We start from the raw sequence: 57,671 nt of genomic DNA on the forward strand, positions 1-57,671 counted from the left end.
AAGGTAAGGTAAGGTAAGGTAGAATCTTGCGCGATAATTTTGCAAACATATTACAAAGAATGTTCGCGCACTTCTGTATTTTTAGGCCAGTTTGAACCGAGGCTATCTGAACAGTATGGAAATAAATAAACTTGATAACGCGCCCTTTACGGCATATCAAAAACTTGTGGTGTTTTTATTGGCCATGACGCAATTTACGGTTGTGCTTGATTTTATGGTGATGTCACCGATGGGGGATATCCTGATGAAAGCCATAGATCTCAAACCGGCTCAATTTGGTATTGCGGTTTCGGCCTATGCCTTTAGTGCCGGTGCTTCGGGGCTGCTGACCGCGGGCTTTGCCGATCGTTTTGATCGGAAGAAACTGCTGTTATTTTTCTATTCTGGCTTTATTATCGGAACCTTCTGCTGCAGTTTTGCCAACGATTACTGGACTTTGGTTGCTGCACGAATCGTCACCGGGCTGTTTGGCGGCGTTATCGGCTCGATTTCTATGGCTATTATCACCGATATCTTTACGCTCCAACAGCGCGGACGTGTGATGGGCTTTGTGCAGATGGGCTTCGGTGCAAGTCAGGTCCTGGGGATTCCCATAGGATTATATATTGCAAATAATTGGGGTTGGCATAGTGCCTTCTTGTGGATTGCAGTGATGGCTTTGATTATTGTCGTTATTATAGCGGTCAAACTCATTCCTATTACGGCGCATATAGGTCTTCAGAAACATCAATCTGCGTTAAAGCATCTTTGGTTGACTTTTTCACAGCGAGAATACCGCGTCGGCTTTATGGCAACAGCTTTGCTCTCAATTGGAGGTTATATGATGATGCCTTTTGGAAGTGCTTTTGCAGTCAATAATCTAAAGGTAAGCAACGAACAGCTGCCGATGTTGTTTATGATTTCAGGTATTGCATCCTTGATTATTATGCCTATTGTAGGAAAATTGAGTGACCGTTACGATAAGTTTAAGATTTTTGCTTTCGCTTCCCTTTGGCTTATGATTGTCGTATTTATCTACACGAACCTAGGTGTTACGCCATTTTATATCGTTGTTATCTTAAACATTTTAATGATGGCCGGCATTTTAAGTCGGATGACGCCATCTTCGGCTTTGATCACTGCTGTTCCCGAGATGAAAGATCGGGGCGCATTTATGAGTATCAGTTCTTCGTTGCAACAGCTGGCAGGTGGTGTTGCTGCTTCATTAGCAGGTGTAATCATTGTCCAAGAAACAAAAGAAAGCCCCTTGGAACATTACCCGACATTGGGGATGATTGTTATTCTACTTTCCATTGTCGGTATTTTTATGATCTATCGGGTAAGTAGTATGATCAAAAAACGGCGCGCTGTTTCTTAAAACAAAATTGCCTTTATCGTTATTAGTTCTTAAAATATGAATTGTTAAAGAGAGATGGAATTATGGAAAAAATAGTTAGATATCCACATCCAAATGGAGAGATAACCGTCCTTTGGATACCGGAACGCTGTGTACATGCTGCAGTTTGTGTAAAGAGTCTGCCGAATGTGTATCATCCGAAAGATAAGCCCTGGGTTACGGCCCAAAATGCGAGTACGGCCGAATTGATTGAACAGATCAAGCACTGTCCTTCGGGAGCTCTTCAGTACGAAATAAAAAAATAATAGCTGTTGTATTGTTAAGGCAAAAAAAAAGCATCATTTATAATTAAATGATGCTTTTTTTGTTGGCGGTCTGGACGGGACTCGAACCCGCGACCCCATGCGTGACAGGCATGTATTCTAACCAGCTGAACTACCAGACCAACAATTGTGTTTTTAAAATTTTAGCGGTCTGGACGGGACTCGAACCCGCGACCCCATGCGTGACAGGCATGTATTCTAACCAGCTGAACTACCAGACCTAAAATCTTAAGGATTGTTTTTAATAATTTTTGGCGGTCTGGACGGGACTCGAACCCGCGACCCCATGCGTGACAGGCATGTATTCTAACCAGCTGAACTACCAGACCTAAAAATCTTAAAAACTTATTTTGTTAAAGAACGTATGAGATTTCTCTCTCTTTTGAAGCGGTCTGGACGGGACTCGAACCCGCGACCCCATGCGTGACAGGCATGTATTCTAACCAGCTGAACTACCAGACCTCAACCCTTCTCCTCAGAAGGTGTGCAAATATAGCGTTTGTTTACGTATCTGCAAAGATTTTTTGAAAAAAAACTAATCTACTTGGCCATCTTTCATCTTCTCTGCATTCTCAGCAAACTGCAATGCATCGATAATTCCTTGAATATCACCGTCCATAATTGCCGGTAAGTTGTACATCGTCATTCCAATACGGTGCTCCGTTACGCGACCTTGAGGGTAGTTATATGTGCGAATTTTTGCCGAACGGTCTCCTGTAGAAACCAAAGTTTTTCTTTTTGCAGCGATGTCGCCGTTCTTTTTGTTCAACTCGAGCTCATAAAGTTTGTTCCGCAACATCTCCATCGCTAACTCACGGTTGGCTAATTGGGAACGTTCTACCTGACAAACAACAACGATACCCGTCGGTTTATGCGTCAACTGTACCTTTGTTTCGACCTTGTTGACGTTCTGTCCACCAGCACCACCCGAACGGGATGTCTGTAATTCTATATCACCAGGATTGATCTCAACATCGACATCTTCAGCTTCAGGAAGAACTGCAACAGATGCCGCAGAAGTATGTACACGGCCTTGAGTTTCGGTATCCGGAACGCGTTGTACACGATGTACTCCTGATTCGTATTTCAATTGTCCGTAAACGTCTTCACCGATAACTTTTAAAATCACCTCCTTGTAACCGCCAGAGGTTCCTTCGGTAACGTCCATTACTTCGTTGCGCCAGCCTTTGGTTTCGAAATAACGTGTGTACATGCGGTAAAGGTCACCCGCAAATAAGGCTGCTTCATCACCACCTGATCCACCACGAATTTCGATAATGGCATTTTTCGCATCTTCAGGATCCTTCGGAATAAGCATTAGGCGAATTTCTTCTTCTTTTTCTTCTTTTGCTACGTATAAAAGATCCAATTCCTCTTTGGCCATCTCACGAAGTTCTTGATCCTTCTCGTTCATGATGATGTCCTTATTGGTATCAATATTACTCACCATATTTTTGTAAATATGGTATTGGTCCACAATTTTGCCCAAATCTTTGTACTCTTTATTCAATTTGGCAAAACGTTTCATATCTTGCATGGTATCAGGGTTGCTCAATTCAGCTTCCACTTCTTCCCATCTTTCTTTTATCGCTTGTAATTTGTCTAACATATATCAAAAATGCTTCTTCTAGGAATGTATGACCTAGATTACTATTGAGTGTACAAAAGTAAGGAAATTTTGTTGCTTTTAAACAACCTAGCCTGCTATTAATGAGAGGAAACTGCTTTTAGTCCTACGATGGAAGCAATCAGCGTGAAAATAAAGAATATGCGCCAGAAATCTGCTGGCTCCTTAAAGAAGAAGATCCCCATTAAAACAGTACCTACCGCACCTATTCCGGTCCAAACAGCATAAGCGGTGCCCAAGGGAAGTGTCTGTGTGGCTTTGATCAATAAGCCCATACTTGCAAATAGGAATACAACAAAGGCACCATACCAGAACCATTGCCCATTCCCGGTTGCATCCTTGGCTTTACCCAAACACGTGGTGAAACCAATTTCACATAATCCGCCCAATATTAAAAATATCCAGTTCATATCGTTTTCTATTTTTTATTTTGGTACAAAGTTCCAGCTTTTGGCCGATAATAATTTTTACAAATGTTAAAAATTTGTGTGAATAGTTGCGCGAATCCGACTTAAGGTAACTTGACTGACGCCGAGATAGGAGGCGATGTAACCAAGTTTGATCCGCTGGATATATTGGGGGTATTTTTGAAGTAACTCGGCATAGCGCTCTTGGGCAGTATTAAAGAGCTTGGACATGGTTCGTTGTTCGGCCTTGATGAATTCAAGTTCAGCCATCTTTCTTCCCCAGTTTGCAATGGCAATATCACTTTCGTAGAGGTCAAAAAGTTGCTTTTGGTCTATCTGATAAACAACACTATCCTCCAAAAGGTCTATGTTTTCATAACCTGGGGTATCATGGACATAACTATTCATGGATATGAGTGTTCCACCGGGTGAAACAAAATCCAGGGTAATCTGGCGGTTGGCCGTCTCGTAGTAAACGCGGGCTAATCCTGAAGCCAGAAAATAGATGTCTTTTTGAATTTTGTCCTGTTCGATCAACAGGCTATTTCTTTTCGCCGTAATTTTCTTACTCACCTGCTCCAATTTTGCAGCACTTTCAGGCGTTAAAAAGTGATAACCGTTCAGGCAATCGGATAAAGAAATTAGGATTTGCTCGCCCATTTTTCCAAACGTAAAGTTTCACCATCCCAAACTGCATAGGTATGGTAATTGATCCATTCCCCTAAATTTAGAATACGACTATTGGCGTTCAGCTCAACATCATAGGGAAGATGTCTATGGCCAAAGATATAGTAGTCGTGATGTTGGGTTGACTCCAGTTCCTTTGCATAACCGATCAACCATTCTTTGTCTTCGCCCAGAAACTTTTCGTCCTCATTATTCGAAAGCCTGCTATGTTTGGACCAACGTGTCGCGATTCCGATTCCGAGATTTGGGTGCAACCGTGCAAATAGCCATTGACAGAGACGGCTCCGAAATACTTTCTTGAGTATCTTGTATTTGTAATCTCCCGAACCTAAACCATCGCCGTGGTGAATGTAAAAATGTTTTCCGTTGAGATGTAACTCCAGCTCATTGTCGATGATGCGTACATTTAATTCCTTTTTGAGGTAATCAAACATCCACATATCGTGGTTGCCTTTAAATAAAGTAATGGGAATGCCGAGATCTGCAATTTCGGCTAATTTACCCAAAAAGCGGATATAGCCTTTTGGGACAACAGTCGCATATTCAAACCAGAAATCAAAAATATCACCAACAAGATAGAGCTGTGCAGCATCTGTTTTGATCTGGTCCAGCCACTGTATAATTTGCAGCTCCCTTTCCCGTGAACGTTCCAAGGGGTAAGATCCAAGATGAAAGTCGGAGGCAAAATAAATTTTTGTTCTTGTTGACATGTGGCCAAAACTAAAAAAAATGGAGGCGAATACAAAATTCGCCTCCACAATATATTTTGCTATGATTTAGATAATTCGGTGATCAGCGCTTTTAGATATTCCGTAGCATCGGGATCAATGCGCTTCAAAGACTGCTGAAGTTGATCTGGATAAGCACTTTTTATTGCCATGATTGAACTTGCAATAACCATATAGGATTTGTCAGCTACAGCATTCAGAATTAGATTTTTGTATTTTTTATCTTTTGTCTGTGCAAGCTTTTGAATCGCAGAGGCACGGATAACAGAGGCTTCGGACTTCTCTGCAAGTGCCAAGATGGTTTTTTCGGCTGACTTGCGGACCGCGGGATTGCTTAGATCGAGACCTTGAATCGCTGTTGCGGCAAGATCCGCATCGGTATCCGCCAATGCTTTTGTTAAGATTTGCTGGCTGATGGTATTTGTTGGATTTTTTGAGGCATAAGCAATCGCACCGACGCGGTTGGCAAATGTAGGGGCGTGCTCATATTGATATAAATAGTCGGCATCTGATTTATCGATTTGAATTTGACCCACGAGTGTTTTTTCGGGATCAATATCAATAAATTCAACAGCAGCAGGTAGCGGGATCATAAATTGGGCATTCCGCCTGTTGAGTTGAAATGTCTGTCTGATCTTCCCATTTTTGGTGTAGATATCGACGGCCAAGGGAAGCTGGAAAGTCTGTACCGTAGAATCTTGAATTTGGGCTACATTCAGTATGACACTGTTCTCTCCGTTTCTTGTTGTGATCTTCAAAATTGGATGTCCGCCTTGGTAATACCATTGATTGAAGTACGGAGCCCAGTCTTTGCCGGTCACTTCTTCCATTGCTAGACGGAGCTGTTGCGGCTCGCCGGTTTTAAAGGAATTGTCTGTCAAGTATTTTTTCAACGATTGATAGAACGCTTCATCACCCATTTGCTCTTTTAGGGCATAGAGAATCAATGAGCCTTTCGCATAGCTGATATTATCAAACATATCTTCTTTATCATGATAATAATAACGGGCTAAAGTCGGGCTTTTCCCATTTTTAGTCGATTTGAGATAGGACTGGAGTTTTTCAAATCTAGATTTATCGCCACGATCTTTACCGCCATCGTGCTCACGCCAGATAACTTCGCCGAAAGTGGCAAAAGATTCGTTCATGGTTAAATTGGACCAAGATTCTGCTGTGACCAAATCACCAAACCACTGGTGAAATAGTTCATGCGCAATCGTTCCTTCCTGATTATCGTCCAACAATTCGCGTTTCGTCTTTTGTACATGTTCGCCATGTAGTGTTGCACTTGTATTTTCCATGGCGCCTGAGACATAATCGCGACAGACAATCTGCGCATATTTATTCCAAGGGTAAGGAACACCCAAAGTCTTGCTGTAGAAGTCCATCATCGCTGGTGTCTTACCGAAGATATCTTTGGCATAGGGCGCATATTTAGGTTCAAGGTAGTAGTCAACGGGGATATTGTTGTATTTGTCCTGATAGATTTTAAAATCACCAACGGCCATCATAAATAGATATGGGGCATGTGGTAAATCCATTTTCCAGGTATCTGTACGTGTACCATCACTATTCTTCTGTTGATTGCTCAATGCACCGTTCGATAAACTTACATAATTGTCAAGAACAGTCATGGAGATTTCTGCTGTAGTCTTTTGGTTGGGGCGATCAATCGTCGGGAACCAGGCTGATGATGCTTCCGTCTCACCTTGTGTCCATATTTGACGAGGTTTGTTCGGCATGCGTTCATCAGGGTTGATAAAATATAGTCCCTTAGCATCGTTAATCGCTGCGCTGCCCTGAACTTTTAATAAGTTGGGTTTTGCTGTGTAATCGAGGTATACTGTATATTGTTCCTTGGCAACGTAATTACGGTCCAGCTTGATCAGCAGGGAATTATTGTCATAGCTATACTTTAAAGGGACCAATTGTTGGCCATTGACTAGCGACACCTGTTTGATATCCATGCCTTTTGCGTCGAGACGAAGGGAATCTGTTGGATAGAAATGGGGTTGTAACGTGATCCACTCTTTTCCATTGAGGAATTGATTGGTATAGTCAAAACGAACATCCAGCTTGGTGTGGACAAGATTGTTGATCTTCGTAGGAGTGGCTCGATATTGTTGATCTATGGAAAGTTGTTGTGCTTCGCTTATTCCAATTTGAAGAATGGAAATTGACAAAGAAAGATATATGACTTTTTTAAACATTGTTGTGATATTTTCAAGATTTAAATAAATCTAAAGAAATTTCGGTTGCTATGAAAATATACCGCAAAGAAATATGTGTATAATGTTGCTGGATAGGTTGTTGTGCGTTAAAAAATGCAGGTGTATCGTATATTTTAAGATAAGAGATCGATAAATTTATTTATATTCAACTCAAATTGAATTTTCAGGTGCTAAGTGAATAAAACTTAGGTTGGTTGAAACAAGTAGACGATTTTTTATGATAAACAAAAATTTTGGCCTTATTCTAATGATGATAGGTATGGCAGGTACGGCGACGACCGGTTATGGACAACAGTTAACATATCCGAAGACAAATAAAGGAACCGTCGTGGATGAATTTTGGGGTGAAAAGATTGCAGATCCTTACCGCTGGTTGGAGGATGATCGTTCAGCTGAGACAAAAAACTGGGTACAGGCAGAGAATAAAGTGACTTTTGACTATTTGAATGCAATTCCATTCCGTACAAAATTAAAAGATCAATTAACCGAAATATGGAATTATGAAAAAATAGGGACTCCGTTTAAGGAAGGTGCATATACTTATTTTTTTAAGAATAACGGCTTACAGCAACATGCTGTGCTTTATCGTAAACTAGGGGAGACGGGAGGAGAAGAAGTTTTCTTGGATCCAAATACATTCTCGAAAGATGGATCAACTTCATTGGCCGATGTTTCGTTTTCAAAGGATGGCAGTTTAGTCGCCTATTCTATTTCTGAAGGAGGATCAGACTGGCGGAAAGTCATTGTACTGAATGCCAAGGATAAGTCGCCTGTAGGTGAAACGCTAGTGGATGTCAAATTCTCTGGTATTGCATGGAAAGGAAATGATGGTTTTTATTACTCGAGTTACGATAAACCAAAAGGATCTGAACTTTCTGAAAAAACAGACCAACATAAATTATACTACCATAAACTTAAAACAGCCCAATCTACAGATAAATTGATTTTTGGTGGCCCTGAAACACCGAGACGTTATATAGGAGCTTCATTAACAGACGATCAACGTTACCTGATTATTTCCGCTGCAAATACGACAACAGGAAATGAACTTTATTATCAAGATCTCAATCAGCCGAACGGCAAGATTGTCTGCTTACAAGATCATTTTGACGCAAATACAGGTGTCGTTGACAATATTGGGGATAGTTTCTTATTGGAGACGAACTACAAGGCTGCCAACAACCGTTTGGTAAAAGTTGATTTGAAGAATCCTGCAAAGGAGAACTGGAAAGATGTTATTCCAGAAACTGAAAATGTACTTTCGATCAGTACGGGTGGAGGCTATCTTTTTGCAAACTATTTGAAAGATGCCGTTTCGGTTGTGATTCAATACGATTATACGGGTAAAAAGATTCGGCAAATAGAATTGCCTGGTGTGGGTACGGCGAGTGGTTTTTCGGGTAAGAAAAAGGAAAAAGAAATCTATTTTGGTTTTTCAAATTACATTACACCTTCTTCAAGTTATAAGTTTGACGTAAATTCTGGTCAGTCTACACTTTATATCAAACCTAAGGTGAAATTTGATTCCGATCAGTATGAATCGAAACAGGTTTTCTACACATCCAAAGATGGTACTAAGGTTCCGATGATTATTACGTACAAAAAGGGGATTGTCTTAAATGGGAAAAACCCGACGATTGTGTATGGTTATGGCGGCTTTAATATCAGCTTGACACCTGCCTTTAGTACTTCCGTTGCAGTTTGGTTGGCCAATGGTGGTGTTTATGCTGTTCCGAATTTGCGCGGAGGGGGTGAATATGGTCAGAAATGGCATGATGGCGGTAGACAATTCAACAAATTGAATGTGTTTAACGATTTTATTGCCGCGGCACATTATCTTCAGGAGAATGGTTATACATCACCCGAGTATACTGCTTTATCGGGGGGCTCAAATGGTGGCTTGCTCGTTGGAGCAACAATGACAATAGATCCCAAAGTAGCCAAGGTCGCACTGCCTGAGGTTGGTGTTTTGGACATGTTGCGTTATCATACCTTCACAGCTGGTGCAGGTTGGTCCTATGATTATGGTACGGTCAGTGATAGCAAAGAAATGTTTGATTATCTGAAAGCATATTCTCCGGTGCATAATGTGAAATCTGGGGTTTGTTACCCTGCGACGATGGTCTTTACCGGAGATCATGATGATCGGGTGGTACCGGCGCACTCCTACAAGTTTGCTTCCGAACTGCAGTCAAAGCAAGCGTGTGATAACCCCGTATTGATTCGTATTGAGACAAAAGCTGGCCACGGTGCTGGACGGTCAACAGAAGTTCTGATCAATAGTACAGTTGATAAATATGCTTTCGCGCTCTGGAATATGGGTATTAAAGAGTTAAAGTAAGTAGACAGTTTTCCAGTGCTCAAAGCATTATCTGTTGGTTCAAAGCACTGTTTGTAGAGCAATGAATAAAAAAGCCGCGATCAAGTTATTGACCGCGGCTTTTTTATTCATCGACGATTAGAATATCTTCTTATTGCCAAGTCTTTTCACCTTTTTTCATTTTTTGTAAGGTCGCTACATATTCTTCTTTTTGGGTAGCATCTGTGATAAGTGAAATTGCTTTTTCTTGCGTTTTAATAGCTTTTTCTTTTTCTCCAAGGCGATACAATATGTTTGCAAAAGTGTCTAGATACATCGGCGCATCTTTTTCTTTCTCATTGGACAATTTACTCCATTCCGCTGCTGCTTTTAAACAGGCAGGATCATTGCAGTTTTCAAAAATAGACCAAGCCATGTTGTTCAATTCCGCTGCTGTGATGGTCGAACCATATTTTGCAATATATTTATTGAAGCTATCTCTTAAGCCCGGGTAATTTTTGGTATAACCGTAATAACGTGGTTGCATTTCGAGACTTGCTTTTTCTGTATTGACAGTTGGATATTTTTGCGCCAATTCTTTTTCTATGCTTGCGAAATCAACCGTTTCCTTTGCACGGATTTTGGTGTTTACGGCGTTACTAACCAACAGCTGGGACAAGAAGTCATTTGCTTTTACTTTTTCACTGACGGCGTCAAATTTAGCAGGGTTATCTTTGATTAAATTAAAAGCCTTAGAATCGACAACATTTGCCGCCGAAAGTAATAAATTGATATTCTCCTTTGTAAAGATTTGATCTGTAGTCAAGGACGCTAATACGACTCCTTCCGCTTTTGCCTGTGTCTCTTGATCATAAGCTTCTTTGGCTGCCATAGCCATACTTTTAGCAATGTTTACATTAGTTGGGTCGGCATTAAATTTTGCTAATAGCGTTTCATATTGTGTATTTGGATCAAGTGATTTTTGTGCTTTCGCTATAAAATCGTCCGCTTCACCGCCACCAACGATACGATGAACAAGGGTACCTTTTGAATCAAAGATCAGAAAAGTTGGGTATGCCCTAACTTTATAATCTTTGGCAAAACGGTCGGCCTCTTCGTACCATGATTTTACATCTTCATTATCATTCTTGGTTTTATCCATCTGAATTTTTGCATTGATAAACTTTGCATTGAAGAAATCACCTACTTTAGCTTGTGGGAAGATAGTACTCGACATATATTTACAAGGGCCACACCAGGTTGTAAAACAGTCTACAAAAATGAATTTGTTTTCTTTAGCCGCTTTTTCTTTAATCTGACTCCAGTTGAGCCCATGCTCAAATTTGACCCCCTCGCTTTGCGCAAACAGTAGGGTAGGGATTAGAAATAGCATTAAAATCAATTTTTTCATAATGTTGGTATTTTAGATTTTTAATTTAATCGTTCGCATTAGTTGGGATAAGGTTAGTTCTCCCAAGTTTTTATTCCTTTCATCATTTTGTCCAGTGTTTCTTGATAGATAGGACGATCGTCCTCACTGGCCATTTCAATAGCTTTGTTTTGCCACTTTATGGCTTTTTCTTTTTCTCCTTTCTTATAGAGTAGGTTTGCATAGGTATCCAAGAATGCACTGCTTGGATCTTCAATGATGGATTTCTTGCTCCAGCTTAACGCGGATTCAATACATGCAGCATCGCTACTATTGTTAAAAATAGTCCAGGCAAAGGTATTTAATTGATGTGGAGTAAAATCTTCTGACGAAAGGTAATCATTGATCGTATTCTTCATGGCTACATAATTCTTCACCTGAAGGTAGTAGTGTGCTTTTATCTTCTTGAACATCGGAACGAAATCGATGTCTGGATATTTTGCAGCAAGTTCATTTTGATAACTATCCCAGTTGGGTTCATGTTTGGCATCTATTTTAATCTGAAATAATTCGTTGACGACAACATTTGCCAGAGTACGGTTGGCAATACCTGGTGACTCTAATAGAATATCAATTTTCTCTTTATTGTTGCGAATAAGATTGAAAGCTTTTGAATTGGTGAATTTGGCAGCCGCCAATAAAATATGGACATTTTCTTTTTTGAATAGTTCATCCGTGCCCAATGAATTTGCTAAGGTATTTTCTGCCTTTCGTGCTGTATTTTCATCGTAAGCGATATTTGCTGCTTTCAGCATCTGCTTTGCTGTATAAATATCTTGAGGTCTTTTCTCGAATTTTTTTAACAGCGTGTAATACTGTGTTTCGGGATAAAGGCCATCCATCACATGACCGACAAATTCGGGAGCGTCACTTGCACCGACAATCCGGTGTACCGCTTGCCCATTGGGATTAAAGATAAGAAATGTGGGAAAGGATTGAATATTGTATTCATTGGAAATAGCACGCGCATCGGCATACCATTTTTTGACATTGGCATTGTCGGACTCTGTGGAATCCATTTGTACCCTAACACTAATGAAGTTCTGATTAATTGGCTGCCCCACCTGCTCTAAGGGAAAGATCTCATTGCTCATATATTGGCATGGGCCACACCAGGTTGCAAATAGCTCTACGAAGATAAACTTGTTCTCAGCTTGTGCCCGCTCCTTTATTTGTTTCCAACTCAACCCTTCTACAAATTTCACCCCCTTGGTCTGGGCCTGAGCCAAATTCCCGAATAAAATTGTAAGGCATAATGCGATTATACTTCTCATACTCACTCAACAAAAGATTCATAATTATGTTTAAGTTATTAAATTAATCTGAAAACAAAAACACCTCTGAAGTATTAATTTCAGAGGTGTTTTCGTGGACTGATAAATCGCTTATTTGATATTTATCTTCGATTTTAAATCTTTTGTTAGACCGTCTTTATGTAACATCAAAGAAGTTGTTTTATAACGTACAAATTCTTTTGACGCATATAAATAACCATGATAGTCATTTGTTGTGCCCCAAGAGTTTTTAACGATGTAATACTCTTTTCCGTTTTGATCTTTTACAAGACCTACGATATGCATGCCGTGGTCATCTGTAGTTTGCCAGTTATCGAAAGCTTTTTGTCTTTCTTCCGCTGTTACTTTTAACTCTGGTTTAGGACCAACAAACATTGTTGACTTTTCCTGATCTGTCATTTCCTCGAAAGGTTTTTCTGGCACATAAGCTACACCGTTTTTCCAAGAGAAGCCTTTTTCTGATACGTCAGTTGCCCAAGCTACAGTATAACCCTTTTGTAAAGCATTGTCAATGATGTCCGTTAAATCGTTCATCTTAACATTATAGAAACGGTCGAATGACCAGTTGTCAGGAATCAACAATACGAATTGGCTATAGTATGGATGGTCAGTTACCGAAGCAATACCAACGTAATCATCCGGATTGATACCGATTACCTGATCTGCAAAAGTGCGTGGTGTATAAGATTTACCGTTGTAATCAAATTTCTCAGGTACTTCTCCAAGATAAGAATCCATCGCTGCGGTATATGCTTTCTCCCAGTTTGGCGTTAATGTTTTGCCTTTTACTACTGCTCCTAACATCGCATCCAACATATTTGTCATTTCACCAAAGTTGTTACGTGTAGTGCCGTAGTGAAGACCTGTGTAAGCAGATTGCGGCATTGTACCGTATTTACGGAATGAGTTCAAAACATCATGGAATTGACCACCTTCACCCAATGATAATCCACCATGAAGGCGTACATAAGTACGAGCTTTGTCTAAGTACGTATTGCGCGCAGTATAAATTTGGGAGATCTCAACTGGTTTTTTACCCATACGGATCATCTCAGACTCCAGGAAAGAATTACCTGAATAAGACCAACAAGTACCTGATGAACCTTGGTTTTTGATGGATGTATTACCTAGATTGATAACTTCAGTAAATGTAAATCCAGATTTGCTATTGTCATTTTGATTTGCTTTTAGTGCATTGATCAAATTGTCCTGTGCTTGTACTTGGAACGAAGCTGCGAAAAGTGAAGCAGCTAGTACAATCGTTTTATTCCAATTCATTGTTAGTATTTTGTTAATTTAGTGTGGTGCTAAATTAAATAAATTAAATTTAGTAAGGTAAATTCCTATGTAAAATAATTGTTCTTAAAAATCTACTATTTTTTTGCTAATCTTTTGTTGGAGAATAGGATATATAAGAAATGTTAACATCAAATAGAAATGGTCAGAAATTTCTTTCTGACCATGGTGTTTTGTATCGTTTATAATTTAGCGCTGATTACCGGTGTTTTTTGTCGAACGATGACCACCGGTAGCTTTTCAATAATCGCTTAATCGGCCGGTGAAGGCTTTTTTGGAAAAAGCAGTGAAGCAATAATACTCAATGCAAGTATGCTGACAATAACAATCAATGAATGTGTTGTTGTAAAACCTACTTCGGCCAACCAGTGATGCAGCAGCATCTTTAGACCAATGAAGACCAGCAAAAATGCTAAACCTACTTTGAGATATTGGAATTTGTGGATAATATTGACCAAAAGGAAAAACATAGACCGCAATCCAAGTATGGCAAAAATATTGGAGAAAAATACAACATAGGCATCTTTGGTAACCGAGAAAATTGCAGGGATAGAATCCACAGCAAAAATCAAATCCGTAAATTCTATGACCAGTAATACAAGAAATAGTGGCGTCATATATTTCACTCCGTTCTCTACATGGAAGAAGTGCCCGCCATCTAATTTTGGTGTTACCTTAAAGTATCGGGAAGCGAATTTAACAACTGGGTGGTTCTGTGGATCTACTTCTTCTTCCTGGTTACGGTTGATAAACATTTTTACCCCTGTAAAGACCAGAAAAGCACCAAAAACATATAGAATCCAGCCGAATTTAGCAATCAGGGTAGCGCCAAGGAAAATAAATAAAAAACGCATAATGATTGCGCCCAAAATCCCCCATACCAAAACTTTATGGTAATAGCGCTCCGGAATACCAAAAGAAGTGAATAATAATACCATCACAAAGATATTATCTACGGATAAGGCATATTCCACAACATAACCGGTGAGATATTCCAGGCCAAGATTTTTGTTGTAGAGCTCGAGACTCGCCGCTAAATCACCCGGAATGATTTTAATATCGTGGTGGTGTTTGGTAATGATTTCCTGAAGGTGGTCTAAGTCATGGATGTTGTGTAGTTCAAATCCATAGTGACGAAGAAGCCAATAGAAACCCAATGAGAATAAGACCCAGATGGCGCTCATGATGCTAGCCATCTTTAGGCTAACAGGTTTGTCGCCTTTGGAGAATAAGCCTAGATCTATTGCTAGCATAAGTGCAATAAAGATGAGGAATCCGCCAAAAAACATTAATTCGTGACTCATTTTATTTTTTTCTTTCTGTTGTATATTTTACCAGCTGCTCCAACCCCGCTTTGTATTCACTGTCGGGAAAGTCTTCCAAAATCCGGAAAGCGTCTTGTTGGTATTCCAGCATCTTATTTGTAGCGTATTCGAGCCCTCCGCTCTGGCGGACAAAGGCAATGACTTCGGCCACTTTGTGTGCATCCTCATTATGGTTTTTAATCAAATTAATGATCCTACGCTTTTCACTTGAAGTTACTTGATTCAAGGCATAGATTAGCGGTAAGGTCATTTTCTTCTCTTTGATGTCATTGCCGAGCGGTTTGCCGACATCATCTAACCCAAAGTCGAACAAATCGTCCTTAATTTGAAATGCAATTCCGATTTTTTCACCAAATTGATGGAGCTTATCTATTGTTTCCTGATCTGCATTGGAAGAAGCCGATCCACAGGCACAGCAAGACGCAATCAGCGACGCTGTTTTCTTCCGTATGACCTCAAAATAAATAGATTCTTCAATATCCAGTTTACGGGCCTTTTCGATTTGAAGCAATTCACCTTCGCTCATCTGATCCACAGCTTCCGATACAATTTTTAACAAGTGATAATCCTGATGTTTTACAGAAAGGAGCAGGCCTCTAGACAGGAGAAAATCACCCACCAAAACAGCTATTTTATTTTTCCATAATGCATTGATGGAGAAAAAACCTCTGCGTTCATAGGAATTGTCCACCACATCATCATGTACGAGTGAGGCGGTATGCAACAATTCTACGAGAGCAGCTCCTCGGTAAGTGGACTCATTAATTCCGTTGCATATACCAGCAGAAAAGAACACAAACATAGGCCGCATTTGTTTGCCTTTACGTTTGATCAGGTATTGTGTAATACGATCCAACAAGGGGACGGAGCTTTTCATTGAAGCTTTGAATTTTTTTTCAAAAGCCTCAAGTTCGTGGGCAATAGGGCGTTGGATCTCTCTTAATTTTGACATGAATTGGGGTGAAATACCAAAATAGTTAAAGCTTAAAGATAGTGATTTTGTTACAACTCTTCGACTGCTTTCTCAAGATTTTTGTACCATTCTTCACCATAGGTGCGGATGAGAGGATCCTTTAAAAATTTAAATACAGGTACCTGTAATTCTTTGCCAAATGAGCATGCATCTTTACAGATATGCCAACGGTCATAGTGAAGTACATCGAATTCGGGATAATGTGTTGTCCTGATAGGATAGAGGTGACACGACACGGGTTTGCGCCAATGGACTTCGCCAAGTTCGTACGCCTTTTCGATAGCGCATTTTGTAATGCCATTTTCCCAGGTCACATAGGCACATTCTTTATTCCCATCGACACAGGTGGTCGTTAGATCGCCATCAACATCGACAACATACTTCCCTTGCTCTTCAATCGCTTCAATACCTTTCTCGGTCATATAGGGTTTTACTTTGGGATAAATCTCCTCTAATATAGCCTTTTCACTCTCCAATAAAGGGGCGCCTGAATCGCCTTCAATACAACAGATTCCTTTACATTTTGATAAATTACACACAAAGTCATTGTTGATTAGATCTTCGTGCACCAGTACATTTCCTACTTCAATCATTCTAATTATTTTGAGTAGCTTGCTTTTTGTCCCAATTTGTATTTTAATCCACTGGCTTCGAGTAATTCTAATGTTACCGAGCCGATGAGAATATCTACATTGGCTTTGACCGGAATACGGTTGCCATCATTGGTTACCCACAGATAAAGCTTGCTATTTTTTTTAAAGATACGTCCCGGTTTAATCTCAGGACTGAATTTGAGACATTCTAAAGTGCCTAATTCTGTTTTTATTTTTTCTATTCCAATATATTGTATGCCTAAGGTGGCAATCTCATCATTCAAAAAATAAGTCAGCTTAAAAGATTCTCCTGGTTTAACAGTCGACAGATCTAGATTACGGGCAAAATAATAGGAAGAAAGCAAGTCGAAAGTCTGATCTACCTTCGAGTTGAAAGTCCCTTTATTACCTACAACACTATTTGTCTCCTGGTTGAAGCGTACCTTATCATTCCGTCTATATCCTCCTTCACGAATGTTCTCTGTATAATAATACGGTAAAAATGTTTTGCTGTTGATATACGAATTGTATTCATTTCTTACGGTATATATCGCAAAGGCGCCAGCTGTTTTGCCGGCAGCATATAGATGAAAGGAAGGGTTTCCAGCTCCGTCCTTGGTATCCTCAACGGTTAATGTCCCTGTTGCGGCTGAAATAAAGCCATAACGGAGTTTATATTTTAATTTCTCACCACCTTTAAATGCCGATTCTTTTAAATGCGGTAAATCTTGAGCGAAAGCAGTACTTACGATAACGGATAAGTAAAGGAGCAAAGTCGATATAAGTTTCATGTACGTAAGTTTACGAAATTTGTTTGAAAAAGAAATGTTAATTTCATTCAAATAAATTTAACTTTTGGAGTTAATGAGACGTTCATGGACGATGACTTATACTTAATTCTGAGCTGATTTATTTAGGCTGTGTCCGCTTAAATACGGGGACCGTAGAACAGGGTTCACCGTACATAATACTTTTTGCAACCTTACTTAGTTTTACTGTAAACTGTACAAATGTAGACTCTGGAATAAAAGTATCGCCACAACCTTTCACAACGACACGTTGATCCCGAAATTGTTCCATGTCGATCTGTTCAATTGCCGCAGCATACTGAATGCGTAATAACTCTTCTGAATCCCCAAAAATAACTGTCGTTGCATAGGGCTCCAATTTGTTGGCCAATAACATATAAGCCCAAGTCGGAACAATGGCATCGGCAGTACACGTAATGGCGACATGTTTACCCGCGTATTGCGACCAGTCGTGTGTCTTAATGAACTCGCGGAAGTCCTTTTCTTTAAGAATCAAGCCATGGAAGAGATTATCCTTAATATCATATACTACATTGTCTGCCTTAGGATGGTAGTTGGCCAAGTCAACTGTGACTAACCCACTTTGCGCAACTTTGTTGACAATATTTGTTTGAATATCCATATTTACATCAAAAAAAAGCCGGACGATAATTCGTCCGGCTACAAATTTACTTAAAAATCTTTTAAAAGAATTTCACTCTATTGTCAATGATTTCAGCTTTGTCTTGTAATGCGCGGAAAATAGATCCCCAAGCGCGTTGTGCTTTTGCTGCAAGCATTTGTTTCTTTTGCCCGTTGATATCCGAAATAGCGGCAGGATTGGTAAAACCATTTACTTGTACAACATATACACCTGTATTACCTTCAATAGCTTTGGAAGGTTTGTTTGGCTGTAGTCCAAAAACAGTACCAACTACTTTGTTTTCTAATGCAACACCAGGGATAACTGGATTTGCGAAGACAACATTTTCAACGTGAATAGCTGCTTTACCAACTTTTTGTGCAACTTGATCAATAGAAGATGTACCTGCTAAAGCCTTGTCAAATTTATCTTTCAAGATTTTAGCTTTAACCATATTTCTTACTGCAGGTTCAATATCTTTCTTAACAGCATCCAAGGAAAGGGTTCCTTTAGGCTGTATGTCGACCAGGCTTGCTAAGATATAAGAGGTTTCAGTCTCAAATACTTTGTCTGAAATCTCACCTTTTTTCGCTTCGAAAGCCCATTTGATTAAATCACGCGGAGCTTCGGCACCATCTAGTACATTGTCCATCGCTGTTACGCGTGAGGCTGTTTTTGCTTCTAGACCAAGTTTTTTCGCTTCCTGAGCAAAGTTCTGTGCTGTAGCTGCAGATAAGAATGCTGTCGCTTTGCTATGCGCATTGTTCAACGTTTCTTTCCCACTGTTGATCACTTTGTCAATGATGGCAACTTTAGCATATTTTGAACTACCTGATTGTTTCTCAATTTTAATGACATGGACACCATATTGTGATTTTACAACTTTGATATCGCCTGTTTTACTTTCGAAGATGGCTGTCTCAAGATCTGGTGCCATACGGCCTCTTGTTAAAGTACCCAGCTCTCCACCATTCGTTTTGCTCTCTGGATCTTTGCTGAACTGAACGGCCAATGCTGCGAAATTGTCTCCTTTTTGAATCAAACCTTTGATAGAATCTGCTTTCGCCAATGCTTTATCCATTCCACCTTCGGCAGCAGGATCCAATAGGATGTGTGATGCTTTCACAGAGTCAGGGCTTACGATCGTCGAAACAACTTTTGCGATTTCAAATGCATTGTTGTTTAAGAAAGGTCCAACTGTTGTTCCGGCAGCGACATTGAATACAACTGAATCCAATGAAGGACTCAATTGTCCTTTTTTCACATAAGTAAACGGAAATTTGTTGTCTGAATTGATCGAAGCAAATAACGAGTCATCTTTAGCAACGATTAAATCTTGTTTCAATTTGTTGATCGTCTCTTTTACGGCCAATGAATCTTTCGCAAGAGGTTTTGCATCCACCATTACGTATTGAATCGCACGTGTTTCCTCTTGTGTTTTGAACATGTTTTTATGTTCATTATAATATTCTTGGTAATCTGCATCAGTCAATTTAGCATCAGCATCTTTAACAGAAGCGTAATCTAAAAGAATGTATTTGAAGTCTGCAAGTTTATTACGCTCTTGGTATTCTTCGTTTGCTTCCAAAGAAGTAACATATACGCTATTGGAAAGCAATTCGCCATATTTGCTGCTTAAACGCTCATCTCTAACGCCTTTCAGTAGTTCTTCCCATTGTTCAGCCACTTGTTGGTTACCTGATGTGTTCATTTGGGTGATAAAAGCACGCAGTTGACTCGGGTCAAATTGTCCTGTTTGTGGGTTGGTGAAGGCTTGAACGATTTGAGGCGAAGGGTTGTTACCTTGCACTAAATCATTTAATTCGTCTTTACCGACAGTCAAACCAATTTTTTCAATTTCCTTTTTCAAGATCTCTCTTGACAAAAATTGATTCCATACTTGTTGAACAGCGTAGGTCCGCATTTGAGGGGTGACTGCACCGCCCATTTGTTGTTTGAACATTTCCTCTGTTTGTTCAACTTGCTTACTGAACGCAGGATATTCAATTTCAGTTCCGTTGACTTCCCCTACACGATTTTGATGTCTCGCCCAAAAAGGAGCTCCCCCTCGAACGACATCGCCTAGTAAAAATGCTAAAATTGCGATAGCCATAGCCGCGGTCAAGATGACACCAGCTTTGTTACGCAAAAAGCCCATTAATCCCATAGTCTGCTTATTGTGTTTATATTGTGTAAATACTTGTATTTCGTTAATTTATGCATAGCATAGCAAAATGCGGTGCAAGATACAATTTTTATAAAAAAAAAAGGAATATTTTCCTGAATGTAGCAAAACAAATTTGAAAACTATTTGTATAAAGTGGAGTTTTTTGTTCTCTTTTAGTTCAAATGATTCGTTTTGAATAACTTAATCGTATAAATAAACAGTCTGGAGCCATTGTATCAGATCCATAGCTGCTTTTAAACCAAACCGGAATCTGGTTTATGGCCCACGATGAGCTATTTACCTAACGAAGGGAAGAGGTTGTTGTTGGTAATGACCGTATACCCAGTTGCATTGGCTATATTGACATGTTTAAAATCTTTGTCCGAAGTAAATGATGAACCTTGTAAGTTACCGCGATTATCTCGAAAGAATGCCGTAATGGGAACATGATTATAAAAGGTCATGTTGCTGTTGCTATCGGCTTTACTTTCGTCATAGATAATCTCTTCTGTTTTGATGACAGAACCGTCGGCCATCGTTACCACCACATTTTTTGTAAAGGTGGTCGTCTTTTCTTTTTCCCTTCGGATGGCATGGTCGGAAGTGATTCGCTGGGTTTCCTTTAAATTGTCGTCATAAAAGATGATTTTTATGCTTTTTGGAAATTCGTATACTTCGGTGCTATCGTGTTTGATACGCATTTCGGGCGCTGTGAGATTCGCTTTTACCCGTGTGGAATCGCTATAGATAATATCGACATGACGTGAAATGTCGACCGCCTCTTCCTTTTTCATGTTGGCAAGGCGATCCACCTCTTTGAGGTCCGGTTCGCAAGAGGTCAATGAGAGCGCCCCTAGTAAAGATAATATTACTAGGGGCGATATATTTTGGAATATGGATGAAGCAAACGTCTTGCGTACCATCGTATTAATTAATCTAAAGGAGGTTTTCTAAACCAGCGGTCATTTAGGGTAAAGCCAATATTAAAGTTAATATAACGCTCACGTAGGAGGTTATTGCTGATTTTGCCCATTTGGCCAAATTCTGCAGAGAAATTTATTTTAGAGAAGGCCCCTGAAAATTGATTTCTTGCTAATGGCAAACCTACGCCTACAGTAACCGCCATATCGTTGATATTCTGGTCGCTTAAGAAATATTGTGTTTTATTATACCTGAAACCAACTCTATAGTCTACTTGGTTCAAATATTTGAGCGAAGTAACATCTGGTGTAATCTGACCGCCAATGGCTACGCCATAATTCTTTCGTAGTTCGTTTTCACCCGCTCTTGTCTGAAATCTTGACCAATCGGCATATTTAAAATCGGCCCCTACCAACCAGCGGTTATTACGTGCAAGAGTAATACCTACATTGTGTTTCAACGGAAGCGTCAAATGCCTGCTGCTACGGCCAGAAACATAGGTACTATCCAAAGGAATGTTTTGATTGTTTGGATCCGTTGAAGGTGTAATTCTTGTATTAAAAATTGTTGTTCTTTCTTTGATGTCATTATTTAGCGATCCTGAATAACCAACGATCAACGAATATTCTCTATTTAAAGGTTGTTCGTACTGTAATCCATAATCAAAGATAATTCCTTGGATTTCGCGCTTATTTTGTTGTTGCGTATTTAATGCTCCGGATGTAGGCAAAAACTCTACACGGCTATAATCATTTAAGGTTCCAAATAGATAAGACATATTGGCACCAATACTCAGACCTTTTACAATGCGTACACCCCAACCCGCATAGGCTTTAGTTAAACCACCTTCGCCCGTGAATACTTTCGTATAGAGATCAGAATTGACTGTTCCACTTGAAGATGTCCGATAGCCTATATCTGAGTAGGGAAGGATACCCAAGCTGATACCGCCAAATCGTTTCATTGGGAAAGTCATCGTGATGTGGCTAAAGGCAAAGTCAGCAGTATTATCGGATCTGGTCGTCGAATTTAACTGCGTGTAATTCCCGTATAAACCAGCATCAAAGGTTGTAAACTGTGTTGCAGAATAAGATGCAGGGTTGCTTGGGTTGGTATTGTATACACCATTGATTCTCCGGATAGCGGTATTGACACCTCCCATGCCTCTATATTGTGGCAATAAATCTTCACGCATCTGACCAAGTCCAAATTGAGAATAAGGTGATGCGGATGTCGTTTTTTGTGCAAATGCGGTAGTAGAACTAGCTAAAATTCCACCTGCTAACAACAGTTGGAGTGATTTATTTCTTAGAGAGCTTGTAAAGCGTTTCTGCATGGTCAATCTATAAAATTGAGAAACTAATGTTTATTTAGTTTTAGTGAAATTTTCGAGTTATCTGACTCTTATATTAAATGTTCTTTGCTTTTAATCGCATACAAAACTATTCAATTTTTGCGAGCTTGTTAAGCCGATTTTGTTAAAAAAGGTTAAACACTTATTGTACAGTAGTTTAGAAAAACTGAAAGTAGATTATGGTAAGTGTTATGATGGCGTATACGACTTCAAAAAACCATTTCTTTTTGGCATAGGTGAAATAATAAGCCATATAAATAGCGATAGAAGGGGCACAAAGTAAAAAATGGGCCTCCGTTAGTTTTTTATTCCAATAAAAAGAGACGATCGCTAGGCATAACATAAAAAACAACAGTTGAAATGACTTGCGAATATGCACGACACTTTTGAAAAAATTGTCTTTCAATACCAAAAGGAAGAGTATTAACGTAAAGATTACCGGGACGAGTACCAGATAATCGACTAATTGAATGCGAATAGCAGTAGGGAATTTGTAGGTAAACGGCAGCCAAATGGTATAAAACTGCTGCATTTTACCCATCCATAGATAGATAACCGCTAAGATGAAATAAACTGTTGCCAGGCCAAGTAAAGGGGTGATCCACTCACGCCAATTGAAGGGCCTAAAAATGAGTAGGCCTATCCACAATAGGAAGAACATACTCAGAAACGGGAAGTAGATCAGACTTCCTATACCTACAATCATACCGAGATCAAACATTTCGGCTTTAACATCTGTCTGCCGATAGAGGGAGAGCAACTTGCTTAACATCCATATCGAAATAAAATTACAGATCAGGGTCGGGGACAGTACCAAAAATGGTAAAAACAAGCTGGCCAGTGTCATATACATCAAAGCCACCAAGAAACTGGGTTTGCCCAGCAGGTTAAAATGGCTGGTGATGCGATTGAGTATCGTTGCTTGAAAAATCGTCAAGATCAGTGTGATAAAAACATTGGTCGAAGGAGAGAGGTTGATTAAGTTATTTTCTCCTAAAAGATTCCCCAAGGCAGGTTCAAAGATTACAGAATCAAGTTTGTCCGGAAGGTGAAGAAATATGCCTAAACATAAAACAAAACCCACGAGGGATAGAAATAAAATATTGATGGGTGAATAATTTCTAAACTGACTTATAATCATTGTATGCGATCAATAAAATGCTATTTATTCTTTTTTTCCAATTTGCTGATACGGCGATCGAGCAAGAAAAGGAAGAAAGCCAAACCTAAAAAAATGACCAACATGACCAATACAACAACGTAGATTTTACCTTCGCTACGCAATCCAGTCGCCATCTCGACATCATCTTGTGCAAATGTGCTCAAAGTCGATAAGAGTAGTAAGGCGATTGACAATGTTATTTTTTTCATTTGTTTAAAATATTATTCGTGTCGTTTTCATTGTTATACATGACTCGATACACGCTATTTGATTTATGTAATATCCTGTTTTTTATTGATTGGGCTTTACCCGATTTCTCTATGATAGAAATAGAGGATTGTATTAGCCGTTCAATTCTATGCGTTCAAATCTTTCTTTTCGAGCAAACGTACTCTATAGCGGAGTGAACAGATCCAAGCTGCAATCATTGGCCAGCCAATCATCGCTGCATAAAATGTAGGACGTAGCTCGCTGCTCATTTTTAAATCGCCAAAGGCAGCGTTTCCACCACTTCCGGGGTGAAGAGAGTCTGTCATCTTCGGTAGAATATAAAGTAGCACGATGATAATTGGAAATGCAAAGATATTGTACACAGCGGATATTTTTGCTCTTTTTTGCTCTTCTTCCAGCGCATTACGGAGTACCAAATAGGCCAGATACATCAGTGTTGCTATTGCGGAGCCATTAAGCTTCGGATCGTTTGGCCAGGGTTCTCCCCAGGTAATGTTTGCCCAAAGCATGCCTGTGGCAAGTCCAAGAAAACAAAATGTTATTCCGGTATTGACAGCTTCAATGGCCATTAAATCATACTCCTGTTTGCCCGTATTGAGGTATTTAATACTGTAAATAACGGAAACCAAGTACATAACGAACATGGCAGACCACATTGGGACATGAAAATAAACATTTCGTATGCTTTCGTGAAGGATGAATAGGCGGGGAACAGGTCCTAAAAGACCATTGATAATGACCGCACAGATAATCATTACCGCTAATATTTTCCACCATTTTTTTCTCATGGATAAATTGAATTTAGTTTGTTCTCAATTCTGACACTTAATCTCGCCAAAGGTACGGAAATAACAACAAAGAAATAGTGATGGTGATTACATTAATTGCAAGTAATACGATTATTTCTTTGCTGCTGGTAGCCCTTTCCAGGCCTTCTATTGCATTGCGAGACAGCTTGATTAATACGATTAACAGCGGGATAATGGCGGGGAAACTCAAGATGGCCATTAGGGTGCTATTGTTGCCTGCTTTGGAGCTGATCCCCGAGATCATGGTAAAAACAGTAGCAAAACTTATGCTGCCCAAGATGACCGAAATGAAGTAAAGGGTTGGATCACCGACAGGGTTTCTGAATATCGTCGAATAGACAAAATAGGCAATGACCGCCAGCAGGGTCATCATCATCATATTGTAAATGACTTTCGCTAAAATGATTGCTCTGGGATCGACCAGTGAATAATAGTAAAGTTGCCGGTTTGGGTTTTCTTGGACGAAGCTTTTGTTGATTGCATTGATCGAAGCGAAGAGCATAATGATCCAGAATAATGCATTCCAAGTAGCCGTATCAACTGATTTGAACGCTTGATAGCAAACGAAAACAGTTGATACGACATATAGTAGAATTCCGTTAATAGCATATTTTGAACGCCATTCCAGAATGATGTCTTTAAGAATTAAAGTTTTTACCTGTTGCAGCAAAGTCATATGCAGCAAAGATACAAATGTATTTTGACCACGAGAGTGACCAAAACCATCAATTCTTAAAAAAGCTGTTTTTTTACTTATGCGTTAGAAATTTTGGATTTTGCAGCATCAGTTGTATTGTCGATTTTGCTTGCCAAATTTTGAGCGGCATTATTGGCGTGGTCCAAAGCTTCTCTGCCGGCTTCTTTTGCTTTGTTTTTCAATGCATCTGCATCATCTGAAGCTCTGCTGAACGCTGCTTGTGCCTTTGATTTCAAATGGTCTAGTTCAGCCGAAGCTCTGTTGGCTAGTTTTTGTGCCTTTTTAGCTTCTTTTTTTGAAAGATCTTTCAATGACTTAGTTAAGCTTTTAATGCCATCATTTGCACGATCTAATTGTTTTTTTCCATCATCAGTTCCTAAAAGATACCATGCAGCAGCTCCCGCAGCTAATCCTACCAAAGCAAATGCCACTAATCCATTTTTGCTATTTTTCATAATTCTTCTATTTTGTTATATATTCAAATGATAATCAAGTATGATACCAAATGAACAATCACAGGGTGAATTTGTTTAAAAAGAATCAATAATTAACAAAATTTTACATATCAATTTTCTGCTGCTTTGACTGCAGATTATACAGATGCTGATAGAGACCGCTTTCTTTTTGGAGCAGTTCAAAGTGAGTACCGCTTTCAGATACGATTCCATTTTCGACAACGATAATTTTATCAGCATCAACAATGGTCGATAGTCGGTGTGCAATAATGATCGAGGTGCGTCCACGCATTAATTCCTCCAATGCCTCCTGTACCTGTCTTTCTGACTCTGAGTCTAAGGAAGAGGTGGCTTCGTCCAGAATAAGAATTGCAGGGTCTTTTAAAAGTGCACGGGCAATGGCAATGCGCTGGCGCTGACCACCGGAGAGTTTAACGCCACGTTCACCAACAATGGTGTCATAGCCTTCAGGGAAATTTAAAATAAATTGGTGCGCGTTGGCACGTCTCGCAGCTGCTATAATTTCATCTTCTGTAGCCTCGAGCTTACCATAAGCTATATTTTCACGGATTGTCCCGCCAAATAACAAAACATCCTGTGGTACGATAGCGACCTGGTTGCGGATATCACAAAGCTCAAAATCGGATGCAGGTCTGTCGTCGTAACTTACTTCCCCTTTTTTTGCTGTGTAGAATTGTAGAATCAATGAAGCTATCGTTGATTTCCCGGTTCCACTTGGGCCAACTATAGCGATTTTATCACCCGCATTGGCTGTAAAGTTGATGTCTTTCAGGATTTCAATATCGGGACGGCTTGGGTAGGCAAAGGAAACATGGTTGAAGCTTAGTTTACCGGTCATGGTTTTGTGGACTTCCTTGCAAGTTGGTTTCACATTAAGGTTTTCTTGTGGCTCATCCAAAATTTCCAAAATCCGTTCACTCGCTCCCAAAGAGCGTTGGATATTAGCGTATAGCTCCGGAAAACTACCCATAGAACCTGCTACAAACATCGAATATAGAATATAGGTCGTTAGGTCGCCTACTGTCATTTCATGGATAGAAACTAATGCAGCTCCATACCAAATGACAGCGATCACAGCTCCGAAAATACAGAAGATAATAAAAGAGGCAAAAGCACCTCGGAAGGTAGCTCCTTTGACCGCTAATTTCACGACCGAATCCATCTGATTACTGTAACGGTTGAATTCGAAATATTCATTCACAAAGGCTTTTACATTGCTTATCCCCAACAATGTTTCCTGGACAATACTATTTGACTCGGCCATTTTATCCTGTGCCTGTCTGGATAATTCGCGGATGAATTTTCCGAAAATAATAGCAGCCACAACAATGATCGGTAATATACAAAGGTTCATGAGCGCAAGTTTGGGAGATACCCAAACCAAAAGGAATACACCGAAACAAAGACTAATCAACTGCCTTAAGATTTCAGCCAATGTTGTTGTTAACGTATCCTGAATCTGTGAAAGGTCTGCAGACAAGCGGCTGTTTAATTCCCCGACACGGCGATTGGCGAAAAATTCGATTGGTAATGAAATGAGTTTGAGGTAGGTGTCCTTGCGTAATGCGGATAGCGTACGTTCTGCAATCTCAACAAAAATGCGTATACGAAAAAAAGAGACGACTGATAGAAAAGACAGAATAATAAAGGCAATTCCACCAATATAATAGACGTGTGGTGCAAGCCAGGGATAAGTTTGCTTGCCTTGCGCAGCATCAATCATGGCACCAAGCAAAGCTGGAAAGGCGAGCATGGCCAAACTGGATAATACCAAGAAAAACATGCCGACCCCAAATTTAAACCGATATGGTTTTAAATAGGTCATCAATTTAGATGCTCTCAATAGGAGCTCCTTATTCAATTTTGGTTTTGGTAGATCTTCTTCTTGTTTATTACCGCTGTTGAATCCTCTTGCCATATCCGCTACTTCAAATTTTGTTGCGAGGACAAATGTAAAGAGATTAAAAATATATTGCTATCATACTTTAGTCAATTTTTGAATAGAATCGTACTTTTTCTGATTTAAACAGCAGTTTTAAGTGGCTTGTCGTTGTGCAGATGTCTATTGCTGTGGCGTTTTATCCTAAATTTTGTTGTTTTGAAGCTGTTTGTTGCGCTTTAAATTTATAGAGTACATAGCCTAATACGGCGATAACAAGTAAAGCAATATAGAGGAGGATGTTGCTTAGCGGTAGATTTCCGGATGTTTTCTCTCCCTGTGCCCGCAGTTTTTCGTTTTCTTTTTGAAGTTTACTTATGGTACCTATATAGGCTGATACCTGCTTGTCGTAATCTGTTGCCAATTGTTGGTATTTATCTTTTTCAAAATCTTTGATTTTCAATAGTTTTTGGGTTTCCAGGAAAATGTTGTTATCTGTGATGACGATATCTTTAAGGATATCGATGCTCTTTTGCATGTCACCTTTTGATTTGAAAAGACCAAAAAGTCCTGTTTTTTGTGTGAGGCTCGTGTCATAAGCCCCGAATTTCTGTTGACGGGCATCGAGTAGGTCATTTACACGGCTTCGTTGTACCTCAAAAGAGCTGGAGTCTGGGTTGTTTTGCGACTTGGCCTGTCCAAAGAAGCAAAAAAGAACGGTGATTGAAAGAAGGAATCTTAAAAATTTCATCATGTATTTGGACGATCTATTTATCAAATGTTTAGTTTAAACTAACGTTCATGGTAAAATTTTATTTTGCCATAAAGCTACAGCTACAAGTTTAGCCCTACGATCAGTTTGACCAAGGAAAAAAATTGGAGCGAAAGCATTACAGATGAATTTATGAAATTAATCTTTAAATTCTATACGAATTACATTGGAATCGTCATCGTGAAGTCCGAGTAGCTGGCTTGCATTACCTTTATTGATGGCGATTTCAAGGTAGTTGGAAATACCAAATAAACAAAGTTTCTCGCCTTCTCCGACTTCGTTGTAATGCCAGGAAAGGTTGGTAATGGTTTCATTGCGTTTGAAATAAAGGACAAAATGACGTCCTTTTTGAACTTTATTGAATAGATCTTTCGAGATATTGGTAATGGCATTGCCGAAAGCATCCACATAAATGACGTTGCCTCGGATCATGTCTTTATCAAAGATAGGCTGCAAAGTTACTTTTTCGATGAGCTGTTGCATTGAAGTTCCGATTTCTTTCAGTTTGCCTCCCTTGGCAATATGACAGGCGGATTTAGAAAGGATATCTGCGAGCGGAAAGTGAAGATACCGAAGGTCTTGCATTAAGTTGAGCTCATAGAGTTCCTGTGGTTCATTGCCATTCAGCAATAGACTGAAAATACCATTGTCGGCACCGACGAAATAATGATCGTTGTATTTCATGCCGATATATTTCGACTCTTCATGAAACAGGGTGTTAATTCCGATAATGTGTACGGTTCCTTTAGGAAAATAATGATAAGCGTTACCTAATACAAAGGCCGCCCGAGGGATGTTGAATGCTGGAATTTCGTGGGTAATATCAACAATATTGGCACCGGACAACTGCGATAAAAGACTACCTTTTAACGCGGCTTGATAAAAATCTTTGTGTCCTAAGTCTGTTGTTAATGTAATTACTGCCATTATAATCTAAATCCTAGATCGAATTGCTGTCGAATTCCCTTAAATATACCCTTATATTTATCTAAATAGTGGACAAAATTACTATTTATCAGATGATTTATAAAGCTAATTGGATAACTTATTTTGAATCTGTCTTTTTTCGATTGATATACACAAACATAGCGAAGATTTTATGTATAATGAAATCTTTGTGCCCCTTTGTGGGCTGTCTCCATAAGCTTCTAAATCATCGTCGTTTGTACGCTGTATCTTCTTGGTTGTTTCGTTAGAATACGTTAATTTTGAATAGTATTATACAGGAACGATATTGTGTAATGGCTACAATCTAATTAATTCTAAATAGGATAAAATTTGAACGAATTACTAATTGCATTAGATGGTCTGAATTTGCCCATATTATGGGGAGCAGACAATGAGCACTTCGATTATTTGAAGAAGCAATTCCCAAAACTGCGGATTGTAGCTCGCGGAAGTGAAATGAAGGTGTTGGGAGACGCGAAGGAATTAGATCTGTTTGAGCAATCGTTTAAGGAAGTCATGGCTCATCTGGAGAAATTTAACAACATTACTTTATTGGATTTTGAAAATCTCCTTGGAGCAAGTGCAGGTTCTGCTGTTCAACAAGAAAAAGAACTTGCGGCCAAACATGCAGCCTTTGGATCTGAACCGATCGTGTATGGACCTAATGGTCTTATTGTACGTGCACGTACGGCCAACCAGCGAAAGATGGTGGATAGTATTTCGAAAAATGACATCTTATTTGCTATCGGACCGGCGGGCACAGGAAAGACCTATACGGCGGTTGCATTAGCTGTTCGAGCACTTCGAAATAAAGAAATCAAAAGGATCATTCTAACGAGACCAGCCGTAGAGGCCGGAGAAAATCTCGGTTTTTTACCTGGCGACTTAAAGGAGAAGGTAGATCCCTATTTGAGACCGCTCTACGATGCATTGGACGATATGATTCCAGCAGAGAAGCTAAAAGGTTATCTGGAAAATCGGACCATTGAGGTCGCTCCTTTAGCATTTATGCGTGGGCGAACACTTGACAACTGCTTTGTGATTCTGGACGAAGCTCAGAATGCAACGGATATGCAGCTGAAGATGTTTTTGACACGTATGGGGCCGACGGCAAAATTTATCGTTACAGGTGATATGACACAGGTAGATTTACCGAAAAAAAATCAATCTGGATTGTCTACTTCGATTCGTTTATTGGAGAATATCGAAGGAATAGACATTATCCACCTCAGCGGTGGAGATGTGGTTCGCCATAAATTGGTTCGCCGCATCCTCGAAGCGTATGGTGATATTTAATATTAAAAGACAAATCGAGCCGAGCGAGCTCTTAAATAAATGCGCTGCATTTATGAATGCCATTAAACGCAGTCATAAATGAACAATTACTTACATTTGAATTTTACTTTGAACATGAATGCTATAAAAGAAACAAATTTCAATTTCGAAAATCAGACTGCTTTTTACCGGGGAAAAGTACGTGACGTGTATACGATTGCCGATACTTATTTGGCGATGGTTGCCTCAGATCGTATTTCGGCATTTGATGTGGTACTTCCACGTCCTATACCCTATAAAGGACAGGTGTTGAATCAAATTGCAGCCAAATTTTTAAAGGCTACGGCTGATATTATTCCAAATTGGGTCGTATCTGTTCCGGATCCAAGTGTTACTATCGGTCAAATGTGTGAGCCGTTTAAAGTAGAAATGGTTATTCGGGGTTACTTGTCGGGACACGCTTGGCGTGAATATGCTGCAGGCAAACGTGAAGTATGTGGTGAGGCATTGCCAGAAGGACTGAAAGAAAATGACAAATTGCCTGAGCCAATTATTACACCGACAACAAAGGCTGCTGTTGGACATGATGAAGATATCTCACGTGCCGATATCTTGAAAAAGGGTATCGTAAGCGAGGAAGATTATATTCAATTGGAGCAATATACCAAAGCATTGTTCCAAAGAGGTACTGAAATTGCTGCGCAAAGAGGGCTAATTTTGGTGGATACAAAATATGAGTTTGGAAAAAAAGATGGAAAAATTGTGTTGATCGATGAGATTCATACACCAGATTCTTCCCGTTATTTTTATGCAGAAGGCTATCAGGAACGCCAGGAAAAAGGTGAGTCACAAAAGCAATTGTCGAAGGAGTTTGTTCGCAAATGGTTAATTGAAAACGGCTTCCAAGGGAAAGACGGTCAGGTCGTTCCGGAGATGACCGATGAGATCGTGGCTTCCATTTCTGAACGTTATATTGAGCTATACGAGCATATCGTCGGAGAGAAGTTTGTGTATCCAGATCAGGAAAACGTACTGGAACGTGTGGAAAGAAATGTGGCAAACGCCTTGAAAACGCTAAATTATTAGTACATTGTATCCTCAAACAAAGGAGATAGACTAATGAAGTATACCATTGATAAGCACGATCGCTATATTGTCATAGAACCTCATGTCGATGTGATTGACGCGGATAACGCCGCTAAACTCAAAGGGGAGTTTTTGTTGCGGAATACGATTGGACAACGGAATATTGTTTTGGATATGATCCACGTTAAGCAAACGGACGAGGTAGGTATCCGTTTAGGCGTGCTTGCCCATCGTTTATGTCAGTCTGTTGGTGGCATATTTATTTTGGTTAATCTTTGTCCAACGTTAATGGATATGGTTCGTGTATCGCATTTGGATAAATCGCTGAAAATAGCACCATCATTAAAGGTTGCGGAGGATTTAATCTTTGCGCACGAATTGGAATCTGAGTATCGGGGGACTATTGAGGATTAATATGAAGTTTGAAGTTCTGATATTGGGAAATAGCTCGGCAACGCCGATGTTTGATCGTCATCCGACTAGCCAAGTGTTGAACTTTAATGAGCAATTGTTTTTGATCGACTGTGGAGAAGGCACACAAATGCAACTTAGCCGATACGGCATCAAAAGCAATCGCATAGGACATATATTTATTAGCCATTTGCATGGGGATCATTATTTGGGCTTGGTGGGGCTGCTTTCATCGATGCACCTTGTCGGCCGAAAAAGTGATCTCCATTTGTATGGCCCACCTGCGTTAAAGGAAATTTTAGACGTGCAGTTTTTGCATTCCGAGACTATTTTACGCTATAATCTTGTTTTTCATCCGATTTCACCCGAACAGCCTGGCGTTATTTTTGAAAACAGAACATTAAAAGTAAGTGCTTTTCCATTAAAGCACCGTATCGCCTGCACCGGCTTTCGTTTTGATGAGGGACCCCGCGCGCGAACATTGCTGGGCGATGTCGTGCAGGAATTAAATATACCGACCGCCTATTTTCCGATGATCAAAAAAGGATTTGATTATGTCGATGAAAGCGGTACAGTATATCGTGCAGACGACCTGAGCCTTCCTGCCCCCTTATCGCGCAGTTATGTGTATTGTTCGGATACCGTACGGACGCCAGAATATCTGCCTTATGTGCAAAAGGCTAATCTGATGTATCATGAGTCTACATTCTTGCACGATATGGTTGATCGCGCAAAAGAGACGTTTCACACAACAGCGCTGGAAGCTGGAGAAATCGCCCAGGAAACTCACGCAAAGAAGTTGCTATTAGGTCATTATTCAGCTCGGTACAGAGATTTAAATCCCCTATTGGAAGAAGCGAGAACTGTATTCCCAGACACGGAACTCTCTGTGGAAGGTAGGTGGTTTTCCGTTTAGTTTTTTTGATTTTTCTCTGTATATCCCAGCGATGAGCGGGTAAAGACCAATGAAATAGTGATAAAGGGGAAGTAATCAGGACCACAAAACGAATAGATACCAAAAACTACCAGGTAGAACAAGCTGATAAATGCAACTGAAGATCCAATAGTCGCCTATGAATAATTGCTTATTATATTGCATATGATGAACAATTTATCTAAGTTTACGGCTCTAATTTTTTTATAATGGATAATCCATTCAACTTAAACAACCTACTACGGGAAAATATTAAGAAGCTCGTACCTTATTCATCCGCAAGAGATGAATTTAAAGGGGAGGCATCCATATTGATTGATGCCAATGAAAATCCTTTTGGATCCCCCTTAAACCATGATTACAACCGATATCCAGACCCTCTCCAACATCAAGTTAAAGCAAAACTTTCTAAAATAAAAGGTGTACCATCAGAGCATATCTTTTTGGGAAATGGAAGTGATGAAGCTATTGATATCTTATACCGTGCATTTTGTACCCCTGGTGTTGACAATGTCATATTAGTTCCGCCAACCTACGGGATGTATGAAGTTTCTGCGAACATCAATGATGTTGCTTTCAAAAAAGTAAACCTTACTGCTGATTACCAGCTGGATTTGGATGGTATTGCCAATGCAATAGACGCACATACTAAACTGATTTTTATCTGTTCTCCAAATAATCCAACAGGAAACTCAATCCGTCGCCAGGATATTGAAACGATCTTGAATAATTTTCAGGGGCTTGTTGTTGTCGATGAGGCTTATATTAATTTTTCTGCTGTCAAGTCATTTACGCAAGAACTGGCTGAATACCCCAATCTAGTGGTATTGCAGACTTTGTCTAAAGCTTGGGGGCTTGCGGCGCTACGCCTGGGCATGGCTTTTGCCAGTAAAGAGATTATAGCTGTTTACAATAAAATAAAACCACCATACAACATTAACCAGGCTACACAAGATATTGTATTGGAAGCCTTAGATCAGGTTGATCAAGTCAATGACTGGATCAAGGAGACGGTGGCGGAGCGCGAGAAACTCGTGCGTGAATTGCTTGAACTGGACTATGTGCAGCATATTACACCTTCTGATGCCAACTTTATTTTGGTCAAGATGGAGCAGCCACGTGAAGTTTACGATTATCTAGTTCAATATGGAATTATCGTTAGAGATAGATCCAAAGTCGAATTATGTGAAGGCTGCCTACGGATCACTGTTGGAACGCCTGCCGAAAATCAAATATTGTTAGAAAAACTTAATCAAATCAATAAATAATACTATGCCTGATAACTTAAAACGTGTACTGTTTATAGACCGCGATGGAACATTAATTTTGGAACCTGAAGACGAACAAATCGATTCTTTTGCCAAATTAAAATTCTATCCTGGTGCTTTGCAGTATCTTCCACGTATCGCAAAGGAGCTGGATTTCGAATTGATCTTGGTTTCCAACCAAGATGGTTTAGGAACGTCTTCCCATCCGGAGGAGAATTTCTGGCCAGTCCATCATTTTGTGATTGATACGTTTGCAGGAGAAGGAGTAGTGTTTGCCGAGGAACATATTGATAAAACCTTTCCACACGAGAATGCGGAAACCCGAAAACCGGGAGTTGGTATGCTTGGAGCTTATTTTGATACGTCGAAATACGATTTGAGCCAATCCTTCGTCATCGGGGATCGTGTGAATGATGTTAAATTAGCACAAAATCTCGGTGCAAAGGCAATTTGGCTGCGTGCTAACGATCAATTAGGTGCTTTCGAAAACCTTGCGATAGATTCAACTGTTATAGCTTTAGAGACAACAGATTGGAAGACGGTGTATGAATTTCTTAAATTGGGTACGCGCACTGCCGAACATCATCGTAAAACCAATGAAACGGATATTTTTATTCAGTTGAATTTGGACGGTTCGGGTAAGTCTGATATCGAAACGGGGTTACCGTTTTTCGATCATATGTTAGATCAATTGGCTAGACATGGAGCACTTGATTTGACCATCAAGGCGAAAGGTGATCTTCATATCGACGAACATCATACAATCGAAGATACGGGTATCGCACTGGGTGAGGTCTTTTTGAAGGCTTTAGGGGACAAACGTGGAATTGAGCGCTATTCCTATACGTTGCCAATGGATGATTGTTTGGCTCAGGTTGCATTGGATTTTGGTGGCCGCAACTGGATTGTGTGGGATGCGGAATTTAAACGGGAGAAGATCGGCGATATGCCTACGGAAATGTTTTTCCACTTCTTTAAGTCGTTTTCAGATGCTTCACGATCGAATTTAAACATTAAAGCTGAAGGTGACAATGAGCACCATAAGATCGAAGCGATCTTCAAAGCTTTTGCTAAATCTATCAAGAAAGCGGTAAGACGCGATGCCGACCATATGCAATTGCCAAGTACAAAAGGAGTATTGTAAGATGATAGGAATTATTAATTACGGTGCGGGGAATATTTTCTCTTTGACAGCGGCACTGGATCGTGTTGGGCTTACCTATGGTATGGTCAATACCGCAGATGAGATCGATCAATACGATCGTATCATCATTCCTGGAGTGGGGCATGCTGGCGCAGCAATGGACAAACTACAGGAATCAGGATTGGTGCCTTATATCAAAAAGCTAAAAAAGCCTGTATTGGGGATTTGTGTTGGTATGCAATTACTGACGGCTTTTTCAGAAGAAGGAAATGCCGAAATGTTAAAGCTTTTTCCTTTGAAGACGTTACATTTTGATGCCGAAAAGTCGGGTAAAGTACCACATATGGGCTGGAATAGTGTTTCCGTGCCAGCAAATAGTCCTTTATTTGCACATATTGAAGATCAAACTTATTTTTATTTTGTCCACTCGTACTTTATCGAATTCGATGCGACATATACTGCGGCAAAATGTGTCTATGGACAGCCTTTTTCGGCTGCAATTTCTAAAGACAATTTCTTTGGCGTACAATTTCATCCAGAGAAATCTGGAAAAGCAGGAGAGCAGCTGTTGCTCAATTTTTCAACTATTCAAATTGATTAAAAATATTCGACTATGTATATCATTCCAGCAATAGACGTTTTGGACAAAAAAGTTGTCCGTTTGAGAGAGGGTAACTACAATGACGTTACAACGTATGCGATTAGTTTAGAAGAGCAAATCGAAACCTACCGCGCAAATGGTACGGAACTCGTCCATATCATTGATTTAAATGGTGCAAAAGGAGACTTCAGCAATCAGGCCTATTTATTTGATATCATCCAGAAGACGGATATGAAGATTCAATATGGCGGTGGTGTTAGAAGCATAGAGAAGGTTAAAGAATTGGTAGATGCGGGTGTTTATCGCGTTATTGTCGGAACACAGGCAATTACAAATCCTTCATTCTTGGAGGAACTGGCGACATTGAATGAAGGTAAAGTAAAATATGCAGACCACATTGTTATAGCGATCGACGTATTGGATGAAGTCATCAAATACTCCGGCTGGTTGGAAAGCTCTCCAATCAAATTGATCGAATATATTGATAAATGCTTGGTTTTAGGGTTCTTTAGATTCTTATGTACCGATATTAGTAAAGATGGTAAATTGGGCGGTGCAGGTGTTGAATTGTACCAAAAGTTGTTGAACCATTCTCCGATTATCAAGTTAATTGCTTCTGGCGGGATCAGTTCAATGGACGATATTCAGAAACTTCAGGAACTGGGCAGTGTAGAATCTGTTGTCGTTGGTAAAGCAATCTATGAAAATAGAATCTCGATCGATGAAATCAAAGATTGGAATTTAAAATCGTTAATCAGATTTTAAAATGCTGGCAAAACGTATAATTCCCTGTTTGGATGTTAAGGATGGGCGGACTGTAAAAGGAGTCAATTTTGTGGATCTGCGCGATGCGGGTGATCCCGTTGAATTGGCCTATGAATATTCTCAACAAGGGGCTGATGAACTCGTTTTCCTGGATATTACAGCGACACATGAGGAGCGTAAAACGACAATTGATTTAGTCAAAGCAGTCGCACGTCAAGTGAATATTCCTTTTACAATTGGCGGTGGTATCAATGAAATCAAAGATGCTGACATCCTGTTGAATGCAGGTGCAGATAAAATTTCCATCAATTCCGCGGCGGTACGTAACCCCGATCTTATCAATCAGATGGCTGCAGCTTTTGGTGCACAATTTGTTGTTGTTGCTGTCGATACCCGGTCCACCGACGGTCAGCATTTTGTCCATCTGAGTGGTGGACGCATTAGGACGGAATTGAACACAGCGGATTGGATACTTGAAGCGCAGGAACGTGGAGCGGGAGAGATCCTGCTGACGTCAATGGATCATGACGGAACAAAAAATGGCTTTGATAATGGTTTTTTAAAAACAATAAATGACCGCATTCATATTCCACTGATTGCCTCTGGCGGAGCTGGTAATCAACAGCATTTTGTGGATGTTTTTCAGCAAGCTAACGTAGATGCTGCCCTGGCGGCATCGGTCTTCCATTATGGTGAAATATTGATTCCCGATCTTAAAGCTACTTTGCGTCAAAATGGAATTGTCGTAAGATAGAAAACAAGATTGATCAAGGAGAAGTAAGTCATAAACTTGCTGGATGAAATCCTGAGAAGTTAAAAGAGAGCTCACGGTTCTTCGAAAATAATTAAAAATTGAAATACTAAAATCATGTTAGATTTTGCAAAAAGTGACGGCCTCGTTCCAGTGATTGTGCAGGACTTCCAAACGTTGGAAGTATTGATGTTAGGCTATATGAACGAGAAAGCTTGGGAGAAGACACAAGCAGAGAAACGTGTTACGTTTTTCTCCCGAAGCAAAAATCGCCTTTGGACAAAAGGAGAGGAGAGTGGAAACTTTTTGAATGTAAAAAGCATCCATGTTGATTGTGATAAGGATACTGTTTTGATCAAAGCAGAACCAATGGGGCCTACCTGTCATACAGGGAGCAGAAGCTGTTTCAGTACAGACTTTAACCAAAACTTTCTGTTGGAGTTAGAGCGTATTGTCAACCATCGCTATGAACATCCTTCTGATGAATCTTATGTCAACCGCCTGCGTTCTCGCGGTATCAATAAGATTGCGCAAAAGGTTGGCGAGGAAGCTGTAGAAACAGTAATTGCAGCATTGACAGAAACAGATGCTGATTTTATCAATGAAACTTCAGACTTATTGTTTCATTTGATCGTATTGTTGCGTGAGAAAGGATTTTCTTTGGAAACAATTGCGAAAAACCTCGAGAGCAGACATCAATAGGTATTTGAAGGGACATCTTACTTCGTGCTCCTAGCTCACTTAAAATCGGAAGATGGCAACACCGTTGAACAAAATCCGAAACGGGGAGAAGGCTTTAAGCTAAGATGACAAAATAATCTAAGAAGTGCAGTATATTTGTGGATATACTGCACTTCTTGTTTCTGTCGGCTAACAATACGTATTGCTGTATTGATTTTTACTGGACTCACAGTTCGATCAGTGGAGTCCTACAGCATAAAAACTGGGCGTAAAATATGCGATCCGGCTGGAGAAGGAGTTTTAGCGAAATTACTATGGATATTACATTAAAATCGACATTACCAGGACATCAAAACCCTATTTTTTGTGTAGAGAAGGGTTATTATACGCACACATTTTTTACAGCTGGTAACGATAAGGGCGTTGTCGAATGGGATATTGAGCAGAATGCATTTAAGCGTATTCTCTGCGCAGTAAGTTCATCGGTATACGCTTTACGGTTGATAACGGGTACGCCGATTCTGGCCATAGCCTTGCGCGAGGGCAAGCTACTTTTTGTACATGTAGAAGAGCAAAAGCTTGTAGCAAGCATACAACTGAGCACCAAAGCTATTTTTGCATTGGCTTATATGTCCTGGAAAAATGAGCTTTTGGCGGTAGGTGAAGAGGGGACATTGTATGTCATTGACTTGGCAACTTATAAAAGTATTTACGAGAAGCGTATATCCCCAACAACAATTCGGGCAATTGCAATTGATGAAGGACTTGGACGAATAGCATTGGGCGATAAAGATGGACAGGTTTATATGTTGGACAGTACTGACTTTCATGTTATTACTGATTCAAAATTGCATAGTATGCCCACTACGTCGCTGGCATTTATCCATAATAAATTGCTAAGTGGTGGAAGGGATGCGCAATTGGTGATTTCAGATCCAAATCAATTGACAACTAATTTTTCCTTTGTACCTCATCTTTTTACCGTATACGGAATATATCCCCATCCTGAAGCGCCAATTTTTGCAACTGTCAGTCGCGATAAATCGTTGAAGTTTTGGTCCACAGCCGATTTTGCACTATTGAAAAATATGAGCCGCGAGAAGATGCAAGATGGCCATCATTTATCTGTAAATGCAGGATCATGGTCCGAAAATGGACAATATTTCTTTAGTGTCGGTGACGACAAATTAGTGAAAGTCTGGGAATTTGAAAATAAATAAATGATCAAAAATAGCGCAGCTTATCTATTCGCTGTCTAAAAGCTGTAATACCTGCGTAAGGTATTTCTCATCGACTTCATCAAAACTATTTAATTCACTGCTGTCAACGTCCAGCACACCGATAATCTGTCCCTGTTTAAAAACGGGTAGCACTATTTCGGACCGCGAGAGCGAACTACAGGCAATGTGTCCCGGAAATTGCTCTACATCAGGAACAATCAATGTTTTTTCCTGTGCCCAAGCACCCCCGCATACGCCACGGCCTTTCTTGATACGCGTGCATGCAACGGGGCCCTGAAAAGGGCCTAATACGAGCTCGTCTCCATCAACAAGATAGAAACCAACCCAGAAAAAATTGAATTGTTCTTTCAGTGCAGCAGCGATGTTAGCCAAATTGGCTATTTGATTAGGCTCGCCTTGCAATAGTCCTCCAATCTGAGGAAGTAAATTTTGATATTGTTCTTCTTTGCTACCTTTAGCTATTTGTAAATCCTCTGCCATAAAAATCTATGTAAAAAAATAATCATGCATTTGCTATCAGGATTACAATTGCCAAGCATGTTTTGCCTGTCCGGAAAGCTTCAGGGCATATTGAGTTCCAACCTGCATGAAATGAAAAAGCGCTAATACGCTGTTCAAAGTTAACAGAATATTAGCGCTTTCTTATCAGGCAAATGTTATTATTTCTTGGTGTTGATAATATTCACCCGAATGTAGTTGCTTCTTTTGCCGGAAGGCGTTACAACAACGGCTTTGAAAACACGTTCCTTACTATTAGGAACCGTAATTTTCACTGGACCTGTATATTCTAAATCCAATTCTGAAGGATCGTAGTTGTCCAATGTGTAATAAATTTTGGCTCCTTCAACAGATGGTTTCAAGCCTCTGATCGTATATTCCGAAGCATATACGGTGGTATCTGTTATGCCATATACTTCCGGTACACGATAGAATGTATTGGTTTGGTCAAGTTTAGCCAGCTGATTTGCTGCACGTTGTTCTGAGAAATTTTTCCAGTTCTTTTTCTCTGGCTGTGTCCAGGCAATTTCAGAAAGCGCTAAAACGCGCGGTAACACTGTAAATTCGACTTTATTGGATGATCCAATATACTCTGTCCAAATATTTGCTTGTACACCTAAAACGTGTTTCTTGTTGTTTTCAGCAATTTTGCTAGGCATTGGATCTGACGAATATACTTTGCTCAATGTGGAAAGTCCGCCGATACTTAAAGGTTCTCTGTTTTGATCAGGACCTTGTTTGTGATCAAAATATAGACCATAGCTGTTTGCCGTAATGATCACATCGTGACCTTGATTGGCTGCATCAATTGCGCCTTGATCGCCTCTCCAGCTCATGACAGTCGCATTAGGCGCTAAACCACCCTCTAAGATCTCATCCCATCCAATGATACGTTTACCTTTACTATTGATGTATTTTTCCATACGCTGGATAAAATAGCTCTGTAACTCATGTTCATCTTTGAGGTTGTTGTCTTTGATTCTTTTTTGACAAAATGGACATGTTTTCCATTTTGTTTTTGGACACTCATCACCACCGATGTGGATATATTCGCTAGGGAATAGGGGAATGACTTCATCAATTACATCTTCCAATAATTTGAATGTCTCTTCTTTTCCGGCACAGAAAACATCGTCAAACACTCCCCAAGTCTGAGCAGCTGTGTAAGGTCCTGGCTTTTCACCACAACCCAATTCTGGGTAAGCCGAAAGTGCTGCTAATGCATGTCCTGGCATCTCGATTTCGGGTATAACCGTTACATATTTAGCTTTTGCATAGGCAACCACTTCTTTGATTTGGTCCTGGGTATAGAAACCACCATAAGGTGTATTGTCATAATCGCCATCTGTCTTGTAGTTACCCAGCAGTGTTTGCTTGCGGTAACCGCCAACTTGAGTCAATTTTGGATGTGATTTGATTTCTATACGCCAGCCTTGGTCGTCTGTCAAATGCCAATGAAACGTATTCAATTTGTAAGATGCCAGAATATCAATGTATTTTTTTACAAATTCTACAGGAAAGAAGTGACGGCCAACATCGAGATGTAATCCACGATAGGCAAAACGCGGTTCATCCTGGATTGCAGCTTGTTGAATTTCTATGCTGGCCTTTTTATCTACAGGTAGCAATTGGATCAACGATTGCATACCATAAAATAGACCGGCAGCTTTTCCGCTAATAGTTGCGCGGTCCGAACTTATGTTAAGTTCATATGCTTCCACATTAGTGGATTTTGCGTTTTTGGAGGAGAAATAGATCGTATTGCTGCTCGCTGATTTCACTACTGATAAATTGAGATTGTAGTTGCTTTTTAGGAAATCCTGAAACAGCATTGCAACTTTTTTGTCCTCTTCGCTATCAAAGGCGATTTTGGTGTTAGCGTTGATTTTAAACGTACCATTTTTAATTTGAACCTGTTGCGGTAATGGCACAATGTTCAAGGTAGCATCTTTCTTTTCTTGCGCAAATACTGCTGCTCCTACACTTAGAGCCAGCGCAAGTGAAAATAGTTTCTTCATGCGTGAGATTATAACTGAAATAAGAAGTCCTAAAAATAGGTGAATAAATACGTTTTAGCAAAGAGGAAATGTAACAAATAGGGTATGAAAATACTGCTGAAAGTGTTTTTGGGCACTTAGAAGTAGTTTGGATAATAGCGTCATTGGGGTAGATCAATCGTTTGTTTAGTCTGTTAAAGGGGATATTTTACTTTGGAGAATAGTATCCAAATTTAGGTAAAAAAAATATGCCTTTTAACTGTATTTATCCGTGTTCTACTGAGCAGCTGTTCAGTAGAGCACAACGGAATCTGCTTTTCTGGTAACAGTCCCTCAAGCGCCATTTTGAAGATGGCGATAATTGGTTGATACCAAATTCAAAATAAGGATAATATTTAATCAATTTTTAGACAGTGCTTACTCAGTGCTTATTCAGTCTTCACTGACTGATCACTGAGCAAGCACTGAATAAACAGTGTCAAAATACCACATTTGATCCCTATTTGATGTCCGTTTGCTGTATCTAAAAACCAAAGCGAAAAGAAGGAAAGGGCTCGCCTTTGTAAAGAATAAATCGCTGTTGTGATGCTTCCTTTTTAGCCCTCGATTTATTGCAAAACTGAGGTTCGGGAAATAACAAAGGAACCCGAAGGTTCCTTTATATCTTTTACGCTACAGCATTAGCAGTACGTATCCGTTATCTAATGATTAATATCGGATACGTACTGCTAATGTTTATGCATTAAAGTCGTTTCAATGCTAATTTGATCATATCCTCTACGGAAAGATTGCTTTCGGTCTTTAAAATGGTATTTAACACCTTCTCTGCCGCGACTTTGTTGAATCCGAGCATAACCAGCGCTGATAAAGCTTCTTCTGGCACAGATTGGGATTGGATAGGTGATGCCAAGGCTTCGAAGCCCTGTTTTTTTAATTTATCCTGAAGTTCCAGTATAAGACGTTGTGCTGTTTTAGGGCCGATTCCTTTAATCTTTTGAATTAGGGCAACCTGGCCATTGACGATGGCAGACTGGATCTCATCCGGTGTGTTTGACGATAGGATCATGCGGCCTGTATTGGGGCCAATACCAGAAACAGAGATCAAATTTTCGAATAATTTTTTCTCGCCTTCTGTCGCAAAGCCATAAAGCGTGTGTGAATCTTCCCGAACTTGAAGTGATATAAATAGTTTACAATTTTCCTGATCCTTGATTTGGGAGAAGGTATAGAGAGAGATGTGGACATAATAACCAATCCCACTCACATCGATAACAACATGAGTGGGGGCTTTATATGCTAATTTTCCATTGAAATATTCGTACATAGTATACGAATATAGGAAGATTTTAAGCTATTCTATAAATTTTTAAGATGTGCTTGTACATCGACTACGGCAATGGTAACCATATTGACGATTTCGCGTACAGAGCTGTCCAATTGCAATACGTGAATTGGTTTGTTCATACCCAAAAGGATTGGACCTACAGCCTCAGCTTCACCAACTTCTTGCAATAATTTATAAGCGATATTTCCGGACTCCAAATTAGGAAATACGAGTGTATTCGCAGATTTTCCATTTAAGCAGCTGAAGGGGAAATTTGCTGTCAACATTTCGCTGTTTAAGGCGAAGTTTGCTTGTAAATCACCATCAGCAATAATCTCTGGATGTTGATCGTGTAGGATCTGCGCTGCCGCTCTTACTTTTGTTGGCGTTTTTCCTTCGCTTGAACCAAAATTAGAGTAAGATAGTAATGCAATACGTGGCTGAATGTTCATGCGTTTCACAGCTTTATCCAATAACAGGGTAATGTCTGCTAGTTCTTGTGCTGTAGGGTCTTCATTTACGGTTGTATCACCCATGAAGATTGGTCCTTTTTTTGTTAACATCATATACATACCTGCGACACGGCTGCCTGGTTTAGCACCGATTACATGTAATGCCGGACGGATTGTATTTGCATAATTTTTGGTCATACCGGAAATTAGGGTATCAGCTTCGCCAAATTCCACTAAAGAGGCACCAAAATAGTTGCGGTCGTACATCAACTTACGGGCATCGTATTTCGATATACCACGGCGTTGTCTTTTGATGTAAAGATGCTCAATAAATTTCTTTGAACGCTCCGTTTCGTTGTCGACTTCAGCAACTGGGTCGATAATTTCAAGACCATCCAATTCAAAAGCATATTCTTTGATTAAACGTTCGATTTTATCTCTTCTACCTAAAAGAATTGGAATCGCAATGCCCTCTTCTTTAACAATCTGTGCCGCACGCAACGTTTTGTAATTGTCTGCTTCTGCAAAAACAACACGTTTAGGATCTCTTTTTGCAGCCATAGTCAAATTGCGCATAATCGCATCATCTTTACCAAGACGTTTACGTAGGGCATCGCTGTATTGATCCCAATCTTCGATTACGGTCTTTGCCACACCTGATGCGATGGCAGCTTTTGCAACAGCCATGGAAACTTCAGTGATCAAACGCGGATCGGTAGGTTTTGGAATGATATATTCTTCCGAGAATTTTAAATTGCTCGTGTTATAGGCTTGATTTACTTCTTCTGGAACAGGTTGTTTCGCCAAGTCTGCAATGGCACGCACTGCGGCAATTTTCATTTCCTCGTTAATTGCTGTTGCACGTACATCCAAAGCACCACGGAAGATATATGGGAAACCCAATACATTGTTTACTTGGTTAGGATAATCTGAACGACCTGTACCCATGATAATATCGTTACGTGTTGCCATCGCCAAATCGTAAGCAATCTCAGGATTTGGATTTGCCATCGCCAATACAATTGGGTTTGGAGCCATCGTTAACAACATCTCTGCCGACATGACGTCTGCTGCCGATAAACCGATAAATACATCCGAATCTTTTACAGCATCTGCCAGGGTGCGAATATCGCGATCTGTTGCATATTGTGCTTTCATACTGTCTAGATTTTCTCTATCAGTACGGATTACACCTTTGCTATCCAGCATCACAATATTTTCTTTGCTAGCACCTACTGAAATATACATTGCAGTACACGACATTGCAGCTGCTCCAGCGCCATTGACGACGATTTTTACTTTTGAAATATCTTTACCGATAATTTCACAGGCGTTGATCAATGCTGCACCTGAGATGATTGCTGTACCATGTTGGTCATCGTGCATCACCGGGATGTTCATTTCTTCTTTTAGACGGCGTTCGATTTCAAAACATTCCGGTGCTTTGATATCTTCCAGGTTGATCCCTCCAAAAGTAGGCTCCAATGCTTTGACAATGTTGACAAACTCATCGACATTTTTGGTGTCCACTTCGATGTCAAATACATCAATGTCGGCAAAAATTTTGAATAATAAACCCTTACCTTCCATGACTGGTTTACCAGCTTGGGCGCCGATATCGCCTAAGCCCAATACTGCTGTACCATTACTGATAACAGCAACAAGGTTTCCTTTTGCGGTATATTTATAAGCATCTTCTTTGTTCTCAGCAATAGCCAAACATGGCTCCGCTACACCTGGAGAATATGCTAATGATAAGTCTCTTTGCGAATTTGTTGGTTTGGTCGGAACAACAGCTATTTTACCAGGTCTACCCATTGCGTGGTAGTTTAACGCTGCCTGTTTACGATTAGTGTTACTCATTACGATTTTATTAATTTAAGGCTACAAATCTATCATTCTTTTTGATAATTGGAAATATTTGCCAATATCTTATTATAATTAGACAATAATATGTTACTTCAGGACATCCAACAGTTTAAACATTTGCTGACGCATGCTGGAGGCCGACCCAGCATAGTTGTTAACCAGTAACGTGTAGGTAAATGACTGTCCTGTTTTATTGGTATGTACACCTGTATAACCAAGTACGCCGCCGATTGTTCCACTTTTCATCTTCATATTGTTATAGGTGGGAAGACTTTCATAGAAAGCAGGGTACCAACTTTGTTTTTGTGCATACTGCATAATCTTATTCATCGCGGCTGTGGTCACTCGATTTTGAGGTGATAGTCCCGAACCATCCATACTATTGAGTTCACTGGATTTTATGCCTAATTTGGCGTTCCAATATTTTTGGATATAATAGGCGCCATCGTCGGTACCTGTTTTACCCGCTGTTGTATAAGCTATCGCTTTCAATAGGGCTTCTCCATAGAGATTGATGCTCTTTTGGTTAAACCAGTAGACAATTTTATCTAAGGTTGGAGATAGGTGAATATCCAGGGTTTGTTTTTTTGAAACATCGACTGAATCCATCTTCGTTCCGGTAGCAGGCCGTTCGCTGGCAACAATACCGTTGTTGTTTAAGACTTCGTTTAATTGATAAGCGAGATCATAAGCTGGATCGGGAGAGGAGAGCTCAATTGTTTTCTTGAGATCCTGCCCATAGGAACCACGCACAAATATCTTAGTTGAATAGGGGGCAGCATAGGCGTATACATTGTCGCCGCTTCCTGATTTACCAGTGGTTGTTTCATTGATAATTTCCAGGTAGGGAACTTGGGCTGTATAACTAAGGATCTCCGCTTTGGCGCCAATTTTATTACTTGGGGTAAAATTTATGCCAAAAGCGTTCTCACACCAATTGAGCGAAGAAATCCCCGCGCCGTAGTAGTTACCCATGTCAGTCCAGATCCAGCCACCCGGAAGCTGGTTCCCATTATAAAGCCGATCATCGGCAATGATAGCGCCATTAATACTTTTGATACCGGCATTTTGGATCGCTGTAAGCCACTTATTCAGTATCGTTGTTGCCTGAGTCTCCGGATAGCGAGCGCTGCCAAGGGTAGGGTCGCCCGTACCTGTCACAATAATACTTCCGTTTAACACACCGTTCTCGTCGATTTCACCTGTATAATACAGGGTTGTTTTGAACTGAAAATTCTTACCCAGGAAGTCCAATGCCGTGGCCGAAGTGATTACCTTCATGGTGGACGCGGTTGCTAGTCCGATATTTTCATTTGCTGCGAATACAGTCTGACCTGTTTTTCCATCGAAAACTATCAGTGAGCTCAAACCATTCCTGAGGCTTTCCTGATTTTGAAACTGCGTAAAAGCATCCTGAATTTTACTGCGAAGATCCTGCGCAAATAATGGAGTGGTAACGGTCGTTAACGCGTAAGTAGAAAAAGCAATGGTACTTAGCAGAAATTGGTTCATATATACTATTTTTTTTATCGTCCTAGGGTATATCCCAGTTTATCTTCAATGAGTTTGCAAACACGGTTATCTATATTCGTGCAGGCAATCATGGATATTCCATTGGATTTATCATGATGACTTGAACGCAGCCTATTTTAAGGGAAAAGCGTTCGCTGTACTTCGTTTGTTTTATTTGGCTTAAAGTTAGGCATTCGACCCTAAAAAATCCTAACTTGCATAAAATTGTATAGACGACATGAAGCATATCGAAAAATTAGCTGCCATTCGTGAGGCGATGAAGGTTCAGGGAATCGATGGATATATCATTCCATCTTCAGATCCTCATATTAGTGAATATCTACCGGAACGTTATAAATGCATTGCCTGGGCCTCGGGTTTTACCGGGTCAGCAGGTACGTTGGCAATCACACAAGATTTTGCCGGCCTTTGGACCGATTCTCGCTATTTTGTCCAAGCAGCGGAGCAATTGGCAGGAACAGGTTTTGAATTGGTGAAATTGAAAGTGCAGGGAGCTGCAGAATATGCTGATTGGTTGGGCGAGCAGTTGGGTGCTGGTGCTAAGGTTGCTTTTGATGGCAATCTCGCTTCTTTATTGGTGGCCCAATCTGTTCAGCATACTTTGGAGCCTTTGGAGATTAAAGTAGATGGTCATGTTGACCTGTTGTCACCATTATGGGAAGGACGACCAGAGCTTCCTAAGGCACAGGCCTACCTGCTGGACGAAAATATTACGGGACAGTCAACGGTTTCTAAAATTGAAGCTGTCCGCGCGGAGATGAAAAAGAATAGAACGGAGGCTCATCTGATCTCATCTTTGGATGACCTGGCCTGGTTATTAAACATCCGTGGTCAAGATGTACCTTGTAACCCTGTTGTTTTGGGATTTGTATTGATTACAGCAGAAAAAGCAACGCTTTATATTGAACCTTCGAAGTTGACAACTCAGGCAACGGAAGAACTGAAGGGCTATGGAGTGGATATTGCAGCTTATGAGGATCTCTTTAAGATAGTTCCGACATTGGAGGTTGCATCTATTCTTATCGATCCAAAACGTACCTGTTTTGCTGTTTTCGACAGCGTACCTAAACAGGTTAAAATTGTTGAGAAAATAAACCCTTCGACGAGTTTAAAAGCAATTAAGAATAAGGTTGAAGTTGAAAATAACCGCCATACGTTTGTAAAAGACGGTATAGCGTTGACTCGTTTCTTCAAATGGTTGGAAGAGAATGTCTCCTCTGGTGAGCTTTCTGAATTATCTATTGCTGACAAATTACGTGGATTTCGTGAAAGTCAAGATGGCTTTGTTGACGTCTCATTCACGACTATTGCGGGATATTTGGATCACGGTGCCCTGCCGCATTATTCGGCTAATGAAAAATCGAATTATACACTAGAGCCTAAAGGTTTACTATTGGTCGATTCTGGGGGGCAATATACTACAGGGACAACGGATATTACCAGAGTGGTAACGCTTGGAGGTCTTACGCAGGAGGAAAAAGAGGATTATACCCTTGTGCTCAAGGGAACAATAGAAGGCTCTCAGGCTATCTTCCCTACTGGAACGCGCGGCTATCAGATCGATGCAATTACGCGTCGTCCATTGTGGGAAACATTACGCAATTATGGACATGGTACGGGACATGGTGTCGGTTTCTTCTTGAATGTACACGAAGGTCCACAAGTGTTCAATGCAGCAGCAATAGATGTTGCTGTTGAACCAGGTATGATCACTTCAATAGAGCCTGGATTGTATCGCGTCGGCAAACATGGTATTCGCATTGAGAACCTCGTGTTGACCCGTAAAGCAGGATCTTCCGAATTTGGAGACTTCCTGGACTTTGAGACACTAACAATGTGTTATATCGCAACCGATTTAGTCGAAAAATCCTTATTGGATAAGAAACATATTGCCTGGCTAAATAACTATAATCAGTGGGTATTTGATCAATTATCGACTCATCTTACGGTTGAGGAAAAGAATTGGTTGGCAGACAAGTGTCAGGCGATTTAATCGCTCAAAAAGAATAACGACAGCGGGTGTCCGCTGTCCACAACAATAAGTTGTCAAAATAAAAAGCCCTCCAATAATTAAGTAATAAAGTTTGGGGGGCTTTTTTTTAATCGATTTTTTTCAAAATCTCGTAAATAGATTCTTTTCCAAAAGGTTTCAGAATAAAACCGCTTATAAAAGGATAATTAGCCAGTTGCTCCTGATCGCTTTTGCTCGTAGAGGAGCTGACAATAAAAATCTTGGTTCGTTTGATGAAGTCTGTCCTATTTTCAAGTACATCCATTAACTCCCAACCAGTCATAAATGGCATATTGATATCCACAAAGAGTATGGGTGGCATCAGCGACTGGCAGATGTCATTGTTATCCAAAAAAATCCAATGCATCCAGTGCATTTTTGAAGGAATGAAAGTCAATCTCATAGTCGGTAAATCCCTGTAGCATATGGCCGAAAATAGTACGTAAAATGGCATTATCATCAATGAGAATGATCGTTCTTTTAGTTTCAGGAGTCATGGTCTTTTTGATTAATAATTGTTTTCATCGTGTCAATAAACCTCATCTTTGTCGTTGATTGACATCGCAGTTTTTCTTTTACTCTTTTACTTGTGAGATCACGCTGTCCAGGATCTTAGCAGTTATTTTCTACGAACAGGATTGAACGCTATTTTTTATAGTTGTATCAGCGGATCTTTATATGCTTTTTCTAAAAATTTGACATAAAAGGTACTACCCGAATCGATTTTACTTTGTACATCGATCTTTCCGCCCAATGATTCGATCTGATATCTTATGAGAAACAATCCGACACCTTTAGTCTCAAATCCACGGTGAAAAACCTTTTTGAACATAAACAGCTCAGATTTGTATTTTGGTAGGTTAATACCCAGCCCGTTGTCTTTAACCGTTAATAAGGTTCCTTCTTGTTCCAGATGCGTATGTATTTCGATCCTAGGGGCTCTATCTTTTGCCGTAAATCGGAGTGCATTACTCAGGAGATTGCTTAAGATACTTTCCAGGTAAATCTTAGGATAATAAATATCTTTTACATTGAATTCGATGGAAATAGTCGCATTTTTTTGCTGTATTTCTTCCAGAAATTGCTGTTGCACTTTTTTGAATACATCGAGAAAATTACATTGCTCGTAAATCAGTGAATTGTTTGATTTGATATCAAGTATACCCCCCAAATCATGTAATGTTTCAGTCAGGTTGTCACTGCTAATATCCAGAAGGTTCATAAAATCTGCTTTTATTTTTTCGTCATCCGTTACCTTGATTTCGTCAATAAGCATCTGTATATTACTGAGTGGGCCCTTTAGATCATGAGCGAGGATGTTAGCAAATTCTTCCAGTTGTCGTATTTTGGTTTCAAGATCTATTTTGACTAGATCCGATTCAATCTTTTGCCTCTTTAGAATTTCTATATTCTTTTTTGATTCGGAAATATCCTGCACCTGGACGATCAGAAATTGTGCGGTATTGGCATTATCAAAAACTGCCGCAACCGTTACAGAACACCATACAAAATGTCCTAATTTATGTAAATAGCGTTTTTGAAGCGTAAATGCTTCAATTTCGCCCCTGACAAGTTTTTCTCTAAGTTCAACATCTTTATCTATATCGTCTGGGTGTGTTCGATCAGTAAACTTGGTTGTCGACATTTCTTCATGAGAATAACCAAGAATTTTGGTTAACATGTTATTGGATTCTATGCAGTAACCTTCGAGGCTTGTCAAAGAGATTCCCAGACCAGATAAATAAAATGCTTGATTAAATTTGTGTTCATTGAATTTACTCTTTTCATTGGACTCGACTTGTTTTGTAATGTCGGAAATAACCAGGGCTACCCGGTTCAGCGCCATATGTATAGGTTTTATCTGTAAACGGTACCATTTGTCTTTGTGCTCTTTTAAATTGGATTGAAAATCCATCTTAAGTTCGCGGTCCAATTTTAATGAACTTTGTATTAATTGAAGAGCGGGCACTGCAAGATCAGGTGGGAAAAGCTCCGTGAGGCTCTTATTTAGAAATTCTTCTGGCGTATAGAACAATAGATCCGGATTGTTGGTCCAGTAGTTTTTAAATACTCCAGTATCGGTTACTTCGAATACAAGATCATTCAATGAGGCAACAAGCAATTGAAGTTGGTGTTGTTTATCTTCTAGGACACGATTTTTATTGACCAATTTCGATACATCAATAAATGAGATTGAAAGACCTTTTTTATTGTCTTCTATAGTAAGATGAACATTGAATTGATACCATCTAAACTCTTGATCCTTTTTTCTTCCTAGGATAATTTCATTTTGGTTTTGGTTTTTGGAAAGAGCACTAAAAAATGGCGTTTCTGTAGGCGATAGTTCCGAAAGATCATCTGCTGAGTAAAATGTAATTAAATCATGTAGTTTGTTGGTGGTTGCCGTACTTTCGAGGTCTAAAAGCTCTTGTGCGCGTTTGTTAAACAGTAGAATAGTGCCATCATCGGTGGTCGTGATTAATCCCTCCAACCTTGTATTTACAGTTTGGTCAGAAAGCACAGATAAAGAGTCCCGTTGCAGATGCATTATCTAACAATGTTTAGGGTTAATTTTCTCATTTATAAGCATAAGTGGCCTATCAGCCCCTATTTGCAAAATTGGTAACTTTTACCCCAAAATAATAAATAAATATTAAAATATGTAACTTTTTGTATAAATTACTAGCAAGCAGATTGTTATGTAGGCATAGTAATCTGCCTGCTGGTGTTTTACATGTTCTGTACCGAGGAACGTATGTTTAATTCTTCATTTTTTCGAGCCAAATCCAGTTAAACCAAAGTGGCTGTAGTTCTTTACTTTTAAAGGTTACGATATATTTTCCGGGCTTATCGAATTTAAATTTGCCGATGCGGTTTTCGACAAATTCTTCTGTGTAGTTGTTTTCATTGGGCTCGACCACCATTTTGTTTGTAGGAGCAAAACTTCCTTGCAACCGCTGATTGGCAGTACTGACTTCAAAAACACTGTTTTGTTTATTGGGATTATGTGCTGAAAAATCGAGTGAGTAGACGCCTGCTTCAGGGATGGTTACCTCCCAATCGATCTTCGTATCACCCGTCAGGATCGCATGCGTTGGATTTTTGCCGTTATAGCGTACAATTTTGAGTCCTTGGTTGAGGCTATTGGTTGATTTCAACGAAAAGCCACCAAAGGTTGATTCCGGGATTGTATTTTTGTCCAATTCTAGCGGGCTGTTAAAAGTCAATTTAACTTCTGAAACATAATGATCAGGTTGCGCGTCAGGTAATTGGATATGGATTAGACTGAGACTTTGATCAAATTTTAGCGCCGTAGATACACTTCCGTTCATCAGTGAAACCTGTTCTGGGGTCGATTTGATTCCTGTAATCCGAAGTGTATGATCTAAGGGCCAATTAAAGACGTGCGCATATACGACTGTTTTTTGCCCTTCTTTTTTGGTCGTGAGGTAACCCCAATCGAAATGGTTGTTTTTTAGATCAAGGCCGGTGCTGCCATAGATGCCCTCTCCATAACTGTTTAGCCAATCTCCGACTTCGTGCAGACGACTGACACTTTCGTAGGGAACTGTTCCATTGGCACGTGGCCCGATATTTAAGGTGAAGCCCCCGTTGAGACTTACATTGGAGATCAACGATTGGAAAATTTGACTGGTTGATTTCCATTCATTCTCCTGACCGTTGTAACCCCATGAATGGGCAATCGTCCCAGGGGTTTCCCATGGATGGTTAATGTAATTGCTGCCAAATTGGTTATCTCCTAATGTCTCAAAATCCACGTTCTCCGCATCTGTAGGAAGACCTAGACGTGAATTAATCAAGCAATTAGGCTGTAGTTCACGGATCAGTTTGACAACTTGCAGTAATTCTTCTTTTTTTATGATCGACTTTTGATAAGGGATCCACATGTCGAACCATATCAATGCAATGTCGCCATAGTTGGTCATCAGTTCGCGAAGTTGAGGGATAACTTTCTCCTGCCAATATTGATTGTATTGGGCATCGGTAACATGTCCCGACAGCTCCTGTTGATGATTCCAGCCGTATGGATGTTCCCAGTCAATCCAATGGGAATAGTAAAAACCTAATTTCATGCCGTGCTTTCTACAAGCCTCTGCGATATCTTTGATGACATCCCGATTGGAACCACTCAATTTTGGGAGGCTATAATCACCAACTTTTGTGTCCCAAAGGGCAACACCATCATGATGTTTGGCGGTGATGATGATATATTTCATCCCAGCCTCTTTTGCTAGAAGAACCCATTGCTCAGGATCTATTTTACTCCAGTCGAAACGTTTTGCCAAAGTACCGTACTCTTCTTTGGAAACGCGGTTGCGATATCTTAACCACTCGGCATAGTTATTCATATAACGTAAAGGTTCACCCTTCCACATGCCTTCAGCCGCACTGTATAGTCCCCAATGAATGAACATGCCAAAGCGGGCATCTTTAAACCAAGAGGCTTTTTCAGAAGTTTGTGCAAATAGTTGGGTCGAAATACTGAATAGCAATAATGACAAAATCAGTAGTCGCTTGATTGATGGTATCATAAAGGTTGTTCTGTTTTTTTGACTTACAAGATAGGCAAAAAATCGAACATCAATCCTTAAATTGGATTTTGGAGTGGTTGTAAACTATGGAATGTAGTCGGTGAAAAAGTGAAAACCCCTCGTATTTAAACTAAGGGGTTTCATGTTGTATGAAAACTTTAAAGCGATTATTTCAAGTTATAGGCTTGGATAATCTTTTTAAAAACGGCTGTATTGTTGTAAATGCCAATAAAATTTTGCGCACCTGGTCCGTAAGCAAAGACAGGTACCATAATATTGGTATGGTCATCGCTACTGAAATTGCCTCTAACAGTTCCCTTTTTATAATTGGCATCCAATAGGGAAAGTCCACCAGTTTCGTGATCTGCAGTGACAATGACTAGTGTTTCACCATCTTGGTCCGCAAATTTTAGGGCTTCCCCGACAAGCCGATCAAAGTCATGTTGCTCGGTAACAACATAGGGAAGATCGTTGGCATGGGCTCCATAGTCGATTTGTGCACCCTCGGCCATGATAAAGAAGCCATTTTTATTTTTAGACAAAAGCTGAATCGTTTTTGAGAGGGAATTTTTTAACATTTCTCCTCGTCCATCGAGGATTCTTCTTGTCGCAGAATCAGCTAGGAGCACCAACTGTTTGCCCGATGTCGCTTTTTCAAAGTCGTCTAAATTTTGCTGAAGCTGATACCCTTTTTCGGTCAGTTGCTTTATCAGCGTGTTATCCTTGTTGTTGAGGAAGCTTTCGCGACGGGATCCAACTAAGATATCCACATGGCTATTTTTGAAATCTGCCGCAATTTCCTGTGACATTGTTCGATCGATCTGATGTGCGTAAAATGCAGCCGGAGTGGCATCTGTAATATCTCCCGCACTGATGATACCACTTTTGATCCCGTGTTGAGCAAGTGTGTCGGGAATAGCGCTCAACAATTTACCGTCAGCATCCATGCCAATGTAACGGTTATTGGTTTTATGTCCAGTAGCCAAAGCTGTCCCGCCCGCAGCGGAGTCGGTAAAATCCGAATTGGATGCTTCGGTGCGCGAAAGACCAATATGTTTCATATTGATGATATTGGACTGACCAAAATTGGCACTTAAACCCGCTTGTATTTGAGCCAAGCCCATTCCATCACCAATAAGTAAAATAACGTTCTTAACCTTGCTCGTTGCACCATCATTTTTATAGGTTGGCTGATAGGGAACGTAGGCCTTTGGATTTGCGTATTCGACTTTAGCGTTGTTTAAATAGAAATTCTTAAGCGCAGTAGGATGGTCTGTATTGATCCAGTCTGCCCCCATGTGACCAAGCTCTTTCCAACTATTGGGGCTGTCTTTGGTTGCCCAGAAACGAAAGGGTTTCCCCAATTTATGCGCTTTGTCTATCACAGATTTCATCTTTTCTAGGTCGGGTGGAGTAGGTGTCCCTTTGCCATTCCAGACAGAATACTGCTTAATATCCTGACTGATCATCCCAATATGTTTGAGCTGTGCCGGCGTATAATCTTTTTCCGGCCGGCCATCAAAATAAATCATCGATGGATAATTGTCGAACTTTTCGGGCGGCGGGATTTCACCGCTGACGACAATTTTAATGGCGGAAGGATTTTTCTGCTGGTCGAATATAGATTCGTTGCCCTTCAGATCGGCCAACAATTTAGACAATACCTGTTCGTAATTTTCCTTGATATCAATCACGAGCTGTAAGGTCTGCTCAGGTTTGGCATAAGGTTTATTGCCGTTCTCCTTAAAGAAAGCAATTAAAGGGTCGATGTAAAGTTTTTTTAACGTCTTCCCTGGTTTGATTTCGCTGCTTTCATGGGCGACGTAAAGCTCTCCATTGCGATAGAAGACGTCCGCTTCGATAGAGCCCATTCCAGCATAGTAAGCCTCCAACAGCGGGATTTGCTGTTTGTAATCATTGTGGCTGTGACCTGCATTGGCAGTCAGTTTCTGTTGTGCAGAAACTGACTGAATGCTTAGGCCGGCAAAGAGCAGCCACATTAATTTATTGTTTTTTACCATCCTGCATTCTGTTTAATGACGCCGGAACTGTTGTCGATCTCGCGTTGTGGAACTGCCCAAACATCATGTACTTGCGGATTGAAATTTCTAGCCGGCCAAATTACAGCACCATCGAAATCGTGTAAAGGTTTGGCATATGTAGCTTGCGCATCACCCCATCTGACCAAATCACGGTGACGGTCTGCCCATTCACCAGCAAGCTCATTGCGGCGCTCGCGTTTTAGGTCTACAAGGGTCATTCCGCTTTTTGTTACCAAACCAGCTCGCTTTCTAATCTTATTTAATTCAGTATCACCGGCTCCAGCCCCATTTAAATTAATGGCAGCCTCAGCTTTAGTCAATAATACTTCGGCATAACGCATCAATGGTACATTGAGGTCTGTTGTTCCATTATCGCCATTTGGATTGACATGTGTTGGAATAGGGTCTTTATAAGAAAACGGCTCCATGTATTTCTTGAATTGGTAACTCGATGTAGCGCCACCATCTTTTGTAAATGCACGTTCTGCGCCAAAAAACTGGAATTTGTCCCCAGGTTTCAATATCGTCGCTTCACGGCGTAGATCTCCAGATTCAAAAGAATCATACAGTTCTTTTGTCGGTAGATAATAGCCCCAGCCATTGTAGATTCCCCAGGCCTTGTTGGTGAGCATAACTCCTGGAAGCTTACTTCCCCATCCAGTACCACCGCCATTTGGCGTACAGACCACTGACCAGATATATTCTTTGGACCAGTTGTTGGCAGCTTTAAACACATCGACAAAATTAGGCAGTAAATCATGTTTGCCCGAATTGATCACCATATCTGCATATTTGGCGGCATTTGTATAGTCCTTTTTGTAGAGATATACTTTTGATAAATAGGCCCATGCCGCAGTTTTGTGCGCTTTACCGTAATCTGAGGTATTCATGTCTGAGAAATATGGAAGGTTCTCTGCAGCTTTTAGAAATAAAGAGGCAATGTAATCATAGTTCTCGTTGACATTGTTAGCACGGGGTACGGGTACGGTTGCGTCAGTTTCAGGTTTAACTATCGGAATTCCAGCTTTGTCATTACCATAGTTTGCCGCCAATTGAAAATAAACCAGACCTGCATTGAAATAGGCATCGCCAATGATCTGTTTTTTTCGAGCTTCATCCATGCTTATATTGGGAACATTGATAATAATATCGTTGGCCCTCTTTATAATCGCATAACGCATGCTCCATTGAGATTCTGTATAACCACCACCGATGTAATTGCGGTTGAAGTTTTTAATATTGTCGGCTTCGGGCTTGTTACGTCCTGTCACCATGTCGTCACTGGCATTAATAAACCAAAACATCCCGCGACCGTAATAATCCTCTTCATTGTACTTTTCGTACATCCCGGCTTCTGCTTTGATCGCATCTTGTTCCGTTTTCCAGAAATTCTGTGCGGAGGGAGAACCCTCTGGTGTTATATCTAACTGTTTATTGCACGATGCAAAAAGTGCTACTGCTGCTATTGCAAGGTATTTTATATTCGTTTTCATCGTTTTATTTTTTTTATGGCTGATGAGTATAAATCATCGGCTTTTTTTAGATTAAAAATTGACATTTAAACCAACAATAAAGCTTCGGGCTTGTGGGTAACGTCCCACGTCGAGACCATTGTTATCCATTCCAATTTCTGGGTCAAAACCTGTATATTTCGTAATGGTAAATAGGTTGTTGGCCGTTGCATAAACACGTACGTTGCCCATCTTAAATTTGTTTGCAATTGATTTTGGTAAGGTATAGCCTAATGTAACGTTACGAATGCGGAGGTAGGAACCATTTTCGATGTAAAAATCAGACGCATTGAAATTGCCATTTGCATCTGAAGTGGAGATGATCGGC

Annotated in this window: 51 protein-coding genes and 4 tRNA genes (1 of these 55 running past the window's edge); 15 read left to right on the plus strand and 40 right to left on the minus strand. The window is 40.1% G+C overall.

Annotated features, from left to right (window positions below):
• The first annotated feature begins 115 nt into the window (after positions 1 to 115).
• Both B2X72_RS03955 and B2X72_RS03960 read left to right on the plus strand, forming a co-directional pair.
• Complete coding sequence (locus B2X72_RS03955; RefSeq protein WP_286848357.1) at positions 116 to 1,357, plus strand: MFS transporter; 1,242 nt, start codon at positions 116 to 118, stop codon at positions 1,355 to 1,357.
• Between the two features lie 62 nt (positions 1,358 to 1,419).
• Positions 1,420 to 1,641 (plus strand): (4Fe-4S)-binding protein, encoded by a 222-nt coding sequence (locus B2X72_RS03960; protein WP_075990963.1) that lies wholly within the window; start codon positions 1,420 to 1,422, stop codon positions 1,639 to 1,641.
• A 63-nt stretch (positions 1,642 to 1,704) separates the two neighbouring features.
• Here B2X72_RS03960 and B2X72_RS03965 read toward each other — a convergent pair.
• The 9 genes from B2X72_RS03965 to B2X72_RS04005 all read right to left on the minus strand — a co-directional run bounded on the left by B2X72_RS03965 (position 1,705) and on the right by B2X72_RS04005 (position 7,318).
• Positions 1,705 to 1,781, minus strand: a tRNA-Asp gene (locus B2X72_RS03965).
• Between the two features lie 25 nt (positions 1,782 to 1,806).
• A tRNA-Asp gene (locus tag B2X72_RS03970) sits at positions 1,807 to 1,880 on the minus strand.
• A 31-nt stretch (positions 1,881 to 1,911) separates the two neighbouring features.
• A tRNA-Asp gene (locus tag B2X72_RS03975) sits at positions 1,912 to 1,988 on the minus strand.
• Positions 1,989 to 2,047: 59 nt separating this feature from the next.
• Positions 2,048 to 2,121: transfer RNA gene (locus B2X72_RS03980), tRNA-Asp, on the minus strand.
• Between the two features lie 73 nt (positions 2,122 to 2,194).
• The gene (gene prfA, locus B2X72_RS03985; RefSeq protein WP_046672315.1) at positions 2,195 to 3,268 is read right to left on the minus strand and encodes a peptide chain release factor 1; all 1,074 of its coding nucleotides are present in this window, start codon (positions 3,266 to 3,268) and stop codon (positions 2,195 to 2,197) included.
• A 98-nt stretch (positions 3,269 to 3,366) separates the two neighbouring features.
• The gene (locus B2X72_RS03990) at positions 3,367 to 3,696 is read right to left on the minus strand and encodes a DMT family transporter (protein ID WP_075990964.1); all 330 of its coding nucleotides are present in this window, start codon (positions 3,694 to 3,696) and stop codon (positions 3,367 to 3,369) included.
• A 66-nt stretch (positions 3,697 to 3,762) separates the two neighbouring features.
• The gene (locus B2X72_RS03995; RefSeq protein ID WP_088160157.1) at positions 3,763 to 4,353 is read right to left on the minus strand and encodes a Crp/Fnr family transcriptional regulator; all 591 of its coding nucleotides are present in this window, start codon (positions 4,351 to 4,353) and stop codon (positions 3,763 to 3,765) included.
• Positions 4,335 to 5,090, minus strand: coding sequence for a UDP-2,3-diacylglucosamine diphosphatase (locus tag B2X72_RS04000; RefSeq protein ID WP_088160158.1), 756 nt, complete (start codon positions 5,088 to 5,090; stop codon positions 4,335 to 4,337). Before B2X72_RS04000 ends, B2X72_RS03995 begins: the two co-directional genes overlap by 19 nt.
• A gap of 59 nt (positions 5,091 to 5,149) precedes the next feature.
• Positions 5,150 to 7,318, minus strand: coding sequence for a M1 family aminopeptidase (locus B2X72_RS04005; protein ID WP_088160159.1), 2,169 nt, complete (start codon positions 7,316 to 7,318; stop codon positions 5,150 to 5,152).
• 238 nt (positions 7,319 to 7,556) lie between these two features.
• On the opposite strand from B2X72_RS04005, the gene B2X72_RS04010 reads away from it, so the two are divergent.
• Positions 7,557 to 9,680 carry a prolyl oligopeptidase family serine peptidase gene (locus tag B2X72_RS04010; RefSeq protein WP_145328929.1) on the plus strand — a complete coding sequence of 708 codons (2,124 nt, stop codon included), beginning with the start codon at positions 7,557 to 7,559 and terminating at the stop codon, positions 9,678 to 9,680.
• A gap of 130 nt (positions 9,681 to 9,810) precedes the next feature.
• On the opposite strand, the gene B2X72_RS04015 is transcribed toward B2X72_RS04010, so the two are convergent.
• The 19 genes from B2X72_RS04015 to B2X72_RS04105 form a co-directional block, all read right to left on the minus strand.
• Complete coding sequence (locus B2X72_RS04015) at positions 9,811 to 11,049, minus strand: thioredoxin family protein (RefSeq protein WP_145328927.1); 1,239 nt, start codon at positions 11,047 to 11,049, stop codon at positions 9,811 to 9,813.
• A gap of 53 nt (positions 11,050 to 11,102) precedes the next feature.
• Positions 11,103 to 12,341: a thioredoxin family protein gene (locus tag B2X72_RS04020; RefSeq protein ID WP_075990969.1), complete on the minus strand. Its 1,239-nt coding sequence runs from the start codon at positions 12,339 to 12,341 to the stop codon at positions 11,103 to 11,105.
• A 111-nt stretch (positions 12,342 to 12,452) separates the two neighbouring features.
• Positions 12,453 to 13,640, minus strand: a complete 1,188-nt coding sequence (locus B2X72_RS04025; protein ID WP_120333595.1) for an aminopeptidase C — start codon at positions 13,638 to 13,640, stop codon at positions 12,453 to 12,455.
• 269 nt (positions 13,641 to 13,909) lie between these two features.
• On the minus strand, positions 13,910 to 14,962 hold the full coding sequence (locus B2X72_RS04030; RefSeq protein WP_075990971.1) for a TerC family protein: 1,053 nt from the start codon (positions 14,960 to 14,962) through the stop codon (positions 13,910 to 13,912).
• Position 14,963: 1 nt separating this feature from the next.
• Complete coding sequence (locus tag B2X72_RS04035; RefSeq protein WP_075990972.1) at positions 14,964 to 15,935, minus strand: polyprenyl synthetase family protein; 972 nt, start codon at positions 15,933 to 15,935, stop codon at positions 14,964 to 14,966.
• Positions 15,936 to 15,985: 50 nt separating this feature from the next.
• Positions 15,986 to 16,549 carry a DUF3109 family protein gene (locus B2X72_RS04040; RefSeq protein WP_046672325.1) on the minus strand — a complete coding sequence of 188 codons (564 nt, stop codon included), beginning with the start codon at positions 16,547 to 16,549 and terminating at the stop codon, positions 15,986 to 15,988.
• Between the two features lie 5 nt (positions 16,550 to 16,554).
• On the minus strand, positions 16,555 to 17,340 hold the full coding sequence (locus B2X72_RS04045; protein ID WP_070563318.1) for a DUF3108 domain-containing protein: 786 nt from the start codon (positions 17,338 to 17,340) through the stop codon (positions 16,555 to 16,557).
• A 118-nt stretch (positions 17,341 to 17,458) separates the two neighbouring features.
• A complete protein-coding gene (locus B2X72_RS04050; RefSeq protein WP_075990973.1) occupies positions 17,459 to 17,980 on the minus strand; it encodes a DUF2480 family protein in 522 nt (173 codons plus the stop codon).
• Positions 17,981 to 18,041: 61 nt separating this feature from the next.
• Positions 18,042 to 20,147 (minus strand): peptidylprolyl isomerase, encoded by a 2,106-nt coding sequence (locus B2X72_RS04055; RefSeq protein WP_075990974.1) that lies wholly within the window; start codon positions 20,145 to 20,147, stop codon positions 18,042 to 18,044.
• 293 nt (positions 20,148 to 20,440) lie between these two features.
• The gene (gene lptC / locus B2X72_RS04060; protein WP_286848362.1) at positions 20,441 to 21,070 is read right to left on the minus strand and encodes an LPS export ABC transporter periplasmic protein LptC; all 630 of its coding nucleotides are present in this window, start codon (positions 21,068 to 21,070) and stop codon (positions 20,441 to 20,443) included.
• 8 nt (positions 21,071 to 21,078) lie between these two features.
• Entirely contained in the window at positions 21,079 to 22,404 is a 1,326-nt protein-coding gene (locus B2X72_RS04065; protein WP_286848363.1) for a hypothetical protein, read from the minus strand.
• Between the two features lie 175 nt (positions 22,405 to 22,579).
• Positions 22,580 to 23,563, minus strand: coding sequence for a DUF6427 family protein (locus tag B2X72_RS04070; RefSeq protein WP_075990977.1), 984 nt, complete (start codon positions 23,561 to 23,563; stop codon positions 22,580 to 22,582).
• Between the two features lie 20 nt (positions 23,564 to 23,583).
• A complete protein-coding gene (locus tag B2X72_RS04075; protein ID WP_046672332.1) occupies positions 23,584 to 23,793 on the minus strand; it encodes a CcmD family protein in 210 nt (69 codons plus the stop codon).
• A gap of 147 nt (positions 23,794 to 23,940) precedes the next feature.
• The gene (gene ccsA / locus B2X72_RS04080; RefSeq protein WP_046672333.1) at positions 23,941 to 24,603 is read right to left on the minus strand and encodes a cytochrome c biogenesis protein; all 663 of its coding nucleotides are present in this window, start codon (positions 24,601 to 24,603) and stop codon (positions 23,941 to 23,943) included.
• Positions 24,604 to 24,640: 37 nt separating this feature from the next.
• Complete coding sequence (locus B2X72_RS04085) at positions 24,641 to 25,300, minus strand: heme exporter protein CcmB (protein ID WP_088160168.1); 660 nt, start codon at positions 25,298 to 25,300, stop codon at positions 24,641 to 24,643.
• A 77-nt stretch (positions 25,301 to 25,377) separates the two neighbouring features.
• Complete coding sequence (locus B2X72_RS04090; protein ID WP_075990980.1) at positions 25,378 to 25,776, minus strand: hypothetical protein; 399 nt, start codon at positions 25,774 to 25,776, stop codon at positions 25,378 to 25,380.
• A 103-nt stretch (positions 25,777 to 25,879) separates the two neighbouring features.
• A complete protein-coding gene (locus B2X72_RS04095; RefSeq protein ID WP_088160169.1) occupies positions 25,880 to 27,715 on the minus strand; it encodes an ABC transporter ATP-binding protein in 1,836 nt (611 codons plus the stop codon).
• 160 nt (positions 27,716 to 27,875) lie between these two features.
• Positions 27,876 to 28,430 (minus strand): hypothetical protein, encoded by a 555-nt coding sequence (locus B2X72_RS04100; RefSeq protein WP_157698360.1) that lies wholly within the window; start codon positions 28,428 to 28,430, stop codon positions 27,876 to 27,878.
• 156 nt (positions 28,431 to 28,586) lie between these two features.
• A complete protein-coding gene (locus tag B2X72_RS04105; RefSeq protein WP_046672337.1) occupies positions 28,587 to 29,375 on the minus strand; it encodes an SAM hydrolase/SAM-dependent halogenase family protein in 789 nt (262 codons plus the stop codon).
• A gap of 351 nt (positions 29,376 to 29,726) precedes the next feature.
• On the opposite strand from B2X72_RS04105, the gene B2X72_RS04110 reads away from it, so the two are divergent.
• The 11 genes from B2X72_RS04110 (at position 29,727) to B2X72_RS04160 (ending at position 39,532) form a co-directional block, all read left to right on the plus strand.
• Positions 29,727 to 30,692, plus strand: a complete 966-nt coding sequence (locus tag B2X72_RS04110; protein WP_046672338.1) for a PhoH family protein — start codon at positions 29,727 to 29,729, stop codon at positions 30,690 to 30,692.
• Positions 30,693 to 30,806: 114 nt separating this feature from the next.
• Positions 30,807 to 31,757 (plus strand): phosphoribosylaminoimidazolesuccinocarboxamide synthase, encoded by a 951-nt coding sequence (locus B2X72_RS04115; protein ID WP_075994626.1) that lies wholly within the window; start codon positions 30,807 to 30,809, stop codon positions 31,755 to 31,757.
• Positions 31,758 to 31,790: 33 nt separating this feature from the next.
• Positions 31,791 to 32,171 (plus strand): STAS domain-containing protein, encoded by a 381-nt coding sequence (locus tag B2X72_RS04120; protein ID WP_075990983.1) that lies wholly within the window; start codon positions 31,791 to 31,793, stop codon positions 32,169 to 32,171.
• Between the two features lies 1 nt (position 32,172).
• Positions 32,173 to 33,084, plus strand: coding sequence for a ribonuclease Z (locus B2X72_RS04125; RefSeq protein ID WP_088160171.1), 912 nt, complete (start codon positions 32,173 to 32,175; stop codon positions 33,082 to 33,084).
• A gap of 227 nt (positions 33,085 to 33,311) precedes the next feature.
• On the plus strand, positions 33,312 to 34,370 hold the full coding sequence (gene hisC, locus B2X72_RS04130; RefSeq protein ID WP_075990985.1) for a histidinol-phosphate transaminase: 1,059 nt from the start codon (positions 33,312 to 33,314) through the stop codon (positions 34,368 to 34,370).
• A 4-nt stretch (positions 34,371 to 34,374) separates the two neighbouring features.
• Positions 34,375 to 35,514 (plus strand): bifunctional histidinol-phosphatase/imidazoleglycerol-phosphate dehydratase HisB, encoded by a 1,140-nt coding sequence (hisB, locus tag B2X72_RS04135; protein WP_182983332.1) that lies wholly within the window; start codon positions 34,375 to 34,377, stop codon positions 35,512 to 35,514.
• A 1-nt stretch (position 35,515) separates the two neighbouring features.
• Positions 35,516 to 36,115: an imidazole glycerol phosphate synthase subunit HisH gene (gene hisH, locus B2X72_RS04140; protein ID WP_046672343.1), complete on the plus strand. Its 600-nt coding sequence runs from the start codon at positions 35,516 to 35,518 to the stop codon at positions 36,113 to 36,115.
• A 12-nt stretch (positions 36,116 to 36,127) separates the two neighbouring features.
• On the plus strand, positions 36,128 to 36,880 hold the full coding sequence (locus tag B2X72_RS04145; protein ID WP_075990987.1) for a HisA/HisF-related TIM barrel protein: 753 nt from the start codon (positions 36,128 to 36,130) through the stop codon (positions 36,878 to 36,880).
• Position 36,881: 1 nt separating this feature from the next.
• Entirely contained in the window at positions 36,882 to 37,634 is a 753-nt protein-coding gene (gene hisF, locus B2X72_RS04150; RefSeq protein WP_182983331.1) for an imidazole glycerol phosphate synthase subunit HisF, read from the plus strand.
• 114 nt (positions 37,635 to 37,748) lie between these two features.
• A complete protein-coding gene (gene hisIE / locus B2X72_RS04155; RefSeq protein WP_088160174.1) occupies positions 37,749 to 38,333 on the plus strand; it encodes a bifunctional phosphoribosyl-AMP cyclohydrolase/phosphoribosyl-ATP diphosphatase HisIE in 585 nt (194 codons plus the stop codon).
• A gap of 293 nt (positions 38,334 to 38,626) precedes the next feature.
• A complete protein-coding gene (locus B2X72_RS04160; protein ID WP_244294523.1) occupies positions 38,627 to 39,532 on the plus strand; it encodes a WD40 repeat domain-containing protein in 906 nt (301 codons plus the stop codon).
• A 24-nt stretch (positions 39,533 to 39,556) separates the two neighbouring features.
• Here B2X72_RS04160 and B2X72_RS04165 read toward each other — a convergent pair whose 3' ends face one another.
• The 5 genes from B2X72_RS04165 to dacB form a co-directional block, all read right to left on the minus strand.
• The gene (locus B2X72_RS04165; RefSeq protein ID WP_046672350.1) at positions 39,557 to 40,033 is read right to left on the minus strand and encodes a GAF domain-containing protein; all 477 of its coding nucleotides are present in this window, start codon (positions 40,031 to 40,033) and stop codon (positions 39,557 to 39,559) included.
• Positions 40,034 to 40,212: 179 nt separating this feature from the next.
• The gene (locus B2X72_RS04170; protein WP_145328919.1) at positions 40,213 to 42,069 is read right to left on the minus strand and encodes a beta-N-acetylhexosaminidase; all 1,857 of its coding nucleotides are present in this window, start codon (positions 42,067 to 42,069) and stop codon (positions 40,213 to 40,215) included.
• A gap of 721 nt (positions 42,070 to 42,790) precedes the next feature.
• The gene (gene ruvA, locus B2X72_RS04175) at positions 42,791 to 43,372 is read right to left on the minus strand and encodes a Holliday junction branch migration protein RuvA (RefSeq protein ID WP_145328917.1); all 582 of its coding nucleotides are present in this window, start codon (positions 43,370 to 43,372) and stop codon (positions 42,791 to 42,793) included.
• Positions 43,373 to 43,404: 32 nt separating this feature from the next.
• A complete protein-coding gene (locus B2X72_RS04180; protein WP_145328916.1) occupies positions 43,405 to 45,687 on the minus strand; it encodes an NADP-dependent malic enzyme in 2,283 nt (760 codons plus the stop codon).
• Positions 45,688 to 45,780: 93 nt separating this feature from the next.
• Positions 45,781 to 47,205 (minus strand): D-alanyl-D-alanine carboxypeptidase/D-alanyl-D-alanine endopeptidase, encoded by a 1,425-nt coding sequence (dacB, locus tag B2X72_RS04185; protein ID WP_120333575.1) that lies wholly within the window; start codon positions 47,203 to 47,205, stop codon positions 45,781 to 45,783.
• Positions 47,206 to 47,443: 238 nt separating this feature from the next.
• Here dacB and B2X72_RS04190 point away from each other — a divergent pair, with 238 nt between their 5' ends.
• Complete coding sequence (locus B2X72_RS04190; protein ID WP_182983330.1) at positions 47,444 to 49,219, plus strand: aminopeptidase P family protein; 1,776 nt, start codon at positions 47,444 to 47,446, stop codon at positions 49,217 to 49,219.
• A gap of 106 nt (positions 49,220 to 49,325) precedes the next feature.
• On the opposite strand, the gene B2X72_RS04195 is transcribed toward B2X72_RS04190, so the two are convergent.
• The 7 genes from B2X72_RS04195 to B2X72_RS04225 form a co-directional block, all read right to left on the minus strand.
• Positions 49,326 to 49,604 (minus strand): response regulator, encoded by a 279-nt coding sequence (locus B2X72_RS04195; protein WP_286848367.1) that lies wholly within the window; start codon positions 49,602 to 49,604, stop codon positions 49,326 to 49,328.
• Complete coding sequence (locus B2X72_RS04200) at positions 49,582 to 49,734, minus strand: hypothetical protein (protein ID WP_286848368.1); 153 nt, start codon at positions 49,732 to 49,734, stop codon at positions 49,582 to 49,584. Before B2X72_RS04200 ends, B2X72_RS04195 begins: the two co-directional genes overlap by 23 nt.
• A gap of 155 nt (positions 49,735 to 49,889) precedes the next feature.
• On the minus strand, positions 49,890 to 51,785 hold the full coding sequence (locus B2X72_RS04205) for a PAS domain-containing sensor histidine kinase (protein ID WP_286848370.1): 1,896 nt from the start codon (positions 51,783 to 51,785) through the stop codon (positions 49,890 to 49,892).
• Between the two features lie 211 nt (positions 51,786 to 51,996).
• Positions 51,997 to 53,790, minus strand: coding sequence for an alpha-L-fucosidase (locus tag B2X72_RS04210; RefSeq protein WP_286848372.1), 1,794 nt, complete (start codon positions 53,788 to 53,790; stop codon positions 51,997 to 51,999).
• Between the two features lie 167 nt (positions 53,791 to 53,957).
• Positions 53,958 to 55,811 carry an alkaline phosphatase gene (locus B2X72_RS04215; protein WP_145328908.1) on the minus strand — a complete coding sequence of 618 codons (1,854 nt, stop codon included), beginning with the start codon at positions 55,809 to 55,811 and terminating at the stop codon, positions 53,958 to 53,960.
• Complete coding sequence (locus B2X72_RS04220) at positions 55,805 to 57,325, minus strand: RagB/SusD family nutrient uptake outer membrane protein (protein ID WP_286848373.1); 1,521 nt, start codon at positions 57,323 to 57,325, stop codon at positions 55,805 to 55,807. Before B2X72_RS04220 ends, B2X72_RS04215 begins: the two co-directional genes overlap by 7 nt.
• Before the next feature lie 51 nt (positions 57,326 to 57,376).
• Positions 57,377 to 57,671, minus strand: partial view of a SusC/RagA family TonB-linked outer membrane protein gene (locus tag B2X72_RS04225; protein ID WP_286848374.1) — the final stretch only. The gene runs 3,050 nt beyond the window's last position; 295 of the gene's 3,345 nt are visible here — the last part of the coding sequence; the start codon falls outside the window, past its right edge; the stop codon is at positions 57,377 to 57,379.

The organism is Sphingobacterium sp. UBA7253, assembly GCF_002472745.1.
GTDB classification, from domain to species: Bacteria; Bacteroidota; Bacteroidia; order Sphingobacteriales; family Sphingobacteriaceae; genus Sphingobacterium; species Sphingobacterium siyangense.

Excerpts from the sequence above, each read along its gene's own strand:
- B2X72_RS03955 (WP_286848357.1), top strand. The coding sequence starts at position 116 with ATGGAAATAAATAAACTTGATAACGCGCCCTTTACGGCATATCAAAAA.
- B2X72_RS03960 (WP_075990963.1), top strand. The coding sequence starts at position 1,420 with ATGGAAAAAATAGTTAGATATCCACATCCAAATGGAGAGATAACCGTC.
- prfA (WP_046672315.1), bottom strand. The coding sequence starts at position 3,268 with ATGTTAGACAAATTACAAGCGATAAAAGAAAGATGGGAAGAAGTGGAA.
- B2X72_RS03990 (WP_075990964.1), bottom strand. The coding sequence starts at position 3,696 with ATGAACTGGATATTTTTAATATTGGGCGGATTATGTGAAATTGGTTTC.
- B2X72_RS03995 (WP_088160157.1), bottom strand. The coding sequence starts at position 4,353 with ATGGGCGAGCAAATCCTAATTTCTTTATCCGATTGCCTGAACGGTTAT.
- B2X72_RS04000 (WP_088160158.1), bottom strand. The coding sequence starts at position 5,090 with ATGTCAACAAGAACAAAAATTTATTTTGCCTCCGACTTTCATCTTGGA.
- B2X72_RS04005 (WP_088160159.1), bottom strand. The coding sequence starts at position 7,318 with ATGTTTAAAAAAGTCATATATCTTTCTTTGTCAATTTCCATTCTTCAA.
- B2X72_RS04010 (WP_145328929.1), top strand. The coding sequence starts at position 7,557 with ATGATAAACAAAAATTTTGGCCTTATTCTAATGATGATAGGTATGGCA.
- B2X72_RS04015 (WP_145328927.1), bottom strand. The coding sequence starts at position 11,049 with ATGAAAAAATTGATTTTAATGCTATTTCTAATCCCTACCCTACTGTTT.
- B2X72_RS04020 (WP_075990969.1), bottom strand. The coding sequence starts at position 12,341 with ATGAGAAGTATAATCGCATTATGCCTTACAATTTTATTCGGGAATTTG.
- B2X72_RS04025 (WP_120333595.1), bottom strand. The coding sequence starts at position 13,640 with ATGAATTGGAATAAAACGATTGTACTAGCTGCTTCACTTTTCGCAGCT.
- B2X72_RS04030 (WP_075990971.1), bottom strand. The coding sequence starts at position 14,962 with ATGAGTCACGAATTAATGTTTTTTGGCGGATTCCTCATCTTTATTGCA.
- B2X72_RS04035 (WP_075990972.1), bottom strand. The coding sequence starts at position 15,935 with ATGTCAAAATTAAGAGAGATCCAACGCCCTATTGCCCACGAACTTGAG.
- B2X72_RS04040 (WP_046672325.1), bottom strand. The coding sequence starts at position 16,549 with ATGATTGAAGTAGGAAATGTACTGGTGCACGAAGATCTAATCAACAAT.
- B2X72_RS04045 (WP_070563318.1), bottom strand. The coding sequence starts at position 17,340 with ATGAAACTTATATCGACTTTGCTCCTTTACTTATCCGTTATCGTAAGT.
- B2X72_RS04050 (WP_075990973.1), bottom strand. The coding sequence starts at position 17,980 with ATGGATATTCAAACAAATATTGTCAACAAAGTTGCGCAAAGTGGGTTA.
- B2X72_RS04055 (WP_075990974.1), bottom strand. The coding sequence starts at position 20,147 with ATGGGATTAATGGGCTTTTTGCGTAACAAAGCTGGTGTCATCTTGACC.
- lptC (WP_286848362.1), bottom strand. The coding sequence starts at position 21,070 with ATGGTACGCAAGACGTTTGCTTCATCCATATTCCAAAATATATCGCCC.
- B2X72_RS04065 (WP_286848363.1), bottom strand. The coding sequence starts at position 22,404 with ATGCAGAAACGCTTTACAAGCTCTCTAAGAAATAAATCACTCCAACTG.
- B2X72_RS04070 (WP_075990977.1), bottom strand. The coding sequence starts at position 23,563 with ATGATTATAAGTCAGTTTAGAAATTATTCACCCATCAATATTTTATTT.
- B2X72_RS04075 (WP_046672332.1), bottom strand. The coding sequence starts at position 23,793 with ATGAAAAAAATAACATTGTCAATCGCCTTACTACTCTTATCGACTTTG.
- ccsA (WP_046672333.1), bottom strand. The coding sequence starts at position 24,603 with ATGAGAAAAAAATGGTGGAAAATATTAGCGGTAATGATTATCTGTGCG.
- B2X72_RS04085 (WP_088160168.1), bottom strand. The coding sequence starts at position 25,300 with ATGACTTTGCTGCAACAGGTAAAAACTTTAATTCTTAAAGACATCATT.
- B2X72_RS04090 (WP_075990980.1), bottom strand. The coding sequence starts at position 25,776 with ATGAAAAATAGCAAAAATGGATTAGTGGCATTTGCTTTGGTAGGATTA.
- B2X72_RS04095 (WP_088160169.1), bottom strand. The coding sequence starts at position 27,715 with ATGGCAAGAGGATTCAACAGCGGTAATAAACAAGAAGAAGATCTACCA.
- B2X72_RS04100 (WP_157698360.1), bottom strand. The coding sequence starts at position 28,430 with ATGATGAAATTTTTAAGATTCCTTCTTTCAATCACCGTTCTTTTTTGC.
- B2X72_RS04105 (WP_046672337.1), bottom strand. The coding sequence starts at position 29,375 with ATGGCAGTAATTACATTAACAACAGACTTAGGACACAAAGATTTTTAT.
- B2X72_RS04115 (WP_075994626.1), top strand. The coding sequence starts at position 30,807 with ATGAATGCTATAAAAGAAACAAATTTCAATTTCGAAAATCAGACTGCT.
- B2X72_RS04120 (WP_075990983.1), top strand. The coding sequence starts at position 31,791 with ATGAAGTATACCATTGATAAGCACGATCGCTATATTGTCATAGAACCT.
- B2X72_RS04125 (WP_088160171.1), top strand. The coding sequence starts at position 32,173 with ATGAAGTTTGAAGTTCTGATATTGGGAAATAGCTCGGCAACGCCGATG.
- hisC (WP_075990985.1), top strand. The coding sequence starts at position 33,312 with ATGGATAATCCATTCAACTTAAACAACCTACTACGGGAAAATATTAAG.
- hisB (WP_182983332.1), top strand. The coding sequence starts at position 34,375 with ATGCCTGATAACTTAAAACGTGTACTGTTTATAGACCGCGATGGAACA.
- hisH (WP_046672343.1), top strand. The coding sequence starts at position 35,516 with ATGATAGGAATTATTAATTACGGTGCGGGGAATATTTTCTCTTTGACA.
- B2X72_RS04145 (WP_075990987.1), top strand. The coding sequence starts at position 36,128 with ATGTATATCATTCCAGCAATAGACGTTTTGGACAAAAAAGTTGTCCGT.
- hisF (WP_182983331.1), top strand. The coding sequence starts at position 36,882 with ATGCTGGCAAAACGTATAATTCCCTGTTTGGATGTTAAGGATGGGCGG.
- hisIE (WP_088160174.1), top strand. The coding sequence starts at position 37,749 with ATGTTAGATTTTGCAAAAAGTGACGGCCTCGTTCCAGTGATTGTGCAG.
- B2X72_RS04160 (WP_244294523.1), top strand. The coding sequence starts at position 38,627 with ATGGATATTACATTAAAATCGACATTACCAGGACATCAAAACCCTATT.
- B2X72_RS04165 (WP_046672350.1), bottom strand. The coding sequence starts at position 40,033 with ATGGCAGAGGATTTACAAATAGCTAAAGGTAGCAAAGAAGAACAATAT.
- B2X72_RS04170 (WP_145328919.1), bottom strand. The coding sequence starts at position 42,069 with ATGAAGAAACTATTTTCACTTGCGCTGGCTCTAAGTGTAGGAGCAGCA.
- ruvA (WP_145328917.1), bottom strand. The coding sequence starts at position 43,372 with ATGTACGAATATTTCAATGGAAAATTAGCATATAAAGCCCCCACTCAT.
- B2X72_RS04180 (WP_145328916.1), bottom strand. The coding sequence starts at position 45,687 with ATGAGTAACACTAATCGTAAACAGGCAGCGTTAAACTACCACGCAATG.
- dacB (WP_120333575.1), bottom strand. The coding sequence starts at position 47,205 with ATGAACCAATTTCTGCTAAGTACCATTGCTTTTTCTACTTACGCGTTA.
- B2X72_RS04190 (WP_182983330.1), top strand. The coding sequence starts at position 47,444 with ATGAAGCATATCGAAAAATTAGCTGCCATTCGTGAGGCGATGAAGGTT.
- B2X72_RS04195 (WP_286848367.1), bottom strand. The coding sequence starts at position 49,604 with ATGCATTGGATTTTTTTGGATAACAATGACATCTGCCAGTCGCTGATG.
- B2X72_RS04200 (WP_286848368.1), bottom strand. The coding sequence starts at position 49,734 with ATGACTCCTGAAACTAAAAGAACGATCATTCTCATTGATGATAATGCC.
- B2X72_RS04205 (WP_286848370.1), bottom strand. The coding sequence starts at position 51,785 with ATGCATCTGCAACGGGACTCTTTATCTGTGCTTTCTGACCAAACTGTA.
- B2X72_RS04210 (WP_286848372.1), bottom strand. The coding sequence starts at position 53,790 with ATGATACCATCAATCAAGCGACTACTGATTTTGTCATTATTGCTATTC.
- B2X72_RS04215 (WP_145328908.1), bottom strand. The coding sequence starts at position 55,811 with ATGGTAAAAAACAATAAATTAATGTGGCTGCTCTTTGCCGGCCTAAGC.
- B2X72_RS04220 (WP_286848373.1), bottom strand. The coding sequence starts at position 57,325 with ATGAAAACGAATATAAAATACCTTGCAATAGCAGCAGTAGCACTTTTT.